The organism is Sporosarcina contaminans, assembly GCF_042679045.1.
Classification (GTDB): domain Bacteria; phylum Bacillota; class Bacilli; order Bacillales_A; family Planococcaceae; genus Sporosarcina; species Sporosarcina contaminans.
In genome coordinates, this window is sequence record NZ_JBHTLT010000047.1 from 1 (window position 1) to 55228 (window position 55228).

General features: G+C 41.2%; 69 protein-coding genes and 1 pseudogene (1 of these 70 cut by a window edge). 47 read left to right on the forward strand and 23 right to left on the reverse strand.

Features of this window, described 5'->3' with window-relative positions:
- Positions 1–54 precede the first annotated feature (54 nt).
- Positions 55–1644, reverse strand: coding sequence for a DUF4179 domain-containing protein (locus ACFQ38_RS10185; protein ID WP_381480644.1), 1590 nt, complete (start codon positions 1642–1644; stop codon positions 55–57).
- The gene (locus tag ACFQ38_RS10190; RefSeq protein WP_381480646.1) at positions 1622–2188 is read right to left on the reverse strand and encodes an RNA polymerase sigma factor; all 567 of its coding nucleotides are present in this window, start codon (positions 2186–2188) and stop codon (positions 1622–1624) included. Before ACFQ38_RS10190 ends, ACFQ38_RS10185 begins: the two co-directional genes overlap by 23 nt.
- 154 nt (positions 2189–2342) lie before the next feature.
- Here ACFQ38_RS10190 and ACFQ38_RS10195 point away from each other — a divergent pair, with 154 nt between their 5' ends.
- The 3 genes from ACFQ38_RS10195 (at position 2343) to ACFQ38_RS10205 (ending at position 3738) form a co-directional block, all read left to right on the forward strand.
- On the forward strand, positions 2343–2858 hold the full coding sequence (locus ACFQ38_RS10195; protein WP_381480648.1) for a DUF2691 family protein: 516 nt from the start codon (positions 2343–2345) through the stop codon (positions 2856–2858).
- Between the two features lie 77 nt (positions 2859–2935).
- A complete protein-coding gene (locus tag ACFQ38_RS10200) occupies positions 2936–3541 on the forward strand; it encodes a methyltransferase domain-containing protein (RefSeq protein ID WP_381480650.1) in 606 nt (201 codons plus the stop codon).
- Positions 3542–3543: 2 nt separating this feature from the next.
- Complete coding sequence (locus ACFQ38_RS10205) at positions 3544–3738, forward strand: YwbE family protein (protein WP_336824712.1); 195 nt, start codon at positions 3544–3546, stop codon at positions 3736–3738.
- A gap of 132 nt (positions 3739–3870) precedes the next feature.
- Here the strand turns inward: ACFQ38_RS10205 and ACFQ38_RS10210 are convergent, their stop codons facing one another.
- Positions 3871–5184: a uracil-xanthine permease family protein gene (locus ACFQ38_RS10210; RefSeq protein ID WP_381480653.1), complete on the reverse strand. Its 1314-nt coding sequence runs from the start codon at positions 5182–5184 to the stop codon at positions 3871–3873.
- A gap of 187 nt (positions 5185–5371) precedes the next feature.
- Between ACFQ38_RS10210 and ACFQ38_RS10215 the strand changes: the two genes are divergently transcribed.
- Both ACFQ38_RS10215 and ACFQ38_RS10220 read left to right on the forward strand, forming a co-directional pair.
- Positions 5372–6349, forward strand: coding sequence for an aromatic ring-hydroxylating dioxygenase subunit alpha (locus tag ACFQ38_RS10215; RefSeq protein WP_381480765.1), 978 nt, complete (start codon positions 5372–5374; stop codon positions 6347–6349).
- A gap of 134 nt (positions 6350–6483) precedes the next feature.
- Positions 6484–6900, forward strand: a complete 417-nt coding sequence (locus tag ACFQ38_RS10220) for a VOC family protein (RefSeq protein ID WP_336824710.1) — start codon at positions 6484–6486, stop codon at positions 6898–6900.
- 65 nt (positions 6901–6965) lie between these two features.
- Here ACFQ38_RS10220 and ACFQ38_RS10225 read toward each other — a convergent pair whose 3' ends face one another.
- Together ACFQ38_RS10225 and ACFQ38_RS10230 are read right to left on the reverse strand one after the other, a co-directional pair.
- Entirely contained in the window at positions 6966–8198 is a 1233-nt protein-coding gene (locus tag ACFQ38_RS10225; protein ID WP_381480656.1) for an MFS transporter, read from the reverse strand.
- A gap of 8 nt (positions 8199–8206) precedes the next feature.
- On the reverse strand, positions 8207–9247 hold the full coding sequence (locus ACFQ38_RS10230; RefSeq protein ID WP_381480659.1) for an ArsR/SmtB family transcription factor: 1041 nt from the start codon (positions 9245–9247) through the stop codon (positions 8207–8209).
- Positions 9248–9399: 152 nt separating this feature from the next.
- Here ACFQ38_RS10230 and ACFQ38_RS10235 point away from each other — a divergent pair, with 152 nt between their 5' ends.
- The 5 genes from ACFQ38_RS10235 to ACFQ38_RS10255 are packed head-to-tail and all read left to right on the forward strand — an operon-like array spanning position 9400 to position 13360.
- A complete protein-coding gene (locus ACFQ38_RS10235; RefSeq protein WP_381480661.1) occupies positions 9400–10545 on the forward strand; it encodes a PstS family phosphate ABC transporter substrate-binding protein in 1146 nt (381 codons plus the stop codon).
- Positions 10546–10572: 27 nt separating this feature from the next.
- Positions 10573–11376 carry an ABC transporter ATP-binding protein gene (locus tag ACFQ38_RS10240; protein WP_336824707.1) on the forward strand — a complete coding sequence of 268 codons (804 nt, stop codon included), beginning with the start codon at positions 10573–10575 and terminating at the stop codon, positions 11374–11376.
- Positions 11376–12083, forward strand: a complete 708-nt coding sequence (locus ACFQ38_RS10245) for a hypothetical protein (RefSeq protein ID WP_381480663.1) — start codon at positions 11376–11378, stop codon at positions 12081–12083. The genes ACFQ38_RS10240 and ACFQ38_RS10245 overlap by 1 nt, the downstream gene beginning before the upstream one ends.
- Before the next feature lie 42 nt (positions 12084–12125).
- On the forward strand, positions 12126–12356 hold the full coding sequence (locus ACFQ38_RS10250; RefSeq protein ID WP_336824705.1) for a hypothetical protein: 231 nt from the start codon (positions 12126–12128) through the stop codon (positions 12354–12356).
- Positions 12353–13360, forward strand: a complete 1008-nt coding sequence (locus ACFQ38_RS10255; RefSeq protein WP_336824704.1) for an NAD(P)H-dependent flavin oxidoreductase — start codon at positions 12353–12355, stop codon at positions 13358–13360. The genes ACFQ38_RS10250 and ACFQ38_RS10255 overlap by 4 nt, the downstream gene beginning before the upstream one ends.
- Before the next feature lie 185 nt (positions 13361–13545).
- On the opposite strand, the gene ACFQ38_RS10260 is transcribed toward ACFQ38_RS10255, so the two are convergent.
- Entirely contained in the window at positions 13546–14292 is a 747-nt protein-coding gene (locus ACFQ38_RS10260) for a DUF3888 domain-containing protein (protein ID WP_381480666.1), read from the reverse strand.
- 143 nt (positions 14293–14435) lie between these two features.
- Between ACFQ38_RS10260 and ACFQ38_RS10265 the strand changes: the two genes are divergently transcribed.
- From ACFQ38_RS10265 to ACFQ38_RS10275, 3 genes are read left to right on the forward strand one after another with little or no spacing between them, the layout of a single operon-like run.
- Entirely contained in the window at positions 14436–15317 is an 882-nt protein-coding gene (locus ACFQ38_RS10265; RefSeq protein ID WP_381480767.1) for a DMT family transporter, read from the forward strand.
- Between the two features lie 16 nt (positions 15318–15333).
- Positions 15334–16104 (forward strand): aminoglycoside 6-adenylyltransferase, encoded by a 771-nt coding sequence (locus ACFQ38_RS10270; protein WP_381480668.1) that lies wholly within the window; start codon positions 15334–15336, stop codon positions 16102–16104.
- A gap of 56 nt (positions 16105–16160) precedes the next feature.
- Positions 16161–16904: a GyrI-like domain-containing protein gene (locus tag ACFQ38_RS10275; RefSeq protein WP_381480670.1), complete on the forward strand. Its 744-nt coding sequence runs from the start codon at positions 16161–16163 to the stop codon at positions 16902–16904.
- On the opposite strand, the gene ACFQ38_RS10280 is transcribed toward ACFQ38_RS10275, so the two are convergent.
- A complete protein-coding gene (locus ACFQ38_RS10280) occupies positions 16876–17217 on the reverse strand; it encodes a hypothetical protein (protein ID WP_381480672.1) in 342 nt (113 codons plus the stop codon). The two genes, ACFQ38_RS10275 and ACFQ38_RS10280, sit on opposite strands and share 29 nt — an antisense overlap.
- Before the next feature lie 95 nt (positions 17218–17312).
- Here ACFQ38_RS10280 and ACFQ38_RS10285 point away from each other — a divergent pair, with 95 nt between their 5' ends.
- Complete coding sequence (locus ACFQ38_RS10285) at positions 17313–17732, forward strand: GyrI-like domain-containing protein (RefSeq protein WP_336824698.1); 420 nt, start codon at positions 17313–17315, stop codon at positions 17730–17732.
- Positions 17733–18123: 391 nt separating this feature from the next.
- Positions 18124–18924: a hypothetical protein gene (locus tag ACFQ38_RS10290; RefSeq protein ID WP_336824697.1), complete on the forward strand. Its 801-nt coding sequence runs from the start codon at positions 18124–18126 to the stop codon at positions 18922–18924.
- 304 nt (positions 18925–19228) lie between these two features.
- Here the strand turns inward: ACFQ38_RS10290 and ACFQ38_RS10295 are convergent, their stop codons facing one another.
- Positions 19229–19825 (reverse strand): GNAT family N-acetyltransferase, encoded by a 597-nt coding sequence (locus tag ACFQ38_RS10295; protein WP_381480675.1) that lies wholly within the window; start codon positions 19823–19825, stop codon positions 19229–19231.
- Between the two features lie 40 nt (positions 19826–19865).
- On the reverse strand, positions 19866–20315 hold the full coding sequence (locus ACFQ38_RS10300) for a GNAT family N-acetyltransferase (protein ID WP_336824695.1): 450 nt from the start codon (positions 20313–20315) through the stop codon (positions 19866–19868).
- 128 nt (positions 20316–20443) lie between these two features.
- On the opposite strand from ACFQ38_RS10300, the gene ACFQ38_RS10305 reads away from it, so the two are divergent.
- The 8 genes and pseudogenes from ACFQ38_RS10305 to ACFQ38_RS10340 all read left to right on the forward strand — a co-directional run bounded on the left by ACFQ38_RS10305 (position 20444) and on the right by ACFQ38_RS10340 (position 26459).
- On the forward strand, positions 20444–21166 hold the full coding sequence (locus ACFQ38_RS10305; RefSeq protein ID WP_336824694.1) for a MerR family transcriptional regulator: 723 nt from the start codon (positions 20444–20446) through the stop codon (positions 21164–21166).
- A gap of 260 nt (positions 21167–21426) precedes the next feature.
- A complete protein-coding gene (locus ACFQ38_RS10310; RefSeq protein ID WP_336824693.1) occupies positions 21427–21771 on the forward strand; it encodes a PadR family transcriptional regulator in 345 nt (114 codons plus the stop codon).
- Positions 21768–22097, forward strand: coding sequence for a DUF1048 domain-containing protein (locus tag ACFQ38_RS10315; protein WP_336824692.1), 330 nt, complete (start codon positions 21768–21770; stop codon positions 22095–22097). Before ACFQ38_RS10310 ends, ACFQ38_RS10315 begins: the two co-directional genes overlap by 4 nt.
- A gap of 92 nt (positions 22098–22189) precedes the next feature.
- A pseudogene (locus ACFQ38_RS10320) lies at positions 22190–22315 on the forward strand (ABC transporter permease); the annotation flags it as partial.
- Between the two features lie 427 nt (positions 22316–22742).
- Positions 22743–23951: a MalY/PatB family protein gene (locus ACFQ38_RS10325; protein ID WP_336824691.1), complete on the forward strand. Its 1209-nt coding sequence runs from the start codon at positions 22743–22745 to the stop codon at positions 23949–23951.
- A gap of 140 nt (positions 23952–24091) precedes the next feature.
- The gene (locus ACFQ38_RS10330) at positions 24092–24337 is read left to right on the forward strand and encodes a hypothetical protein (protein WP_336824690.1); all 246 of its coding nucleotides are present in this window, start codon (positions 24092–24094) and stop codon (positions 24335–24337) included.
- Positions 24338–24546: 209 nt separating this feature from the next.
- On the forward strand, positions 24547–25143 hold the full coding sequence (locus ACFQ38_RS10335; protein WP_336824689.1) for a hypothetical protein: 597 nt from the start codon (positions 24547–24549) through the stop codon (positions 25141–25143).
- A 122-nt stretch (positions 25144–25265) separates the two neighbouring features.
- Positions 25266–26459, forward strand: a complete 1194-nt coding sequence (locus ACFQ38_RS10340; RefSeq protein WP_336824688.1) for a class I SAM-dependent rRNA methyltransferase — start codon at positions 25266–25268, stop codon at positions 26457–26459.
- Positions 26460–26659: 200 nt separating this feature from the next.
- Here the strand turns inward: ACFQ38_RS10340 and ACFQ38_RS10345 are convergent, their stop codons facing one another.
- The 4 genes from ACFQ38_RS10345 to ACFQ38_RS10360 are packed head-to-tail and all read right to left on the reverse strand — an operon-like array spanning position 26660 to position 29050.
- The gene (locus tag ACFQ38_RS10345) at positions 26660–27070 is read right to left on the reverse strand and encodes a DUF3021 domain-containing protein (RefSeq protein WP_336824687.1); all 411 of its coding nucleotides are present in this window, start codon (positions 27068–27070) and stop codon (positions 26660–26662) included.
- A complete protein-coding gene (locus ACFQ38_RS10350; protein ID WP_336824686.1) occupies positions 27067–27525 on the reverse strand; it encodes a LytTR family DNA-binding domain-containing protein in 459 nt (152 codons plus the stop codon). The genes ACFQ38_RS10345 and ACFQ38_RS10350 overlap by 4 nt, the downstream gene beginning before the upstream one ends.
- Positions 27503–28318: an ABC transporter permease gene (locus ACFQ38_RS10355; RefSeq protein WP_336824685.1), complete on the reverse strand. Its 816-nt coding sequence runs from the start codon at positions 28316–28318 to the stop codon at positions 27503–27505. Before ACFQ38_RS10355 ends, ACFQ38_RS10350 begins: the two co-directional genes overlap by 23 nt.
- Before the next feature lie 12 nt (positions 28319–28330).
- Positions 28331–29050 (reverse strand): ABC transporter ATP-binding protein, encoded by a 720-nt coding sequence (locus ACFQ38_RS10360; protein ID WP_336824684.1) that lies wholly within the window; start codon positions 29048–29050, stop codon positions 28331–28333.
- Between the two features lie 406 nt (positions 29051–29456).
- On the opposite strand from ACFQ38_RS10360, the gene ACFQ38_RS10365 reads away from it, so the two are divergent.
- The 6 genes from ACFQ38_RS10365 (at position 29457) to ACFQ38_RS10390 (ending at position 34637) form a co-directional block, all read left to right on the forward strand.
- Positions 29457–29996 (forward strand): AAA family ATPase, encoded by a 540-nt coding sequence (locus ACFQ38_RS10365; protein ID WP_336824683.1) that lies wholly within the window; start codon positions 29457–29459, stop codon positions 29994–29996.
- Complete coding sequence (locus ACFQ38_RS10370) at positions 29990–30520, forward strand: GrpB family protein (RefSeq protein WP_336824682.1); 531 nt, start codon at positions 29990–29992, stop codon at positions 30518–30520. The genes ACFQ38_RS10365 and ACFQ38_RS10370 overlap by 7 nt, the downstream gene beginning before the upstream one ends.
- 43 nt (positions 30521–30563) lie before the next feature.
- Entirely contained in the window at positions 30564–31262 is a 699-nt protein-coding gene (locus ACFQ38_RS10375; protein ID WP_336824719.1) for an isoprenyl transferase, read from the forward strand.
- Positions 31263–31349: 87 nt separating this feature from the next.
- Positions 31350–32114, forward strand: a complete 765-nt coding sequence (locus ACFQ38_RS10380) for a DUF817 domain-containing protein (RefSeq protein WP_336824718.1) — start codon at positions 31350–31352, stop codon at positions 32112–32114.
- A gap of 104 nt (positions 32115–32218) precedes the next feature.
- A complete protein-coding gene (locus ACFQ38_RS10385) occupies positions 32219–33907 on the forward strand; it encodes a methyl-accepting chemotaxis protein (RefSeq protein ID WP_381480770.1) in 1689 nt (562 codons plus the stop codon).
- 13 nt (positions 33908–33920) lie between these two features.
- A complete protein-coding gene (locus ACFQ38_RS10390; protein WP_381480684.1) occupies positions 33921–34637 on the forward strand; it encodes a hypothetical protein in 717 nt (238 codons plus the stop codon).
- A 400-nt stretch (positions 34638–35037) separates the two neighbouring features.
- Here the strand turns inward: ACFQ38_RS10390 and ACFQ38_RS10395 are convergent, their stop codons facing one another.
- The 3 genes from ACFQ38_RS10395 to fmdA form a co-directional block, all read right to left on the reverse strand.
- Positions 35038–35184, reverse strand: coding sequence for a hypothetical protein (locus tag ACFQ38_RS10395; protein ID WP_336823844.1), 147 nt, complete (start codon positions 35182–35184; stop codon positions 35038–35040).
- A 133-nt stretch (positions 35185–35317) separates the two neighbouring features.
- On the reverse strand, positions 35318–35587 hold the full coding sequence (locus ACFQ38_RS10400) for a zinc ribbon domain-containing protein (RefSeq protein WP_336823843.1): 270 nt from the start codon (positions 35585–35587) through the stop codon (positions 35318–35320).
- A gap of 12 nt (positions 35588–35599) precedes the next feature.
- On the reverse strand, positions 35600–36778 hold the full coding sequence (fmdA, locus tag ACFQ38_RS10405) for a formamidase (RefSeq protein WP_336823842.1): 1179 nt from the start codon (positions 36776–36778) through the stop codon (positions 35600–35602).
- Positions 36779–37412: 634 nt separating this feature from the next.
- On the opposite strand from fmdA, the gene ACFQ38_RS10410 reads away from it, so the two are divergent.
- From ACFQ38_RS10410 to ACFQ38_RS10475, 14 genes are all read left to right on the forward strand, one after another.
- Positions 37413–38060 (forward strand): HAD family hydrolase, encoded by a 648-nt coding sequence (locus ACFQ38_RS10410; RefSeq protein ID WP_336823841.1) that lies wholly within the window; start codon positions 37413–37415, stop codon positions 38058–38060.
- Positions 38057–38674: an NUDIX hydrolase gene (locus tag ACFQ38_RS10415; protein ID WP_381480687.1), complete on the forward strand. Its 618-nt coding sequence runs from the start codon at positions 38057–38059 to the stop codon at positions 38672–38674. Before ACFQ38_RS10410 ends, ACFQ38_RS10415 begins: the two co-directional genes overlap by 4 nt.
- A gap of 250 nt (positions 38675–38924) precedes the next feature.
- On the forward strand, positions 38925–39416 hold the full coding sequence (locus tag ACFQ38_RS10420; RefSeq protein WP_381480689.1) for a hypothetical protein: 492 nt from the start codon (positions 38925–38927) through the stop codon (positions 39414–39416).
- Positions 39417–39545: 129 nt separating this feature from the next.
- The gene (locus tag ACFQ38_RS10425; RefSeq protein WP_336823838.1) at positions 39546–39815 is read left to right on the forward strand and encodes a hypothetical protein; all 270 of its coding nucleotides are present in this window, start codon (positions 39546–39548) and stop codon (positions 39813–39815) included.
- Between the two features lie 2 nt (positions 39816–39817).
- Entirely contained in the window at positions 39818–40009 is a 192-nt protein-coding gene (locus tag ACFQ38_RS10430) for a hypothetical protein (RefSeq protein ID WP_336823837.1), read from the forward strand.
- A gap of 274 nt (positions 40010–40283) precedes the next feature.
- Entirely contained in the window at positions 40284–41204 is a 921-nt protein-coding gene (locus tag ACFQ38_RS10435) for a helix-turn-helix domain-containing protein (RefSeq protein WP_336823836.1), read from the forward strand.
- Positions 41205–41963: 759 nt separating this feature from the next.
- Positions 41964–42503 carry a GNAT family N-acetyltransferase gene (locus ACFQ38_RS10440; RefSeq protein ID WP_381480692.1) on the forward strand — a complete coding sequence of 180 codons (540 nt, stop codon included), beginning with the start codon at positions 41964–41966 and terminating at the stop codon, positions 42501–42503.
- A gap of 9 nt (positions 42504–42512) precedes the next feature.
- The gene (locus ACFQ38_RS10445; RefSeq protein WP_381480694.1) at positions 42513–42935 is read left to right on the forward strand and encodes an NUDIX hydrolase; all 423 of its coding nucleotides are present in this window, start codon (positions 42513–42515) and stop codon (positions 42933–42935) included.
- The gene (locus ACFQ38_RS10450) at positions 42922–43620 is read left to right on the forward strand and encodes a nucleotidyltransferase domain-containing protein (RefSeq protein WP_381480772.1); all 699 of its coding nucleotides are present in this window, start codon (positions 42922–42924) and stop codon (positions 43618–43620) included. The genes ACFQ38_RS10445 and ACFQ38_RS10450 overlap by 14 nt, the downstream gene beginning before the upstream one ends.
- A 10-nt stretch (positions 43621–43630) precedes the next feature.
- Complete coding sequence (locus tag ACFQ38_RS10455) at positions 43631–44143, forward strand: NUDIX hydrolase (protein WP_381480696.1); 513 nt, start codon at positions 43631–43633, stop codon at positions 44141–44143.
- Between the two features lies 1 nt (position 44144).
- Complete coding sequence (locus tag ACFQ38_RS10460; protein ID WP_381480698.1) at positions 44145–44603, forward strand: GNAT family N-acetyltransferase; 459 nt, start codon at positions 44145–44147, stop codon at positions 44601–44603.
- A gap of 14 nt (positions 44604–44617) precedes the next feature.
- Positions 44618–45586, forward strand: a complete 969-nt coding sequence (locus tag ACFQ38_RS10465) for a S66 family peptidase (RefSeq protein WP_381480774.1) — start codon at positions 44618–44620, stop codon at positions 45584–45586.
- Positions 45587–45702: 116 nt separating this feature from the next.
- Positions 45703–46089 (forward strand): hypothetical protein, encoded by a 387-nt coding sequence (locus tag ACFQ38_RS10470; protein ID WP_381480700.1) that lies wholly within the window; start codon positions 45703–45705, stop codon positions 46087–46089.
- A 15-nt stretch (positions 46090–46104) separates the two neighbouring features.
- Positions 46105–46341, forward strand: a complete 237-nt coding sequence (locus tag ACFQ38_RS10475) for a hypothetical protein (RefSeq protein ID WP_336823830.1) — start codon at positions 46105–46107, stop codon at positions 46339–46341.
- A gap of 101 nt (positions 46342–46442) precedes the next feature.
- On the opposite strand, the gene ACFQ38_RS10480 is transcribed toward ACFQ38_RS10475, so the two are convergent.
- The 3 genes from ACFQ38_RS10480 to ACFQ38_RS10490 are packed head-to-tail and all read right to left on the reverse strand — an operon-like array spanning position 46443 to position 48197.
- A complete protein-coding gene (locus ACFQ38_RS10480; protein ID WP_336823829.1) occupies positions 46443–46913 on the reverse strand; it encodes a DinB family protein in 471 nt (156 codons plus the stop codon).
- 23 nt (positions 46914–46936) lie between these two features.
- Complete coding sequence (locus tag ACFQ38_RS10485; protein WP_381480776.1) at positions 46937–47284, reverse strand: VOC family protein; 348 nt, start codon at positions 47282–47284, stop codon at positions 46937–46939.
- A 19-nt stretch (positions 47285–47303) separates the two neighbouring features.
- Positions 47304–48197, reverse strand: coding sequence for a hypothetical protein (locus tag ACFQ38_RS10490; RefSeq protein ID WP_381480703.1), 894 nt, complete (start codon positions 48195–48197; stop codon positions 47304–47306).
- Between the two features lie 196 nt (positions 48198–48393).
- Here ACFQ38_RS10490 and ACFQ38_RS10495 point away from each other — a divergent pair, with 196 nt between their 5' ends.
- The gene (locus ACFQ38_RS10495; protein ID WP_336823827.1) at positions 48394–48777 is read left to right on the forward strand and encodes a hypothetical protein; all 384 of its coding nucleotides are present in this window, start codon (positions 48394–48396) and stop codon (positions 48775–48777) included.
- 73 nt (positions 48778–48850) lie between these two features.
- Here ACFQ38_RS10495 and dacB read toward each other — a convergent pair whose 3' ends face one another.
- Positions 48851–50371 (reverse strand): D-alanyl-D-alanine carboxypeptidase/D-alanyl-D-alanine endopeptidase, encoded by a 1521-nt coding sequence (gene dacB / locus ACFQ38_RS10500; RefSeq protein ID WP_381480778.1) that lies wholly within the window; start codon positions 50369–50371, stop codon positions 48851–48853.
- Between the two features lie 567 nt (positions 50372–50938).
- The gene (locus tag ACFQ38_RS10505; protein ID WP_336823825.1) at positions 50939–51658 is read right to left on the reverse strand and encodes a YebC/PmpR family DNA-binding transcriptional regulator; all 720 of its coding nucleotides are present in this window, start codon (positions 51656–51658) and stop codon (positions 50939–50941) included.
- A 204-nt stretch (positions 51659–51862) separates the two neighbouring features.
- On the opposite strand from ACFQ38_RS10505, the gene ACFQ38_RS10510 reads away from it, so the two are divergent.
- Entirely contained in the window at positions 51863–52906 is a 1044-nt protein-coding gene (locus ACFQ38_RS10510) for a GGDEF domain-containing protein (protein WP_336823824.1), read from the forward strand.
- A gap of 146 nt (positions 52907–53052) precedes the next feature.
- Entirely contained in the window at positions 53053–53733 is a 681-nt protein-coding gene (locus ACFQ38_RS10515; protein ID WP_381480706.1) for a phosphoribosylaminoimidazolesuccinocarboxamide synthase, read from the forward strand.
- A gap of 13 nt (positions 53734–53746) precedes the next feature.
- On the opposite strand, the gene ACFQ38_RS10520 is transcribed toward ACFQ38_RS10515, so the two are convergent.
- Positions 53747–54070, reverse strand: coding sequence for a hypothetical protein (locus ACFQ38_RS10520; protein WP_336823822.1), 324 nt, complete (start codon positions 54068–54070; stop codon positions 53747–53749).
- Between the two features lie 112 nt (positions 54071–54182).
- Between ACFQ38_RS10520 and ACFQ38_RS10525 the strand changes: the two genes are divergently transcribed.
- Positions 54183–54740 (forward strand): superoxide dismutase family protein, encoded by a 558-nt coding sequence (locus ACFQ38_RS10525; protein WP_381480708.1) that lies wholly within the window; start codon positions 54183–54185, stop codon positions 54738–54740.
- Between the two features lie 44 nt (positions 54741–54784).
- On the opposite strand, the gene ACFQ38_RS10530 is transcribed toward ACFQ38_RS10525, so the two are convergent.
- Positions 54785–55228, reverse strand: partial view of a zinc-dependent alcohol dehydrogenase gene (locus tag ACFQ38_RS10530; RefSeq protein WP_336823820.1) — the 3' end only. Its footprint extends 696 nt past the window's final position; the window shows 444 of its 1140 coding nt (coding positions 697–1140); its start codon lies beyond the right edge, outside the window; it ends in the stop codon at positions 54785–54787.

The window sequence follows — 55228 nt, forward strand, 5'->3', positions numbered from 1 at the left end:
CCACCTGTTCTATTTTAGGGACTTATTGGACAGCCTCGGTCTATACAATATTGTTTAGTATTCGCCAGTCAACGGAACTTTCCATTGCTTTTCAACTGGATAATAGCTTCTCATTGAAACAAGGTGTAATGTCAATTCCTCTGGCACTTCTTCTAAACCGTGCAGTTGCAAATCCATTGTTGCTATATGGCGGCCGTTTTTATCCTTTTCGTCCATGATTGAGCCACTGAAGGTTGTAGGGTAGCTTCTGCCTTTACCATCAACAGCAATCCAGTTGCCGAAGTCTGAGTCAAGAGAGTCCATACCGCCTTCCATTTTAATGATGACAGATTTATCCTCGCCGAATAACGGCTTTTTCACACTTTTGACTGTTAAATGTGAGCTTTTATAGTCGAAAGTTACGGGATTCTTTTGGATGTCTTTCGGTTTCATTGTTACAGAGAAATCTGTTAGATCCTTTTTATAGACGCCATCCAGTACAAAGGTAAGTTGGTCTTCATTTTTTGGAACGAATGAATGGATCCAACCGGTGCCACCCGACGTACTCAGGTCCTTGCCTTCACCTTGCAGCATGCCTGCCGCATCTGAATTCTTATCGCCAGCTGTTGAATAAATCACTTTTCCTTCCGCGTTTTCAATATGGTATTTAATTTCGGTACTGTTGCCAAATATTAGGTTATCCACGCTGCTTTTTCCGAACTTTTCCTCGAACTCGCGTTTTGCTTCGTTAAACTTGTTCTGTTCTTCCTTTGTATAAGCTGTTTCGAAATACAATTCCATTGAAGAAGGCGCTGTCTGCAATTTCTTCAAATCGATTTGGACACCATGATGGATGGAGGTTGCATCTTTCAAATCCGCCATTTTTGTTAGTTTGCGGTTTTCATGCAAATCGACAGGAACATCTAATTGCCAGTTGCCCTTTACGCCATTTAGTTCGACAAGATTGAAACGAATTGTCAGCCGCTCTAAATTATCTTCACCACGCAATGAGAATTGAACGAATCCATAATCGCTTCCTTTTCGCCAACCTGTACCAACGCCTAAACCATCCAGTACGTTTCCATTTTGATCAATGGCCATAATATCATTGTTAGAGTCTGCCATGTTCAAATTTGTATCTAGCGTTTTGCCGTCTTTATTCAACACTTTATAAGAAAGCGACACTCTGGAAGAGTCTGCAATAACGTCTTCCACGCGTAACGTCAGCCCTTGGTCCTCGACTTCAAGATCAACCCTTTTCGTCAGTCCGGACTCCGCCGCTATTTGCAAGCCTTCATCGACTTGGTCGGTTGCGAATAGACCGCCAATGAATTGTGCGAAGGCAGGATTGACAGTTGCACCGATGCCAACCGCCATAACGATGCCTGCTGCTACGATCATCACTTTTTTCCAAGGTGCTTTACGCCTTTGTTTGTAAGCCTTCCCATATGGCTCTATTTGATCTAAAACAAGATCAGTGAAATTCTCAGGCAGAGTAGGGGTCTGCAATGTTTCTTTAATAAAGTGCTGTTCCTCTTGAAAAGCATTGACAACTTTTCCACAAGAAGTGCATGACTGCACATGTCCTTTAATTTCCGCCATTTCCTGTTCAGGTAGCAGCTGATCTACAAATTGTGATAGCTTATCCGCCGTTGGACAGTTCATGAAAATATCCTCCTTCACGTTTCACTGTATCTCTCATCTTTTTCTTTGCACGGTGCAATTTATTGCGTACTGTTGATAAAGGAACTTCCATCAATTCGCCGATTTCATCGTAACTCATGTCATTCACATAACGGAGAAGAATAATGAGCCGTTCATCTTCAGGCAAAGTGGCGATGAGCCGTTCCAATTGCCGACTTTTCTCTTTCTTCAAAAACACCAACTCGGGATGGTTCGGATTGACGGACATTTCGTCATCGATTTCAACTTGGACTGTCGCAAACCGCTTTTTCCGAAATTCATCCATGCAATGATTGATGGAGACCCGGTAGAGCCAGCCGGCAAATGAGCCACTCCTATCATATTTATCAAGGTTGCGGTACACTTTGATGAACGCATCTTGAACGAGATCTTGTGCATCTTGCGGATTTTTCGTCATCCGCAAAATCGTCGCATACAGTTGATTTTTATATTTGTTGATAATATGTGCATAGGCTTGTTTATCGCCAGCCAATACTTGCTGGACCCATCGCTGTTCGTCTTCCATGGTGACCTCCTAACTGAAACGGACATGCGCATGTCATTTGTTGTTTCATTTAGTATAACGGGTTGGGATTAAGAAAAATTTCATAGTTAGGAGATTTTGTTGGAAATAAATACGATGTTATTGGATTTTGTCTTATAGTTAGAGGATTGGAAGAGTGAAACAGAGAATTGTGATAGATGATTTTCATGATTGCAGAAGAGGTGAAGAAATGCGTGGAGTGGCTTTTAGGATAAGAAACGCACATGGTAAACCTTTATACGACATTATGAGGAGTATTGCGGATCCATCCTGGTATTGGTCCATAGATCTCGTAGAGTCCTATCAGGTAGAAAATGGTGAACGGACTGTGCCACTTTTTCAGGAAACAATTATGGATGGCCGATCATTCTTAGACCATATTGCCAATACAGCTTCCTATCTCATCTTTGTTGATTTGAAAGCATTCCCTACAAAAGAAAGTATTGTAGAAGTAAAAGTGTTCGAAGATTACATGGGAAGTGATTGTCAATGTTCACTTATTGTGATCGACTCTTCGTATGTATGGATTCTTGCAAAAGATCAACAGCTGATTCATAGTCTCTATGAGCGGGCAAAGACAAACGGTTATACACAAATAGAGTACATTCCCGAAGAAGATGATTTGAATACGATTTTGAATGTGTGGGGCTGAGTCCCGTTGGTATAGAATCTCCGAAGTCATCGATTCAATATGATACACTGGGGAAAAATGCAAAGGACTGAGGATGGATGACAAATTCTTGGCATGAACGGTTTTCTGCAGAAGAATATGTATATGGAAAAGAGCCGAACGCTTTTGTCGTAGAAGCGGCGAAAGACTTACCGAAAGGAAAAGTGCTTTGCATCGCAGAAGGGGAAGGACGCAACGCCGTTTATCTATCTTCCCTCGGCCATGATGTGACAGCGTGGGATTACGCGCAAGCTGGGCTCGATAAGACGCAGCAACTGGCGAATGAAAAGGGTGTAACCGTGGAGACCGAACTGCATGATTTGGCGGATGTGGAATGGAAATCGGAGCAGTGGGATGCGATTGTCCACATTTTCGGCCATTTGCCGCCGGATGTCATGGAAAGAACGATGGCAGGTGTTCAACAGTCGCTGAAAGTAGGCGGCTTTTATGTGAGTGAATTATATACGAAGGAGCAGCTTCGTTATGGTACAGGCGGACCGCGTGATGCGGCAATGCTTGCGAATCCAGCTAACATACTGCAAAAGTTCAATGGCTATTTCATCAAACATTTCTACGTCGGGGAAGTAACCCGTAAAGAGGGACAGCTTCATACAGGACAAGCCCATGTCGTGCAAAGTATTTTTCAAAAGAGAGAGGAAGCGTAAAGATGGATGGACGTAATCGAAGTGATGTGAAGCCGGGATTGAAAGTAGCTGTCATTTTGAAAAAGGACCAGCGTACAGGAGTGAAGACGGAAGGCGTCGTCAAGGATTTATTGACGAACTCGAGCTTCCATCCGCATGGCATTAAAGTTCGGCTTGAAGACGGTCAAGTTGGACGGGTAAGCGATATTTTAGAGTAATCTCGCTTTCGAGAACGCACTCAAAGTGGGAGATTCAGTACCTAAAGATAACGTACGCGCGCAAAAAATATCGAAAGCCGGCGAAGGGGTATCCATTGTCCTTTCGCCGGTTTTCCTATTTACAATAGCTATCTACTCTTTCGCCTTGTTAAGCGGAATGATCAGGTTCAATAGCACAGTCGCCAACGCGCCAACTGTAATGCCCGAAGACAAAATATAGTTCGCCCAATCTGGTACAGTTGCGAGCACTTCTTTCGGTAGAACGGTTACTGCGATTGTTAATAAAATCGGAATGCCGATAACCATCATATTGCGGTCATCTATTTTAATTGGCTGGATAACTTTCATGCCGTTTGTAACGATTGCAACGCATACGATACCAAAGATGCCGTTAATGACAGGCTCTGGGATGCAAGTGATTGCGGTTGATAGTTTTGGAATGAGCCCAAGGCAGACTAAAATGCCGCCACTTACCATAATGACTGTTCGGCTTGCTACACCGGTAATGGCAAGTAGCCCCGCGTTGGATGAATAGCCCGTCATCGGCGTGCTGCCGACTAATGCGCCTGCGAAACAGCCTAGTCCTTCACCGACGGAAGCGCGATTCAGCCGTTTTTCATCCAACTCTTCTCCCGTGACGGAAGAAACGACAAACCAAGTACCAGTCGTTTCAATTAAGATAATCAAATAGACGAAAATCATAGAAATAATCGCGCCTAAGTCAAATATCGGCTTTCCAAAAGGGAGTAGTGATGGCAATGAAAACCATGCCGCTTCCTTTACCGGATTAAAGTCGACTGTGCCGAAGAAGCTTGCTGTAATTATGCCGCCTAAAATGGCAAGCAACACTGAAACGAGGCGAAAAAACGTGCCTAATCCTCCTAATCTGCGTCCTAACAACATACAGATGATGACGATCGCTGCGGAAACGGAGGCAACGATAATGTTTTCACCGATATTTCCTTCCGCAAGAAAGATATTGTTCAATCCGACAGGCATAAGTGCAATACCAACGATAATAATAACTGTCCCACCGACTAAAGGCGGAATTATTTTTCTCACTGCCTTTGTAAACCATTTTAACGGATAGCCGATGAAAGCGATCAAAATCGCCCCGGGTATCAAGCTCCCTGCAATGGCCCCAAGCCCCAATTTGCCTCCGATAGCAGCGATAGCACCAATCGGCACATAAGATGGACCTTGTACGACAGGCATTTTAATGCCAGCACCTGTTTGAATTAACGTTGCAATACCTGTCGCTAAAAAGCACATTTGAACAAAAAACGCTGTATTTTCCAGCGTTAAGGACAGCAAGCCTGCGATGATAATTGGTGCTATGTAAAGATCCATTGCAAGTACATGCTGCAATCCTAAGATGAAAGCTTTCGGTGCACGCACTTTATCGTTTACGCCAATGATGATTCCGTTCTCCTCATGTTTCTCCAAACTATTTTCCCCGCTTCCACGTTATTTGGCTTATTTTCAATTGAATTATAGTGTAAAAATGTCTTTTTGTACATATAAACCGAACAATAAATTACAACTATATTAAATTCGTTCGTATTTTATGTTGACGAATGGCTTGTATAGTGAGTAAACTAAACATATGAAAAAGTAGACGGGAGGAAATAGGATCATGATGGAAGATACAGTATTGTTGGAGGACTGGATCGTTGCATGCCGTTCAGAAGATGTGAAAGAGAAACCGATCCAAGTCGTTTTAATGGGAGAGCGGCTTGCGATTTTCCGCAACAGCAAAGGCGTACATGCATTTAAAGATTTGTGCATCCATCGTGGGGCAGCTTTATCTTTAGGAGAGGTGAAAAATGATTGTCTCGTATGCCCGTACCATGCATGGGAATACGATGATCAAGGTGCATGCGTGCATATCCCACAATTGCCTGAAGGACGGGCAATCCCGAAAAAGGCGAAAGCAATCTCGTATAGCTGCGTTGAAAAATATGGTTTCATCTGGGTGAATTTTGCAGGGAATGAACCCGCGTTTTTCGACTATAAACCGATGGCGGATGACAGCTATCATAACGTCATTTGGGGTCCGCAAGAAGTCGTAGCAAAACCACCGCGGATTGTTGAGAACTTTCTTGATGTCGGACACCTATCTGTTGTGCATGTCGGAGCCCTAGGTACAGAAACTCATCGTGAAGTAGTGGATTACAAGGTACATAAGGAAGGAGACCGGATTTATTCTGATGAAATCGCCATCTTCCAACCAGATCCAGATGGCTCAGGCATCCCGAAATATGTTTACTATACGTATGAAATCCACCGTCCGTTCACAGTTAGCTTTACGAAAAGGGATAAGGAAAATAATACGCTCATGACGATTTTATTGACCGTTCGTCCAATTGACGAGGAGCGTTCGGTAGCTTATGGCATTTTGTCCTTCAACTATGAAACAGGGCTTTCAGATGAAGCGATTATCCAATTCCAAGATGACATTTTTGCACAGGACAAGCCAGTTGTTGAAAATCAAAAACCGGAAGAGCTGCCGCTTGATTTGCAAGTGGAGCTATCTCTCGTTTGTGATCGGATGAGCATTGCGTATAGACAATATTTGAAGGAATTAGGCGTTACGTTAGGAACTGCATAATGGGGAGATGCCGGATAGAAAGTAGGTCTATCCGGCATTTTTTATTCCACTAATTGTCATCTGTTAGAATAGATTTACTTTTTAGAATCCGTTTGCTACATTAAAATTCAATCAAATAAAAGGGGGAATGTGAAGTGGGGGCACTCATACAACGAGTTGGGACAAACTATATCCCTGTGGAGGATCCGCAGAAATCATCAAGATGGTATCAAGAGATAATAGGGGCTGTTGAAAAATACAGCGATCATGAAAAAGCAATAATCGATTTGGCAAACCAAAGTTTTTTCTTAGTCAAAGCGCAATCAGGAGAGCGTGCTAACTTTTTCAATCATCGAGGGTTCGAGCATTTTTGTATGACGTTTGAAGTGGATGGAATCGAGAAACTTCGAGAACTGCATGCCTATTTACAAGAAAAAGAAGTGATGGTCGGAAATATCGAAGATCGAGGACATCAGGGAAACAATTTTATTTTTATAGATGTCGATGGGAATAAGTTTGATGTATGGAGTGAGCTGAGTCCAGATTTTAAAGAGAGGTACGGGATCAATTAAAAGAAATAAAAACTACGATACAAATGAAACTGATGTAGGGTAGTTTGGGACTGTTCTACATCAGTTTAAAAATTATTTTGATCAAAAACAACTTTAATAGGATGGTCAATAAATTTAAAAAAGGGTATATAAATACCTGCCACGGAAACTGAAACGATTGTAAAGCCAACTAAGAGATACAATGGACGTACACCCCATAATTCACTAATGATTCCACCTGCAAGTATGCCAAGCAGCATAGATGTCCGAATGATCGCAAGTCGAACGGATGATACTTTCCCCATCATTTGATTTGGGATGACCTGTTGGCAGATTGATAAATTATGAATACTGAAAATGGCCATTGCGATTCCTGCAGTCATTTCGATGAAAATCGCAAAAGAAAGCATTTTCGTAAGTCCTAAGGCAATATAAGTACTTCCTCCAATGACGAGAGCGCCTAACATTAATTTTCTGCGGCCCATTTTTGAAAATTTGCCTATAATTATTGATCCGATCACATAGCCACAAGGGAAACTTGCCATGAAAATCCCATATTCTTGATAATCCCCTTTTAATACTTCCGTAATATAAGGGAGCGTAATGACCATAGTGGCGCCAACTCCAAATTGAACAACAGCGAGAAAGAAACTGAGCCATACAATAATTTGTTGTCGAAAGAAATATCGGATCCCATTTTGAAACTGGGATAGCCAAGTCTTCCGGACCGTTAGCTCTAATTTTTTCTCACTCACAAATAATAGTGTGAAGCCGCTCATCGTTAACAATATGCAGACAGTTGCCAAGGTTGGGCGCACGCCAATCAATTCAATAAAGCTGCCTCCTAAAACAGGAGCTAAGAAAAGCATAAGCCTTGTCGTTCCATCAAGATAAGCATTTGCAGAAGGAAGTTGATCCTTTTCGACAATAGTTGGCGTGATGGCTTGACTAGCAGGAACATAAAGCGGTGTTATAAGCCCAATAACGATTTGTAATAGATAAATAAGCCATATTTCAATTGTACCGAATGATAGAATTGCGAGAGGCAAGAGGAAGACAGCCGCCCTCGTCCACTGAGAAAATACCATAATCCACTTTCTGCTCCATTTGTCGATAAAAGGGCCGCTAATAAGCTGCAATAGTATCGATGGAATATAGTAGAGCAGCCACATGCTTCCTAATGCCATTTTGGAGCCGGTCAACTCGTATACTAAAACTGTGTTGCAAAACGTCCCGAAGGCTCCGCCCAATTCGGAAACTGCACTTCCTATCCATAAAGATACAAAGCTTTTACATTTCAACACAGGATTGCGATGCATAATTTTGCTCATTGTTTTAAGTAAAGCTGTAGCTCTTTCGATAAGGAAGTGACGGAGTTTTCCTTTATTGTATACTTTGATGTTTTGATTCCGACAAGGGAAGCAGCACGCAATATTTTTAAATGATGGTGGGCAGTTGATTTACCAAGATCCAGCCGTTCAGAAATCTCTTTAAGTGTGTAATCATCTTCGGATAATAGCTTTACCATTCGAAGTCTGACTTCATCCCCCAATGCCTTGAATTTTTGAATTAACAAGTAGTCAGGGAGATATGGATCATTAGGGTAAATATTATAATTCGGAATAGGATAATAAAAAACTTTCGTCCCCTCTATATCAGAAACGATTGTCCAAGGACGATATGTCATTTGAGGTATGAATAGAACTCGATAAACACCTGGCTCCGGAATGTACTCCGAGCCATTTGTAGCCCAAGCAACAAATTCCTCCGCATTCATTTTTACCGCCATTGTTCTTTTTTCTAAAAGATCTCGCTCAATGATTTCAAATAGTTCCTCAGACTGTGGAAAAATAACGAGGTTGTACCATAATGTGATCACATCGCATAGATGTTTTTTCAATTGCTGCTTATCCACATGAAAAATAAACTCAATATAACTCGGGAAGAAAGGATTGTCTTTAGTAGCTTTTTGTAAGGCATTCATTGCATGCAGATCGCCTTTGGATGCTTGTCTTCTTATTTTCTGCAATTTATTTCCTATGTAAGGCAAGCAATTGTAGCATAACTCTTCCGCTGATAATTGTTGAATAAACTCTGTAAATTGTTCTAAGGTACTACCGTTAAACATATGCAAGAGCTGAAGTAAGCTTTTCCACGTATTATTCTTCTCTACGTAATCTAGTTCATTTTTTAACTCTCCCGGCATTTCACTTATGATTTTCTCAAATTCTTTTTCTTTCTCTAAAGTATCTAAGAGAGGGATATTCGTAATTGCTGCGATTCCTAAAGCACTTTCCCAAAGCAAAGAGTGTTCAAATTCAATTTGGTAAGACTCTCTTTTTTTACCGGTGATTGATAAAGTATTCAAAATGAGTTCATCTCCTTTCTTTCAGACAAGTATAACGATTAAATTTTGATAGTTCAACTACTTTCGAATGAGTTGTTCAATATAAATGGAATTAATAAATATTTCCAACATGCTGTATAATGGTTTTATACATCAAAGCGGGAGGAAATGAGATGCGTAATTTCTGGAATGGCTTTATGGTATTCATCATCATGGCATTGCTTTTGCCTTTCGTCGGGTTCGGGATGCTGATTCTTTATTTTAGTGGATTGGAATTTTTTATTCCGTTAATCGGTGCGGCATATTTATCTTTGGGTGCTTTTGTCGTGATGGCTTATTTTGATTTGCACCGATTTAAGAGGTTTTTCATTATGGGGGCATCTGCCGTTCTATTCATTTCACTTATTTTTGCAGTGCCGGGGGTTTATGACCGGTCGAAAATGGTTGTTAGAGACGGCTCTGTCGATTTATATGAGTACAGTCCATTCGTAGAGAGGACGAAAGCCGTTTCGCTCGATCGACCAGCTTCCTTTCAAATTGAAGAGGATTTGCCTGTAATTGACGGTGCGACTGCGCTTTATCCGATTTACTCGGCATTTGCTCAAGCGGTTTACCCTGAAAAAGAGTATGATCCGTACAATAGCGAAGTGATGTCAAACCGGACTGGCCAAGCTTATACGAATTTGCTTAACGGCAAGGCGGATCTCATTTTCGTTTTGAGACCATCGAAAGCGCAGTTGGAGCAAGCGGAGCGTGCCGGTAAGGAACTAAAGCTGACCCCAATCGGGAAAGAGGCATTCGTCTTTTTTGTTCATGCGAAAAATCCTGTGAAAAGCTTGACGGAGGATGAAATTAAAGGGATTTATTCTGGAGAAATTACGAACTGGAAGGACGTCGGCGGAAAAAATGATTCGATTCGTGCATTCCAACGTCCTGAAAATAGCGGCAGTCAAACTGCACTCCAGCAATTTATGGGTTCTGTGCCGATTATGGATCCGCCGACTGAAGATATTGCTTCCCTTATGGGGACGATTGTCGATCAAGTTTCCGATTATAAAAATCATAAAAATGCGATTGGTTATACGTTCAGATATTATTCAACGCAAATGGTTACGAACAATAAAATTCGCTTATTAGGTGTAAACGGTGTTGAACCGACTGTTGACACAATCCGGTCAGGAGAATATCCAATTTCAAATGAATTTTATGCAGTTACGGCAGGAACCGACAATCCGCATGTCGAAGCGTTTATAGAGTGGATGCTGTCGGATGAAGGTCAGGAAATTGTCGAGAAGACAGGATATGTGCCAATCCGGTAGCGAGGATGAAAGGATGCGGGGTGTGTAATGGCAAATGTTTTGGAGGCTATTCAAGTTAGCAAGGATATAGATGGACGTTCAATCTTGCAAAATATATCATTCCAATGTTCAAATGACACAAGGTTATTAATCCGCGGGAAAAATGGTTCCGGCAAAAGTACATTGCTTAAGCTTTTGGCTGGCATTATAAAACCTTCGAGCGGAAAAATAGCTGGCAGTGCTCAAAAAGTTGGTTACGTGCCTGAGCATTTTCCGGAAGGCTTGCGGTTTCGATTAAAGGAATATTTATTATTGACTTCATCATTCCAAGCAGGATCAAAAGAAATCATTGAAGGCGAACTATCGAATTACATTCAGATGTTTGGCATAGAGCCATTTTTGCAAACTCCGTTGAAAGCTTGCTCGAAGGGAACAAGGCAAAAGGCTGGTATCATTCAAGCTCTTTTAATGAAGCCCGATGTTTTATTATTGGATGAACCACTGACAGGGTTAGATATAGAATCTCAACAAATTCTTGTGAAATTATTGGAGGGATTCGATATTCCTATCATCTTCACTTCCCACGAAGATGAATTACTGATGCATTTGGCGAAGGAAGTATTACATATTGGCACTGGGGAAGTGACACCTTATTTTATACATGCAGCTCCGAAAAAACGGATTAAAGTAGAATATAGTAGCAAGGAAGTCTTTAAGGACTTTCCTGTTAATGAAATACAATATGAAGGAAGTGAAGCTATCTTTATTGTAGATGGAGAAACGAGCGATCAGATTTTAATAGAACTGTTGCAGAAGAACTGTTCAATAGTAGATGTGAGGGAGATAGAGTAATGGCTTGGAAGTTTATTCAATATCAATTCATTAGCTATATTCGTTCGCTCACGTTCATACCGCCGCTCACGGTATTCATTGGCTGGATCATTCTTTTCTATACGTATACCGGCGTTCCAATCATGAGCAGCTATGCTGTAACTTGTGTATCTTTATATTTAATTATGACGTGGGTTGCGATGAGCGTTTTTTCATTGGAAGAGGATGGCGAAAAAAACTTACTGTTTGTCCAACTGCCTAACAAAGTACAATATTTGTTGGGTAAGTGGATTGTTTGTGTATTGATTGCATCATTTTTGGGATTGTATGCCATTGTTTATCCGCTGGCAATAAATAGCTTTATAGAGTCTGCCGATTTTACATATATAAGTATCGCGATTTATGGTCATCTTTTTTTCGCTGTTTTCGGTATTTTCATCGGTTCGTTTTTTTCAAATACAAAGGTGGAATCCAAAAGATTCGCATGGTTGTCAGCAATGTTAGTGATCGCTATTTCGATTGCGCAAGAGGGCATTATTGAGAAAGCGATAGTCTTCAAATGGATCTTGCTTCCTTTTCCTCCGGTTGCTCAAGTTCTTCGTTATTTTTCAGATGAAGCATTCCATATTGGCAAAGACTTTTGGATGAGTGCTGCTTGGGTTGTTTGTTATTCTTTAATTAGCGGTTTTGTGATTATGAGGATATTTATGCGGCGGGAGCAATATTGAAGGGCTATGGCAAGGTCATTACATAGAGGAGGCATGGTTCATGTGTTTGTTTTATGGCAAGCTTCAATGATCATTTCTTTTTTATCGTTCTTTTTTGGTTTATTCACAAGATCGAAAACTGCTTTGCTTATTAGTTTCGTTACATTTTTACCGATCGGCTATTACTTTTTTGGCGCGAACAATGCGTTTAAGCTTATTGCATTGTTGGCGTTTGTGCCGTTATTGATCATCTATTTATTTTACCGCCATGAAAAAAGGAGTGCAGCGTCATGAATCTTGTAGAAACTTTGGGAATTGACCATCCGATGATCCAAGCCCCCATGGCAGGTGTTACAACACCAGAGTTTGTGGCAGTATCATCGAACGCAGGTTTATTGGGATCGGTTGGAGCGGGTTATTTAGGGGCGGATGCGACGCAGGCATTTGTTTTGCAAGTGAGAGAGTTGACGGATAAGCCATTTGCCGTTAATTTATTCGTGCCTGAACATACGAAAGTCGATCAGGAGCAGCTTCGAAAAGCATATACTGCGTTACAGCCGGTTGGCGAGCGATTAGGTATGCCTTTTTGGAAAGCGCCGTTATCAGAATCTGAATTTGACGAACAAGTGGATGTACTGATCGAGGAAGGTGTGCCGGTTTGCTCATTTACATTCGGCATTCCGGACGGCCAGACAATCCGAAAGCTAAAGGAAGCAGGTGTTTTCTTGATTGGCACTGCAACGACGAAGGAAGAAGCGAAAGCGGTGGAAGCGTCCGGGATGAATGCGGTTGTTGCTCAAGGGAGCGAGGCGGGTGGACATCGGGGTTCATTTATAGGAGAGGAATATGTGCCACTCCATGAATTGATAGCTGATACAGTTGAAGCAGTTAAAATACCGGTCATCGCGGCAGGAGGAATCGCGAATAAAGAACAGATGGATGAAGCTATGAAATTAGGTGCACAAGCCGTACAAATCGGAACGGCCTTGTTAGCAACAGAAGAAAGCGGCGCCCATCCTCTGTATAAGGAAGCCGTTTTATCAGCAAAGCTTGGCTGTACGCAATTGACGAAGGCGTTTTCTGGGAAATCAGCGAGAGGCATCCGGAACACATTCATGGATATGATGGCAAGTGCTCCAATCGCCCCTTATCCGTACCAAAATGATTTAACAAAAAGAGTGAGAAGTGAAGCGGCAAGATTAGGGAAACCGGAATTCATGTCACTTTGGGCAGGGGAGCAAGTGCATGAAACGGAAAGCGGCTCGGTCGTTGAAGTCGTTAGGCGATTTGTAAAATGAATGGGGAGCATACGAACAGGCAACGTTCGTATGCTTTTTTGATGTTTGTGAGGCGTTCGATTGGGAGAAAGGGATGAAAGGGCGAATCGGTAGTAAACTCTCCCGAATCGGTAGTATCACCAAGAATAGCCTGGCAGAAAGCAAAAGGTGCCTGACGTTGGCCACCCTTTACTCTCCAAGCCCACTCACATATACCACGGCAATGTATATTCCATTTTCTTGCCTTTTCCTTTCTTTTGCTTTGAAACTTTCCATATGCCGTCTTCTTTTTTCACTTGAAAAAGCATGTTTGTGCCATCTGATTTTTTGAAAAGGATCAGTCCTTCATCACCTTTGATGTAGGTGACGGGGCTGATGACATTTTTGTACGGTGGTTTAATTTCCGGATTCAAGATCGTCATCGCAATTTCTTCTGCGATGTCAGCTAGCGTTCGGTATTCGTTATGTTGCTGTGCTTTGTATTGCAGCTGCGGCAAATCGTATCGTTCAAATGGCAATAAATTCAGATGAAATGTATGACTAATGTCGATAATGACTTCATCGTAAAAGGCGTCTTTCTGTTTTTCTTCTTCATCCCCTTCATGAGAGAAGCTAAGTGTTACGATCCCCCCAGAATTTACGTCGAAACGAATTGTTTCAACTCCGTAAGGGGGATTGAGAGGCCCTTCAAATGTATTCACTTGCACTTCTACAGTGAATTGAAAACCGCCATCAGATTCACGTTTTATATTCAAAATTTCAGTATCATACAAAGCAAATGATTTTGGGTAGCCATAGTACTCTGTAATGGCTTTTGAAATATAAGGGCTGAGTGCAGTGAGCAATGTATCTTGAAGAGTTTTTTCCGGTATCGCCTTTTGGTTGGCCTCTGTAGACGGAGGAAGGGCTGTACATATAATGAATAGGAACATGACGAAAAGTAGCTTTTTCACCTAAAAACCTCCTATCTGTTGTTAGTAGTAGGATGTGCTGTGGCGAACAAACGATACATTCGGTTAGTCGAAAAAATTGATTCTTAAATTGACCCAATTGCGCTATAATTGTTGAAAGTGAGGAAGAAAGTTTGGTGGAGTATATGAAAAAATATTTCGGAGAGATTGGATTGATGCTTACCGCCATTATTTGGGGCAGCGGCTTTGTCGGCAGTGCTGTCGCATTGGAATCGTATTCGCCTTATCAAATTTTAGCGGGGCGTTTTTTAATTGGTGCCGTTTTGCTATGTATCGTTTTTCATAGAAAGTTAAAAAGTATACATAAATCTACGTTAATGAAAGGGACGGTTTTAGGTGTCTTTCTTTACATTGCATTTGCGCTGCAAACAGTCGGTATACAATTTACAACACCATCGAAAAATGCCTTTTTGACTGCAGTAAATGTTGTGATCGTCCCATTTATTGCATTCGTTCTTTATAAGAGAAAATTGGATTGGTTTGAAGTGATTGGCGCGATACTTGCGATTGTAGGCGTAGCCGTTTTGTCTTTGCAGCTATCCGCAGAAATCAATATTGGCGATTTTCTTTCTTTTTGTTGCGCCATTGCATTTGCATTTCATATTTTTTATACTGCGCAATTTGTAAAACAGGAAGATCCGGTCGTGTTGACACTCATTCAAATGGCTGCCGCAACACTGATTGGCTTCATTGTCGTTTTATGTTTAGGTGAAACTTCTTTCAGCACGCAGACTGAAGGTCTTGCTTCGTTGCTCTACTTAGGTATTTTTTCAACAACAATCGCTTTTTTATTGCAGACAGTTGCTCAGAAATTTATTTCGGAGACGAAAGCTGCAATTATCCTTTCTACGGAATCCTTTTGGGGCATGGCGTTCTCTGTCATTATTTTAAGTGAAGTTCTTACCGTTAAGATGGTGATTGGCGCCATTTTAATACTATCCGCAATCATTTTATCGGAAACGAAATTGAGTTTTTTGCAAAAGAAGAAACGCGTGTATTTAGAGTAGAAATAGGGGTGAAACAATGTTTTCTTCTGAAGAAAGAGCAGATTATTTCAAGAAAATCATTGAGAAATTAAAGTCTTGTAATTTGGTTGAAGGAGTAGTGCAATTAGGCTCCGGAGTGAATGGATACAACGACGAGTTTTCCGACATTGACTTGATGGTGTCAACTTATAAGACGGAAAATGTGGAAGCTGCAAAACAAGCAGTTCTCATAGTTCTCGAAGAGTTCAATCCGGTCTATATAAAAGAAAAGCAATTTAATAAAAATATATATCTTTTCATTGCATTCATGGAAAACTCTTTAGAATTCAATATTTCAATTCTGCCAAGTGAGCTATTGAATGTAAAATCTCCTTTATGGAAAGTCGTCGTAGATAAAACTGGAGTGGTATCTCAGAAGATGCATACTGAAAATGAGATTTTTCAAAATCACCCAGACAAATACGGAGTGACGTCTGACATCGCATTTGAGTTCGTTTATTGTGCATTAAATATGGACAAAGAGTTGAGGAGAAATAATTTCATTTATGCACTTAAAATGCTTGAGAATATGAGGGCATACCTTTTGTTGGCTCAAGCAAAAAATGAAAATAAGAAGCTGCATCAATTCAAATCGTATGATACATTGGATCCTTCTTTTATCTCAACTTATCTTTCAACTTATCCAGATGAAATTGCGACAGAAAAATTGATAGCTGCGTCTAGCCGGTTAAAGGGAATTTTTATGGAGATCATCGAGCAAAGCCCCTTTATTACAATTGATCAGAAATTATTTAAAATGCTGAAATAAATGATTGACCTGTCCCTAAGAGGCAGGTTTATAGTGGAAGAAGAAGGAGGGGAGTTATGCTATCGATCGGGAAAACCGCTTATCTTGTCGGGTTGACAACTAAGGCGATCAAGCATTATGAGGAAATCGGACTCGTTCGTCCAGCTTACGTAAGTCCGGAGTCAGGATACCGGTTTTATTCGCAAAAAGAACAGCAACAGCTTATTCGAATACGAACCTTGCGGAACTTCGGAGTATCTCTTTCGGATATTTTGCTTGAGGGGGATGAACAGATGGAATCATTGCTGCTAAAACGGAAGAAGGAAATTGCAGATGAAATTGAAGAGTTGAATGGGAAGATGGAAGGAATCGATCAATTATTAAACGAAGGGGAGAAGAAAATGGAAACACGTATTGTGGAAAGCGAAGGGTTTACAGTGAAAGGGTATGAGGTGAAAGGTCCTGTGTCGGCAATCCCTGCTGAATGGGATCGGTTGAACAAGGTCATTCATGAGGAAGAAGTTATTGCTGAAGAATCATTTGGGGTATGCTTGAGTATGGAAAATGAAATGATCCATTATATTGCGGGACTGAAGGAAGACTTGACAGGCAGTTTTCCGGACACGAAGGAAGTTACCATTCCAGCTGGCAAGTTTATCGTTGCGAAAGTGGAAGGTGGCATTCCGGGAATCCCTGCGACGTATGATGCAATTATTCAAATGGAAGATATTCAGCTTCGCGATTGCTTTGATTTTGAAAGATATGTCCACCCTGTCGGAGCAACGGAAGATATTATTGAGATTTGGATGCCGATTGAGTGAAAGATTTCTGGTCGGGAAATAGCCAACCGAGGATCATGAAAATGATTCCTTTGACAAAGGTAAAGATGGCAAGCCATATCATTGCATGTTTATCCTCCCAAAAGGTAAGTTTTTCATGATAAGGAGTGACGCCTATTTTGGGTATATGATAATGGTCATAATGACTGGCAGCAGCCCACATAAAGATGACAATGCCCAAAACTGAAAAAGTGCACCCGATCCAAAATCTACGTTTTGCAGGAGGGCTTAAATAGATGGCAACAACCATAAACAGCATTGGAATGATCAAGATGAAAAGTATGTAAAGCTTCATGAAAGTTCCTCCTCAATTCATTCTTTAAAGCAATATACGTAACAAAGAGATGCAAGTTTCGAAATATTGGATAATTAGTGGGGTGTGGGGTTCGGATGGAGACACGTATTGAACGAAGAGAGCAATTCACAGTGAAAGGCTATGAAATGAAAGGGGCCGTTACGGAAATTCCGAAGCTATGGGATGAATTGAATGGAAAGATTGCTGAGAAAGGCAAAAGACCTGATGAGTCCTTTGGCATTACATTAGGGATAGAGAATGGAAAGTTCCACTACTTGGCGGGCATTAAAGAGGAATTGGCAAAAGATTTTTCGGATGCAAAGGAACTAACGATTCCGGAAGGGAGATTCATCGTTGCAAAGGTTGAAGGCGATGTAGATGCAATTCCAGCAGCTTTTGATGCATTAATGCGCAATACTGATGTAACACTTAGACATAGTTATGGATTCGAGCGGTATATCCACCCTGAAGGTTCGAAAGAGTATGAAACGGAAGTGTGGGTGGCGATTGAGTAGGTGTAGTAGATCTGGCATTTTGGCCAGATCTCAGACTGTAGACAAAGTATGTTTTTACTTTGTCTACAGTCCTATTAAGGTTTGTAGTCATGAGATAGGTGTTTGCCCAGCTTGGCTTGAAAACGCTTGTCAGACAAGGCGCGAAGTCGAGCGAAGACCCGAATAGAACTTAGGTTCATGAGGGGACGAGCAAGACGAGCAACGCAGTATGCGAGCGTTTGTCAACAAGCTGAGATCTGGCATTTTGGCCAGATCTTTTTCTTTTTCCGTCTTCACCGCTTATTATGAAGAGTTTGTAAGATCATAACAATCGTACGATGAATCCAATTTTCTTTTTAAACGTATAGTAGTAAACTGCATCCGGAGGTTTGTCTTATTAGGGGGTGGCGGATTGAAAGAAATTTACCGAAAGACATCGATTTTCGGATATATTGTCGGTATCGGTTTGCTCCTATTTGGCATTCTTTATTATTTTATTTGGTTTGAAGGGTTTTCAGTGAATGGTGATGATCTCATTCAAGTTGGAATCAGTGGAGTGTTTATGCTTGGAGCGGGATTTTATTTTAAAAATGTGCATGACAAGTTCGTAGAAGTCGATGCGATCGAAAGCGAATGGAATATGGAGGGCATTGGGGAATTAAATTTGAAACGCGTACCATCCATTTTGCCGAAATTCGTCCATGTCGATCATGACGGGCAGCCATTACTTCAAATCCGGCCAAGTGAAGGCCAGCTTCGTAGAGTGTTTCTCTGTTTTCCGATATTGGAAAAAGGAGCGGTATTTCCGGTGGAGTACGATATTTCTACAATGGATGGTGCACTTTTAGCGACTTTTCGAATTCAAAACAGTGTGAAGCAGTTTACGCTGACGCTGAAAAAACCTGATGGCACAGTTATCGGTACTTACATACAGCATTTAACGAAGTCAGCGATGAAAAACCGTGGGACACTTTATCACGCAGATGGCTCAGTATGGCGGCAACTTGAAGCGAACAATATGGCGGGGGATATCGATATATTGGATGAAGAAGGTAGGAGAACGGCATCCTATCGTTATGGTTTGTTTCCATATGCGGCACATCCTGCGTTTCAAAGTACCGCTCATCACGAGCATGTCAGCTTTGGATCACATATTTCTCTTGAGGAAAAACTGTCTTATATCATGATTTTTTTCTTTTGGTTAGCCGTGTAAAAAGGAAATATGCTCTATAAACATACCTAATATGATCTCAGACTGTAGACAAAGTATCTTGTCACTTTTTTTACAGTCTTTTTAAGGTTGGTAGTCGTGGAATAAGTGTTTGTCAACAAGCCGACGATCTTTTCCTTGTTCACAAGATCATGTTAGGTATGTTGCGATATTAGCTAAACATTCCCATTTATTTCATTAATTTCATTGTTTTCTTGTCCGCGCTTTCAACACTTTTAGATTACACGCTTGCCAGTCCAATGATTATACCTAATCAGTTAAAACTACGCCTGTTATCGGATACCCTTTAGTAGGGGTACTCCTTTTTGGGGAAATTCGATCTTAAAAGGACACCATTTTCCCGATACCACGACAAAAACGTCTCTTTTTCAACAACATTCAATATACATTTTGAATTCACTTCGGACTCTAATTTCTGATGCTCTTCAGGAAAGTCGTTTTCTACAAATAATTTTATATAAGGTAACTTTTCTTGTGCTTTTTGGGAACGCAAATTGTCTATTTTGGCACCGGCGAAGACATAGTTTAGCCCTAATTTAGTGAAAGCAATATATAGTATTTCCGCTTTTGCCAATTGATTATAGCCTTGTCCCCAATACGGATGACCGATCCAAGTGCCGATATGGCAAGTTTTTTTAATTGGGTCAATATCTTTAAGCGTAATGACTCCGATCAGTTGGTTGTCCTCATTTAAGATGCATCTCGAGTACTGATTGCCCTGTTTTTCTTGCTCAAGGATAAATTCAATAAAGCCTCTCGTACCCTCTACTGTCGTTTGTTCATCCGTAAGACCCAAAGCATTTTTCACAAGTGGCGAAGATGATAACTCTGACATTCCCTCCGCAAAGTTTAGCTGGTGGGGAACTAGCGTAATTCTCTTCATTGCAATCTTCCTCTCTACGTCTATATAGACTTTCCTATGCTTACTTTGTCAATTCCCACTTCATCAGATTGCCTTCCTGTCCAATTCTTTTCATTCCCAACCTTTCCAACACTTTCATAGAAGCTATATTATCATGCAAACATTCAGCGTTAACTTTTTTCACTTGCCCGGAAGCGAATGCCCATTCCACAAGTGCACGCGTTGCCTCGGTCGCATACCCTTTATTTTGTGCGTCAGGAATGATGCCGTAGCCAATTTCTACGGTAAATTCTAAAGAAGGTTTCCCTTTAAAACCGATGTCTCCAACAATCTGATTCGTTTCTTTTTCAACTACGAAATAGGGACCCCAGCCCAATAAAGAATCGTCGTTTTGAAGCTCGGCTACATGTGCTTTTATATGATCTCCTATGTTATAAGCGCCAGTTGGAATTGTTGATAAACATTCAGGTGTACAAGCGTTCACTTTCAGTCTATTCGTATGGATAATCATTGAATATTCCCCCAAATAAGTTGATGAGTTCATTATACTTCATATTCGTTGCATATTCTATTGAAGTTTGTGTTGACTCCCACGTTACGTCATACTTTATAGTCAATAGTGAAGGGAGGCGAGGAGCAATGAAAGTGAAGGAAGTGGCGGATTTGACCGGTGTGAGTGTGCGCACGCTCCATCATTATGATGCTATCGGTTTACTCGTTCCGGACGATGTGACGGAGGCGGGCTATCGGGTTTATTCCGATGATAATATGACGACCCTCCAGCAAATCCTATTCTTTCGTGAAGTTGGCTTTCCTTTGAAAAAAATAAAGGAGCTATTGGAGAGTCCATCGTTCAACCGGTTGGAAGCGTTCGAGCTGCAGCGCGATATGCTGCTTGCTAAGCGCCGCCAATTGGACGTAATGATTGAGACGATCGACAAGACGCTTCAATCTGAGAGAGGAGAAATGACAATGACGAACGAAGAGAAATTTAAAGGTTTCGACTTCAGTTCGAACCCATACGAGCAGGAAGCAAGAGAACGGTGGGGAGATGAAGCGGTCGATAAGGCGAACAAAAATGTTGCCCAGTTTGGCGAGAAAGAACAGCAGGAGATGAACCGTATTTATTCTCAACTTGCGGAACTTCGCCACGGCGATCCAACTTCGAAGGAAGCACAAGATGCAATCGGAGAATGGTATACGTTTTTGAATAAAATTGCCCATTACTCACCTGAAGCATTTGCCGGTTTAGGTGAAATGTACGTCGCAGATGAGCGCTTTACGAAAAACATTGACCAGTTCGGGAAAGGGTTATCCGTTTTCATGCGCGATGCAATGAAAGCTTACGCGGAAAGAAACTGAACAATTTTGGCGGGGGAACAGAAATCTGTTTCTCCGCTTTTTTAATGCATCTACTTAATTTGATTCGCGATTGGTCGATTGCAGGGAAATAAATTCAGGAGGAAGCAATAGCAATGTCCTTAACGAAAATGCTGCTTCTTGACAATCAATACTAATATGTATTACTATATACCGGTAGTTAGTGTTACTTAATACCGGTGCTGCAAATGCCTAATATACTGAGTACTAAAAATATAAATGAAATAAAAAAGGAGGACAAAGTGGATAATATTACAGAAATGTTGAAAGGAGTGCTTGAAGGTTGTGTACTTGAGATCATCAGCCGCGGTGAAACTTATGGCTATGAAATCACACAACAACTTCGTGAACTCGGTTTTACGGATGTAGTTGAAGGCACAGTTTATACAATTACTATGCGGCTTGAGAAAAACAATCTGGTCGACATTGAAAGAAAGCCGTCCAACATGGGACCACCAAGAAAATTTTACACACTTAACGCAGCGGGTCGAGAGCAATTAGAAATTTTTTGGAGAAAGTGGGAATTTGTTTCAACCAAAATTAATGAACTCAAAACTAAAATGAAATCGAAAGGGGAAATAATATGAATATTTTTGAGAAGGTTATCGGAAGTCTGGATGACAAGCGGGAATGGAAGGCGATGGAGGCGCGCGCAAAGGCATTACCAAGTGAGTACCGTAACGCTTACAAAGCTATCCAAAAATATATGTGGAATGCTGGCGGACTGAAGGACATGAGCCGTATTTTTGGCGGTATACTTGACCTTTTTGAAGAAGGTGCATCAGCAGGTAAGAAAGTCATTGACCTAACGGGTGAGGATGTGTCCTCCTTCTGCGACGAACTAATGAAAGATACGAAGACTTGGAAGGACAAATATCGTGAGAAGTTGAACGATAAGATTCGTCGTGAATAGATCGAACTCCTCTTAGGCTTTGACTAGTATCGAAACCAAGGACGCAAACTTTAAAACAGCGTTCGGTTATGCTTTGTTTTTATGACATTCTAATTCGTGCCCTTTTGAATGAAAAGACTATTTGCAACGATATTTGGATCGCGTTTGCTTGGTGTGTCGGCATCATGGTAATTGCATACTTCATCGTCAGTCAAGTATTTAAACGCCTGTTAGGGTAAGCATTCTATTTTAGGATTATCCATAAATAGGCTGCTGCAATGAATGAGGAAATTCCGGAAATTCGCGTAATCTGTGTAATGGTGTAGCTCCATCACTTAACCAAAGCGAGGTTTCCGTGCATGTTTAGAAGAGTTGTGGATAATAATAAACTAACGACTTATATTCGAGGGTTATCTTTATTATCTGCATTCTATAATGGGTGCTATTCCGAATTAATAATAAATGTCCAATTTCTTATTTAAAGGTATTGGACTTTTTATATGTATTTTTGGTGCAATAAAATAGGTTCAAACAACTCCTAAAGTGATTGTTTAGCAATTATACGCCTTTCTTAAGTAATTGCCTATGAATTAGCAAAATTCCATATAGACGTTCTCACCAAGTTGGCGTATTGTTGAATAAATGAGAAAACGGGAGTGATTGGAAATGGACGCGAAGGAATTTTGCGAGCGATATGCAGTGGAGCGGAAAGGGACGAATTCGTTGAAGTGGGATGCGTTAAAGGATCGTTTTGGTGATCCGGATTTGCTTGCAGCTTGGGTTGCAGATATGGAATTTAAAGCGCCGGAAGCTGTCTTGGACGCGTTGCAGCAACGAATTGCACATGGCGTGTTCGGTTACTCCTACGTTCCGGACTCCTTTTATGAGGCATTTATTAAATGGGAGAAGGAGCATCACGGCTATACAGTCGAAAAGGAGTGGATCCGCTTTTCAACTGGCGTCGTTACTGCGCTTTATTGGTTCGTCAACGCTTTTACGAAGATAGGCGATGCTGTCATACTATTGACACCCGTTTATTATCCTTTCCATAATGCAGTGAAGGACAATGGCAGGAAATTGGTAACTTGCGAGCTTGTGAATGAAAATGGAAACTATCATATTGACTTTGATGCATTCGAAAAAAGCATAATCGACAATGATGTAAAACTGTTTATCCAATGCTCGCCTCATAATCCAGTCGGCCGTGTCTGGACAGAAAAAGAATTGAAGACGATCCTATCCATTTGCAAAAAACATGATGTCCTTGTCGTTTCTGATGAAATTCACCAAGACCTCGTCATGGAAGGACATCAGCATATCCCTTCGGCAATCGTTGGTGGGGGAGCATTCGCACACAACCTTATCACTGTAACGGCTCCTTCGAAAACGTTTAATTTGGCGGGTCTGCTTACATCGCAAATTATTATCGAGAACGACCAGCTTCGTACACAATTTGATAACTATGTGAAAACAGTGAACCAGACAGAAGTGAATATACTTGGACTGACTGCTGCTGAAGCGGCTTATCGGCATGGGCAGCAATGGCTAGATGGGTTGTTATCTGTTATTGAGCATAATTACAATCATGTAAAGCGACATTTGAATGAACAGGCGCCCAATATACTAATTTCTCCTTTAGAAGGGACGTATTTGATTTGGCTCGATTTAAGGAATGTCATCGATGCAAATCAGACAAAGGAATTCATCCAAGACCGTTGCCGGATTGCTGTCGATTTCGGGGAATGGTTTGGCGAAGAATCGAAAGGTTTCATTCGTTTAAATATGGCGACAGAGCCACGATTTGTAGAGCTTGCCGTTGAAAATATCCTATCCAATTTAGAGGATTTTGCAGTCGTCGGTAAATCATCTGAATAAGCTTTTTAAATAAAGCTATTTGCTTGAGTGGCAAGTGTCTTTTTGACTATTGAAAATCACATTTTTACCCTCTGTTCGGCTGTTGCCAAATGTGTATTAATATAATACGATGAAAACAAAAACGAACGGAGGGGCACGAAATGATGCATGTAATTGTCGGCAGGACGATAGGCAATGACAAGATTATCAAGCGACTAAGAGAACAAGGAGAAGTTGACATTATCGTTATCGATGATGAACATGAAGGACCGCCTATGTATGACGGGGACGTCGTCATTTATTCTTCAAAACAAGCGGAAGCTTTTTTAAAGGATAATAAAGACGTCAAATTCCACTCATACAAATGCCGACACCCGCTCATGAACATAGAGCATTATGAGTTCTAATTTGCAGATTGATTAAGAATTATGCCGCAGCATCCCTTCCTTGTGCGAACAAATTGAAACTTCACCCAACAGTCAAACGTATATATAGATAGAGAGAGTAAGAAATAGCTTCCTAAAACCTAAGACGTAGATGATTTACATCTGTAGACGGTTTAGCTTCCCATAAAGATTGTACATACTTGTAGAGAGAGTAGTTAGGGGTTGAATGAATGGGAAAAACAATCTATATCGTTTTGACGGCAACCGGTACAATGCTATCGAAAGCTATTGGCGTGTACACGAGGATGGACTTGAATCATGCATCGATCGCTTTCGATGAGCAGTTGAACGAGATCTATAGCTTTGGCCGGAAGCAGCCGAACAATCCGTTTAATGGTGGTTTCGTCCGCGAGAATGTTGCTGAGGGAATTTTTCATAATGCAAGCTGTGCAATCTATCGATGTGAGGTTTCCCCCGAAGCGTATGAACGAATCCGAAAAAAAATTATCCAGTTCCAATTAAATCAAGAGAAGTATAAATATAACTTCATCGGTTTGTTTGGTGTCTTACTGAACAAAGAAATTAAAAGAGAGCATGCTTATTTTTGTTCTCAATTTGTAGCGACTGTTATGCAGGAAAGTGAAAAGCACCGTCTTACGAAAACGCCTTGCTTAACGATGCCGCATCATTTGACGACATTGCCTCATTTACAGCCGGTTTATGAAGGCGACTTGCAGACGTATTTAAGGATGACAAGGGGAACAGATACAATTCGTCCAATGCGGATGAGCTTGTTGAAAAGTCTTGCATTCCGTATATTAGCTTGATTGAAAAGCTCCACGATAGGGGGCTTTTTTAATTTCTCAAATTGTTTTGAGATACATTTCCTTTTCGCATTTCGCAACCATTCATGCGATAATGGGTAAAATAAGACATAGAGGATGACAAGATGACGAAAACAATAGATGTGCAAGTAAATGCACAAAGTATCGCTGCTTTTAAAAAAGGTTACCCGCTTATTTTGAAAGATGCAGTTGTTAACCCGGAAGTGCTTCAAGAGGAAGGAAGCTTCATCCGCCTTGTCGACCAGTATAACCATTTCATTGCTAAAGGTTATTATGGCAATCAAAATAAAGGGATTGGCTGGGTTTTAACGCGCAAAGATGAAGCGATCGACTTTGACTTCTTCGAATCAAAAATGGCTGCTGCTTTTGAAAGAAGGAGATCGTTTTTCAAAGATAGCGATACGACTGCCTATCGAGCATTTAACGGAGAGGGCGATGGCATCGGCGGTATGACGATCGACTATTATGACGGATATTATATGGTTAGCTGGTATAGCGAAGGCATTTATTCCATGAAGCATCATGTTTACGGCGTGTTGGACAAGATAACCGATTATAAAGCAATCTACGAGAAGAAACGTTTTGACTCGAAAGGGCAATATATTGAGCAAGATGATTTCGTGAAAGGGACCATAGGTGATTTCCCGATTATTGTGAAGGAAAATGGCATGAACTTCGCTGTAGATTTGAACGACGGTGCGATGACGGGTATTTTTCTCGATCAGCGGGACGTTCGGAAGGCGATTCGTGATCGTTATGCGGAAGGGAAGCATGTGTTAAATACATTTTCCTACACAGGAGCATTTTCAGTCGCTGCAGCGTTAGGCGGCGCGACGAAAACGACGAGCGTTGATTTGGCGAAACGAAGCTTGCCGAAAACAATTGAGCAATTCAGCGTCAACGGAATTGATTACGAAGCACAAGATATTAAAGTGATGGATGTTTTTGATTACTTCCGTTATGCAAAGCGGCATGAATTGAAATTTGACATGGTCATCCTTGACCCACCAAGTTTCGCGCGTTCGAAAAAGCATACATTCAGCACCGCGAAGGATTACCCATCCTTACTGAAAGACACGATCGCGATTACTGAGAAAAAGGGCATCATCGTTGCTTCTACTAACAACGCAACATTCGGCATGAAAAAATTCAAGTCTTTCATTGAAAAAGCATTTACCGAAACAAACACGAAATACAAAATTTTGGAGGAGTCTTCTTTGCCGAAAGACTTCAGAACAAACCGCGACTTCCCAGAGTTCAATTATTTGAAAGTCGTTATTTTGCAGAAGCTATCATAAGAAAGGAAGCCATCTTTGAAATGGAGGTGGCTTTTTGTTCGTTTGATGAAGTTGGAGGTATCATATCGACCGATCGCAACGCAAAATGCTCGCATCACAACGCAGCATAATCCAGCGGCACACCACAACTCCATAGCCTTTTCAACATCAAAAAGTCCAAAAACTGTTTCGGATCATTCGATTCCAAAACAGTTTTCAGCTTATAACTGATTCAGTTCATCGTTCAATTTATTCGCTTGCTGCTTGAAGTACAAGTAAAAGGATAGCCAAATGATTGCGTAGAATACGATGAAGATGCAAAGCATAGTGATGAATCCTTTTATTGTAAACGGCACCCATCCGATGACGAAGGCGGCAATGAAATATAAGACGGTTACGGATAGGAAGTGTAAAGCGGTTTGCACGGGCAATGTCAGTTTTTCATTTTCGAACAGCAAAGGTGTTACTGTGAAAAACCAGCCGCAAAATACGGTACCTAATGCATTTTTAGAAAGTATGGCAGCGTCTAACACATCGTTATTGCCTACGTGGATGACGAGCAAAATCGTCAATAGTGCTAGAAATGAGCCGAAGAAGATTCCTAATATGCTTCTAATGAAAAATGTCTTCATCCATTTTTCCTCCTGTTCATTTTCAATGCATCTTTAATGGCGCTTACGTAAGTTCTCGATACGTATTCCTTCGCGCCTGATTTGAAGTGGACGCATAATGTTCCGTTGAAGGAAGCTTCGAAGCGGCTCAGTTCGTGCAAATTTGCAATGACTGATTTGGACAGTCGAATGAACTTCGTAGATGGCAGTATTTCCTCCAATTCATATAATTTCTCTTTCAAAGAAAAGGACCCTTGCGAGGTGACAGCAACGACTCCTTCTTTTTCCGTATGAAAATAATGAATCTCATCAGGCTTTAAAATATGTTGCATTTCACCATCGCGCCCAACTAAAAACTCGGTCCGTTTTCCTTTCAGAAAATCAACAATTTCCTTTATGGAATCATCCACTTCATTGCAATGGATGGTTACTTTAGGTTCCTCATATAGCTCATCAATGTCGAGTGTAACTTTCATTTTGTGTATCCTCCCCCAGGTTCCTATTAACAGGATACCATTTGAAAGAAGATCTTAGGAGTCTATTTGCAAGATTCAAAGTAACGAGCGAAATCACTATAAGGATCAAAATATAGCCGATCGCTACGAACGTCGTCGTGCCCCATTCCAACTGTCCGTTCCAAACGGCAATGAAAAGTTGATTCATATGATAAAGGGGATTCAAATTAGCGATTACTTGCACAAATTTTGGCATCATGTCAATCGGCATCGCGAAACCGCCTGTAAACAACACGACTTGGAAGATGACGATCGAAAAGACGAGAGCACCATTCATACTTGTGAATAAAGCGTAAATCGCTGACGAAATGATGAGCAATGCAGCATTGAATAACAGGAACACCCCAAATGACAAGACAAAATTGATTGGTTTAAAGGAAAGATCGTAAGCGATCATTCCAATGAAAAATACAAGGAAATAGCCGATACTCGTAATGATAAATGACTTTAAAATGTTGGATAGCAGTAATGTACGTTTCGGGACTGGCGATAAATTAATACGTTTTTCAACTCCGGTCGTCCGATTCATCACTTGATCGAAACCGAAAGCGAAGAAGACGACACCGAATGTAATGAGCAAAATGAATGAAGGTGTGTACGTTTCTGCATAACTGAGATTGCCTGCATAGGTGGCATCCCCGAACAGTTGCCCCATGAACAAGTAGGTAGCTGGTGGAACGATGATCGTGAATACCATATAAAAAATTTCCCGAGTAAACATGAGCAAATCGTACTTTAATTGTGTGAGTAGCATGTCAAGTCCTCCTTATATAGACACTTTTGATAAGTAAAAGTCGTTAATGGATTTATAGCCGGCAGACAAAATCCCTTCCGTCGAATCAAACACTTCATTGATGCCTTCATTCAACAGCATCACTTTATCGCAATACAGCTCAACTTCGTCCATATTATGCGTTGTCAAAATGACCGTGCCGCCTGTTCGCTTGTTGTAGTCAGTTATATACGTCCAAAGCATATTTCGCATATGCGGATCAAGGCCGGTCGTTGGCTCATCTAAAATGAGCAGTTTTGGTTCGGATAAAAAAGCGATTGCCAAACTAACAATTTGCTTCCATCCACCCGATAGTTTATCGAAATACTTTTTTCGATGAGGCTCTAACTTAAAATCTTTTATGATCTGCTCAACGTCCATAGATGAGTTGTAATATGCTTTGAACAGTTTCAGCAGTTCAACTACCTTCAAGGTTTTATAAAACTGCGTCGGTTGCAAAACGGCTGATATGTTTTTCCGTAGATGTTCAATCTGTTGCGTCGATAAAGTGCGCAATTCTGAGCTCAACACCTTCACATCCCCTTCATCATAAGGCTTCAGTGTCATCAATATTTCTAAAAAGGTTGATTTGCCCGCACCATTTTTGCCGATGACCCCAATAATTTCGCCTGCATTCGCATTAAAATTAATTCCTCGTAAAACGATATTTTCCCCATACGCCTTTTGTAAATTATTAACGTGTACAATTTCCATTTCAACATCCCTCCGCCGCTGTTCTTTGTTACTGTTACTATATCCGGATCAGTCGTAGCGGTCTGCCGTTTTTCGATGACCGGCATATTTTTGGATGTCAGTTGCGTAAAAGCGCCAGTCAGATGCATGAGTGGAAAAGGAGATGACAAAGTCATTGTAGAAATACCTTATGGAGAGGGGTGGCACGATAGTTTCATTGCACCCGATAAAACGAAGCAAATTGAGGATCTCTACGAAAAAGAGCATTATTTCACAAGAGAATTATGGAGTGGCTATGTGCACACGATAATTCGATTTTTCGGAAAATAATAGGCTTGCAAGGGAACCACATCGATGAAGAATTCGTCACAGAGAATCATGCAATAGCAATGTACGAACCATTTCTTATATACGAGGAGGGCGGGAAATGATTATTATGATCAACGGCACATTCGGCGTCGGCAAGACGTCGGTAGCAAATGAACTGCTCCGCAAACTAAATGGAGCAATGCTGTTCGACCCGGAAGTGGTCGGGTTTATGCTGCGCCATATTATACCGGCTGATATAAAGTTGGAGAGCGAGAAAACAGGGGATTTTCAAGATTTGAATATGTGGAAGCCGTTGACGGTAGAAGTCGCGAAGCAGTTGCGAAAGACGTATGGTAAGGACTTGATTGTGCCGATGACGATTTATAATAAAGATTATTTTGATGCAATTCATAGCGGATTTATGCAATTCGATTCGGAAACGTACCATTTCTGTCTGACGGCGGATAAGGAAACGATCCATAATCGTCTTCGTGAACGGGGTGAGGAAGAAGGGAATTGGTGCTTTGTGCAAACAGATAAATGTCTTGCAGGGTTTGAAGATCCATCTTTCGGACAATTCATATCGACAGAAGATGTTGGCGTGAGAGAAATTGTAGAATTCATTTGCAAAGAAATCGGAGCAAAGTCCGTATGTTAGGTTTAAATAAAGATGTTGTCGCCTTAATGCCGCATGACGAGGAATGGAAGGCATTATTCGAGCAGGAGAAACTGTTGTTGGAATCGCTCATCGGTAAGCATGTCGTCGATATCCAGCATATCGGGAGCACTGCGATAGCAGGGATTGCGGCGAAGCCGATGATCGATATCCTCATCGGTGTACGCTCGATGGATAATGTTAAACATTTCGATAAAGACAAACTGAAGGATGCCGATATTTACCATTTAGGGCGGGTGGAAATCGAAGGGAAGGCAGTGTTCGCCAAGTTCTCCAATTTGGATGAATTGACGAAGACCCATGTTTACCATGTTGTGGAATATGGCGGTGACTGGTGGAAGCAACATACTTTTTTCAGAGATTATTTGAATGGGAATCCTGATGTCGCCCGAAGATATGAATCGTTGAAAAAGGGATTGACGTTGCAATACCCAGACAACGAGCGACAATATACGGATGCTAAGAAAATGTTTGTGGATGAAGTGCTAAAGTTGGCCGAGATGTGAACAAGTATGGCAAGAAAGGGGTTTGGTGTTTCCTGTGAATAGTATGATTCCACACCATATTGCAATTATGATGGATGGAAACGGCCGATGGGGAAAGCGAAAAGGGCTTACTAGAAGCCAAGGGCATTATGCCGGATCCAAAACGATGGAAAAGATAATTATGGACTCTTTAGATATCGGAGTAAAGGTGCTAACCTTGTATGCATTCTCCTCTGAAAATTGGAAGCGGCCAGAAAAAGAAGTTCACTATTTAATGGAGCTACCTGTAAAATTTTTCAAAGAAAAGTTACCGAAATTCATGGAAAACAATATAAGAGTTCATGTTTCAGGAGATATTGATAATTTGCCAATGCGCACTAAATTAGCCGTTCAATCATCGGTAAACGAAACGAAAAATAATGATGCTTTAATTGTTAACTTCGCATTAAATTATGGTGGAAGAAATGAAATCCTATTTGCCGTAAAAGAAATTATTGAGGGAATAAAAGAAGAAAAGTTATCAATAAGTAGTATCAATGAAGAACTAATCGAAAATTATCTTTACACAAAAGGATTACCGGATCCGGAAATTATTATTCGAACCGGTGGCGAGAAAAGGCTTAGTAATTTTTTGTTATGGCAATCCTCGAAGTCTGAACTATGGTTTACAGACACTTATTTTCCGGACTTTAATAAAGCGTTATTACTACAAGCAATTCGTGAAGTTCATAAAAGAAAAAAACGATCAAATACGGATATGTAAAGTTGGTTTTTTAAAATGATAAATTTTTTTAGATTACGGTCAAAACAATCGTGTATTCATCCAGAGAAAATGTCGGAGCTTACCATTATTAGAGCAGTAAAACAGCTTGTCCACTTTGGTTGGCAGCAAGCGCTATCGTGTTTATTTCCAGTCGTTATTTTCGCTTCATTAGCGTTGACAAAAATTATTCCTCTCCCATTTTTGCCGCGTTATGACTGGCTTCTACTCATTTGCATTTTCATGCAATGGTGGATGTTGCGTTCAGGGCTTGAAACGAAAGATGAACTAAAGGTCATTACGTTATTTCACTTAATTGGGCTGACTCTTGAAATTTTCAAAGTAAATATGGGTTCTTGGTCTTATCCGGAAGAAGGGTTTTTCAAAATTTTTGGCGTCCCTTTGTATAGCGGGTTCATGTACGCAAGTGTTGCGAGCTACTTATGCCAAGCGTGGAGAAGGCTCGATGTCAATCTCAATAAATGGCCACCGTTCTTTGTCGTTGTGCCCCTTGCGGCAGCGATTTATTTGAACTTTTTTACGCACCACTTTTGGATCGACATTCGTTGGTGGTTATCGGCGCTTGTCATTATCGTCTTTTGGCGGTCATGGGTGAACTATAAAGTGAATGGCGTCCAGTATCGGATGCCAATTGCTCTTTCATTCGTCCTAATCGGTTTTTTCATTTGGATCGCTGAAAATATCGCAACGTTCTTCGGTGCATGGCAATATCCAAACCAAGCCGATGCATGGAGTCTCGTTCACCTTGGAAAAGTTAGCTCATGGCTATTATTAGTGATTGTCAGTTTTCTCATCGTGGCGACGTTGAAGCAAGTGAAAGGAAAAAACCTGTAAGCTGCCGAATAAACTTAACAAACACTTTACATCATACTTTGTCCCTATAACTTATAATCATAATTGACTATAGTTTTTTGTTAAGGGGATGCATTGATTTGAGAATGACAGTCGGAAAAAAGCTATGGGTTGGATTTCTTGCAATACTATTTATTGTGATCGTCGTCGGTGCGTCCGGATTATGGGCTTTATCCAAATTGGATGCAGATTACCGTTATTTAATTGACGACAAAATACAAAACGTTGTGTTGTTGGAACAATTATTATCTGCCCAGCATGCCGATGCTAAAAACATCCGAGGCTATATCATTTACCAAGATCAATCGTATATCGAACAAAGAAATGAAATTATGGTTGCCATTAAGGAAAAAATAAAAGCATTAGAGAAAGCGATCCATACAGCTTCCGCCCGTACAATTTTGAAAGAGGCGAAGGAAACGTCTAAAAGTGCTGAGCAAATTAGTGAACTGATTGTCCGAGATGTACAAGCAGGGAATATAGAAAGTGCCATGAACTTGGCAAAAGAGGTTTCGTTTTATCAAGATGGAGTTTCTGCTAATCTTCAGCAGCTAATTCAACAACAGGAAATAGAGCAGAAGAATACTGAGGATCAGCTGCAAAGTGTATTGAAATGGATATATGTACTTATCGGAGGTTTAATCATCGTTGCTATTATTGCAAGTATTGTCATTGCTAAAATCGTTAGCCGTAGCATTGCTATGCCAGTTAGAACAATGACCACTTCTCTTAAAAGATTTGCGCGCGGGGATTTTTCAGCTGGACCGATTGCAGTGCACAATCAAGATGAAATAGGTGAAATGGGTAGAGCGCTGAATGGCATGGCCGCAGACTTAAAAGGAATGCTATCAACAGTAAGAGAATCCGCCTTCCAGCTCGCAAGCAGTGCCGAGGAATTATCCGCAAGCTCGGAAGAAAGTCTGGCTGCTTCAGAAATAGTAGCGAAAAGTACTGAACAAAGTTCAATCGCTAGTGATCTGCAAGTAGAAAAAGTGACGGGTGCCCATCGGATCTTGAATGAGATGTTAAGTGGGATTGACCACATTAGTGCTGACAATGAAAAAGTGCAAGCGGAATCAGAAGAAGTTGCTGTTCTCGTCTCGGACGGTGCTTCGCAAATGAGCCATTTTACGAATCAAATTGAGAAAATTAGTGACACATTACAAAGTTCTTCTGAAATGATTAGACAACTATCTATCCACTCTGAGAGCATTCGACAAGTTACATCTGTCATTACGACGCTATCAGAACAGACGAATTTATTAGCGCTGAATGCAGCAATTGAGGCAGCAAGAGCGGGGGAACACGGGCAAGGTTTTGCTGTTGTAGCGGAAGAAGTCCGCAAGCTTGCCGATCAATCTAAGCATTCCGCTGTACAAATTGGCCGGATGATTGATGAGATGGCTCATGATTTGGAAAGGGCAGTCGTAGGAGCAGAAAAGGGAAGCGGCTATATTGCTACAGGGAGAGCGTTATCAGAAAGTACGAAGAATGTATTCCGTCAAATTGAAAATGCGACACGCCTTATGAATGGCGCCATTCAAGATGTATCGGAGAAAATGAAACAAGTTAGATTGATGACGGATATCGTTTCTGCCGATTCATTACAGATCCAACAAATCGCTTTGCGAGCACATATGGAGGCCCAGTCTGCCAATGCTGCAACAGAAGAGCAATTATCCGCAAACGCCGATATTGCGCAAAACGCACAAACATTATCAACCTTATCTGATCGACTGTTAGGAGAAGTGAACAAGTTTATTGTTTCGGAATAGGAGAGGGGATTGAATGGGCGTAATAAAAAATAGGGTTGTTATGGAAACCAACGATAAAGGATATTTATTATACTCTGAAAGTTTTATAGGTGCGTATACAAGAGGAAAAACACGGGAAGAAGCACTATCTAAATTTCAGCTTGAGATTCAAAGATATTGTAAATGGGCAGGTATCGATTTTTCTCCATATAGTATTGTTGAATCGATCATTGTCCAAACTGAAAAAAGCGAATTACGTATCGAGGAAGCTGATTCAGAGGTCATTTTTCATTCCGAAAAAGCCCCTATGTTAGAGCGGGATTATGAAATGTTAAAAAGCCGGGCATTAAAATCTGCGAATGATTTTCAAATCCTTTACGATTCCATTTTGCATAAGGATTATGCGCCTCAAAAGGAAAGACTATCATTTTATGGGCCAGTACCTTCTACCGCAAAGCAAATGTATGACCATACGAATTATGTAACCAATTATTATGTAGGGGAAATTGGAATAAAAATGAAGAACTTGGATAACATTTATGAAAATAGAATTCAAGCGATTCAAGCAATCGAGGATACGGATCGTTTTTTGGAAAATAAAACGTTCAATGGTAGTTATGGAGAGCAGTGGTCACTTCGAAAAGTTTTGCGAAGGTTTATTTGGCATGATTGCATTCACGCAAAGGGAATGTATCGAATGGCTACGAAAAGATGGGGAGAGGAACGCATTTTAAATCCGTTCTACTTTTGAATCCAATATCGAATATCTTATAAAGGAAAACGCTTGATTGGTTGTCAGCTCAAGCGTTTTTTATCGTTCAAAGTACCAATGATAGGATTTCGTCATTACTATATCAACTATTTAGTCAATTTTATATATAGTTTTAAGAAAAAGTACTTGTGGCGAAAAATGAGTTATGAAACGAAAAGAGGATTCAGTGACTGTTGACATGCCTACTTGTAGTTCTTTGTATTTGTTTCATCACAATAAAAAAATAACCCAGCCTTGAGCAGAATCATTTAGGATGGGTTACCTCCTCATAAGAACTTACTATGCCAATGGCAGTTCAATGTTGGCGAATTAGATGTTCTCTTAGACTGGCATTTATTATCTTCCCACGCCTATGCAACGATGGAATCAACAACTGTAACTAGACATCCGACTCAATAATATGATTCGTATCATGCATCGGACTTTCGTAGGCGATCAATGTGACTCCTAATTCTTCTTCAAACTCGATTAAAGATTTTAGCTGTTCATCACTTAGTTGGGCGAGAGGTGTGTTTTCAGGTGTCATACGTTCACTTCCTTAGAAAATTTATAATTAGGGTATCCAAGTGATAAGGGAATATGCAAATGTTTATTGCGATAAAAAATCCACATTAGCCCTACTGAGCCATGTGGATTTGCAGAAGTATTTTATTTTTAAATTACCCAACTTGCCAAGGACGATTCACTTTTGACTTTTTCACCAACTGTTTGGGACATAGTTCAGCCCTTGTCATTCGTTGAGGCTCCATTCCTTTTTCTATCCGGGAACTTACTTCTCTGGATAGAGAGTATAGGTTAGGTGCTAAAAAGACTCTTGTAGATTGTTGATTGCAGTTTGGGCATTCTGTTTTTTGTTTATTGCCAGCCATGGTCTTAAAGAACAATGTAAATTCGCCGCAGTCTTTGCATCGGAATGTGTAGCTCGGCAAACTAATCCCTCCTTATTTAGGCCGAATATCTTGATCGAATATTTGGGTAGGGATGGCGATTGTACAACATGCATTCGGAATATCGACGATGCCGTTGATCCGTCCTTCGACAGGTGCCGTACTTAACAGCATATATGCCTGTTCTCCCGTATAGCCCAATGTTTTCAAGTATTCAATCGCATTCAGGCAAGCGCGGCGGTATGCTAAATTGGCGTCTAAGTACGATTGTTCACCGTTCCGATCATCGACTGAAATTCCTTGGAAGACGAGAAAATCATTATAGTGCGGCTCTACTGGACCTGGCTGGAATACAGGGTTTTCATAGATTTTATATTTTTCCATGCCGCCTTTTATAACATCCACCTTTAGCTCGATCCAGCCTGACATTTCGATTCCGCCGCAAAATGTAATTTCACCATCTCCTTGTGAGAAATGCAGATCGCCTACGGACAGCTTCGCACCATCAACGAATACAGGGAAGTAGATCCTTGATCCTTTTGACAAGTTTTTAATGTCGCAGTTGCCGCCATTTTCGCGTGGCGGAACGGTACGTGCGCCTTCTCTGGCGATCCGGTCAAACTCGGGCCCCTTCAAATGGCCAAGTACGACACTTTCTTCATTAGGCGGATTGGCGAGGGCTGGCACGCGATTCGGATCTTTATCAATTAATTTTTGCTCCCGTTCATTCCACTTTTGCAAAAGTTCCATGGAAGGGGCGACACCGATTAAGCCGGGATGGATGAGTCCGGCAAATTTTACGCCCGGAACATGACGTGAAGTCGTATAAATGCCTTCAAAATCCCAAATCGACTTTTGTGCTTCTGGAAACTCGTCCACTAAGAAGCTGCCGCCATTTTCCTTGGCGAAGATTCCGTTAAACCCCCATTCATGTCCTTGGTGGGCCCCGATATCTAAAATATCGACAACAAGCAAATCACCCGGTTCCGCACCATTTATATACACTGGACCGCTTAAAACATGTACTCTCGTAAGATTCACCTTTCGAACATCTTCTGCGCTGTCATTATTTTTAATTTGCCCATCTGTCCATTCTTTGCAATCCATTCTAAACGAAGTTTTCGGATCAACAGAAAAGGCAGCAGGGATATCTGGGTGCCATCGATTATGCCCTGGATGAACTTGCTCCTCCATAGGCTTGTTCAAATCAAGAGTGTACAAGGATTTTGCCATTTCATTTCCCCCAATCATACATTTCAAATGAGTTTTCACTTCAGAGACACTATATGTAACTGTAAAATTTATATGAATGATGAGGGCATTTCCAATTATGGGTATGCGCATCGGAGCATAACAGGTCCTTTCGTCAGGAATATATAGATGGGTGCAATCAAAAAGGATACTTAAGGAGTTTTTGTTAGTGCTTATGCTCGTAATTATTTTTTTCCTTTTTCTTTCTTAAGTTCTTACATTCTTAGTAGGTGTTAAGTGACTGTTAACTTACTGTTAGGTGTCTGTTCGTTTTTACTCAGCTTATTAATTTGAACTCCTTGTAGAGCCTAAATTGACAAGATATGTGGATTGTTAAGTGCCTGCCAATTGTTTGTTATAGGTCTGCTTCCGTCGAGTGGAAAGTGTAGTTATGCGTTTTAGTTGGGGGTTATGAGTGAACTGGTATGTTTATGCGTATATCTGGAGGGTTTTTGCGTATGAAACGTGTTTTTATGCGTTTTTTCGGGGGTTACGAATTCAATTTGTCTTTTGCCCTGGCTATGAACAATCCATGAAGTTAGTGGTACAATAAATGGGAATTGATTGAAAGATTTGATGTGCAATTTGAGAAGAAAAATTTTAATAGAGGGGATGTATGATGAGAGCTGTATTATTTGATTTTGATGGTACATTGGCGAATACATTGCCAATTTGTTACTGTGCATTTCAAAATGTATTTAAAAGGTTTGATAATAGGGAGATTACACCAAACGAAATTGTTGAAATGTTTGGTCCTTCAGAAGTCGGAATTATTAGGGAAAATCTAATGAGTCCTCATAAGGAAGAAGCAATTAAACATTTTTATGAAACATATGCCCAATTCCACAAAGATTTGGTAGCTGTTAATGATGAAATAATAAAGCTTTTAACATCTTTAAAAGAAGCAAATATCAAGTTAGGAATTTTTACAGGAAAAGCAAAAAGAAGTCTACATATTTCATTGGAACAGTTACATATGGAAGGTTTGTTTGATGTTATGATCACAGGAGATGATGTGAGCAATCCAAAGCCGCATCCAGAAGGGCTGCTGAAGGCTTTGTCTTTATTGGATGTAGATAGTTCTGAAGCGATTTTTGTTGGGGATAGCGATGCGGATATCATTGCCGGAAAGCAATCGAATGTTTTTACAATTGGTGTCCAATGGCTTCCTGAGTATCAAGCAAAAGCATTCTTTGAGCAACCGGATTTAATCGTGAGAAATGTGACGGAATTTATGAGTTACGTAAAGGTGGGGGTTAAATGAGTATGAAATGGTTGGACTGGGCAAAAAGAATCCAAGCACTGTCCCAGTCAGGGTTAGCTTTTTCAAAGGATTTATACGACATCGAACGGTATGAGGAATTGCGCGAAATTAGCGCTGAGATTATGGCGGAGCATACCAATCTTGAAATAAATATAATCAACGATTTATTTACGAATGAAACGGGTTACCAAACGCCGAAAGTGGACGTTCGAGGTGTCGTTTTTAAAAATGGCAAAATATTAATGGTGAAAGAAAATATTGATAATCAATGGGCTTTACCTGGTGGATTTTGCGATGTTGGAATGTCACCTTCCGAGAATGTAGTGAAGGAAATTAAAGAGGAGTCGAATTATGATGTCATCCCGGTGAAGTTAATTGCCTTATTGGATAAAAACAAGCACCCTCATCCTCCGGAGGCATACCATTATTATAAAGTTTTTATTTTGTGTGAAATTATCGGAGGAGAGCCTGCAACTGGGTTAGAAACATCTCAAGTTGAATTTTTCTCAGAACATAATCTACCGCCGCTTTCCGAGAATCGAAATACAGTGACTCAACTTAAAATGGTATTTGATTTCTTGAGAAATCCGGAAAAGGAAGCGATATTTGATTGAACTGTCGTTAGTAGGATATTCTTTTTATTTTTATCGGTCTAATTCTTTCGTTTAAGCAATAAATCAGTATGTAATTTTCAGAATTGATGGAACTAATTAAGGGGCATCATCGCAAAAAAAACATTGTCAGTAAAATATAGGATATTGGGGGAATGAAGCTTTGTCCATAGATTTACATGAATGAACAGAGCATCTCGATGATAAGTGGCTATCTGTTCTTTGTCCTGATTTTCAAGCTGTCGCGTATGCGTTGTACACTGATGAAATTGTGCATTTGTATCATCATCCTTTTTATTCAGAAGCAGTTGTGGAGATTCCATGGAGTGAGGGTTTTGCTGGAATTACATTGATTTTATTTAAAGAGTATCCAACTGCAATTGTCAAAGTAGATAGTTTTGCAGATGATAGTCGGTTATATTCTGTGCTTGCCCATGAACTGTTTCACAGATTGCAATATGTGAAAGGGGAGTCGAGGTTCCCTGATGAAGTGTTGGGCATCACGTATCCGAATGATGCAGAAAACATCGCATTGCGCCAACAGGAGCATCTGCATTTGTACAAGTCTGTCATGGCAACAGATATAGCAGAGAGAGTTAACGACTTGAATCAATTTATTTCATATCGAGAGCGTCGAGCTGAAGTGATTGGCCAGTTTATGGAATATGAGCAGCTCATTGAAACAGTCGAAGACCCAGCATATTATGTAGAATTAAATGCGTATATCGTTAGAAGTGGTATGTAAAAGAAGGAAGAAATTCGTTCTTACGGAAAACCTTTACTGAATATAGAAGATTCTACATTACGCAGAAGTTGCTACAGTGCCGGATTATTCCTTTGTATTTTATTAGATGAATTGTCCGCAGGATGGCAAGTGGATTTCATGCAATCTGAGCTGACGTTATACGCGTATGTAAAACAGTTTGTAGAGCCGGTGCAAAAGAGCATTAACAATCTTGAAATAGCAGATGCGAAAAGACTGATTCATCTGATATTTCAAAAGCGTGACGAAAAGATCGACAAGGCACTTCAAAAAGCACGATATGTGCTCAATATCTATGGGGCAATCCGAATTACAGGCATCGATCCGATGAACATTACAGCACGCGGAAAAAAGTGCTGCATGAAAATTTTGTACGTTTGAAAATGGGTGAACAAGAGTTTCTTTTACAGCAGCCAGTCATTGCGCTGAATGATGAAAACATTTTCCATTGCGAGCATGTCCAAATTTTGTTGGACGAGAAGCCGATTGTAGAAGATGGGCAACTTACGATTGCAGACATCGGAGTTGTGAAGGGTCGTATTGATGAATCGAAATTGACATTATGGTTGGAGTGAATAGTGAAAGAACAGGAAGCCAATCGTTATGAAAAATTGGCTTCCTTTTTAAATGGTTAATCCTGTTCATAAAGCGTCTATCGGGACGTTGTCCAAAATAAATGTAGTTCAAAATAGGTTTCCATCAAAAGAAGTATCTGTTTGAAAGGCCAATAAAAAGATTCCACTATGAGTAGAATCTTACATTCAACTAACAGTTGATAGGAGATGGGATAACAATATGCTACGCTGAAGTTAACAGTGCGCACTGAAACTTTTTGGGGAGGTAGTTTGGATGTTGGATTCTGTTAAGGTTGGAAGTTATATTTCGAAATTGCGAAAGGAAAGGGATTGGACACAAGTAGAGTTGGCGGATCGGTTAAATGTAAGTCACCAAGCTGTGTCGAAATGGGAACGTGGTGATTCACTGCCGGATATCGGTACACTCATGGTTGTCGGGCAAACGTTTGGTGTGTCAGTTGATGAGTTAATGAATGGGGGAGCCGATAAGGACAGCTCGACGTATATCCATAATATTGGTCGAATGATGACAAGGTTTACTGAAAACCGCCGGGAAGAAGTTGCAGAAATGATCAATACGGGTGAAGCGGATATGGAAGGGCTTATTGAAGTTGCTCCTCTATTAAAGGCGAGTGAATTGGCGGATGTGGCAGAACGGGTTAATAAGGGACTGTTTAATCAAGATCTGATTGTACAACTTGCACCCTTTGTGGAAACAGAATTGTTAGATGGATTGGTAATTGGAGTTGCGAAGGAAGGCGTCGATATGAAGTTTGTGCAAAAATTAGCGCCGTTTTGCAGTAAAGAGGCGCTAAGGGGATTAATTGAAAAAGCAAATAAAGATGAGCTGGATTTCGCTATCGTCGCTCGATTGGCGCCGTTTGTTGGGGAGGACATGGTGGATGAATTAATCGAGAAAGCGATTCGTGAAGGAATAGAGTGGAGAGATATCGTGCGGCTTGCTCCTTTTTGCAGCAAGGGCAAATTAAGCAGTTTAGTAGATCGGACGGTAGACGGTGAGTTGGATTCAAAATGCCTCGTTTCGCTTGCCCCTTTCTTAGGGAGAGATGTTTTGAAGCGACTTGTGGATGAAAGGGAAATTGTCGATCTGGATCCGGAGACGATTGCACGATTGGCGCCTTTTGTAGATAAAGCGACGCTTAGCGGGTGGATTCATGCGTTGTTAGTGAATTGATATGGGAAAGCAGCCTACATTCTGGTGTTGCTTTTTGGAAGAGGGGCTTTTTGGATTGAGCTGAAAGTGGTGTAAGAGCTGTATTTATGCGCCTGTTTGGTGAGTTTATGCTTTCTTGATGGGGTTTATGAGTCTTGCGGGTAAGTTTATGCGAACCTACAGGGGTTTATGAGTCTGTGAGTGAGTTTATGCGTCCTTGCAGGGGTTTATGAGTCTGGCGGGTAAGTTTATGCGAACTTGCAGGGGTTTATGAGTCTGTGAGTGAGTTTATGCGTCCTTGTTGGAGTTAATGAGTCTGTGAGTGGGTTTATGCGTCCTTGCAGGAGTTTATGAGTCTGTGAGTGGGTTTATGCGTCCTTGTTGGAGTTAATGAGTCTGTGAGTGGGTTTATGCGTCCTTGCAGGGGTTTATGAGTATGTAAGCATGATCGTTAACTATGCGAGTTCGAATTGTCTGGCAAGTGGGAATGGTCGGATGGTATAATTAGGGGATAATAGCATAGGTTTTCAAAGGTGATCGGTATCTCGTTGTTGCAACGTTATGGTCTATTGCACGAAATTGATCATCGGCATGATCATCTGTACTACACGAATCGTAGTACAAAATACATTATCCACCCTTGAGTTTTAGCGGACTCAAGTGGATGTTCTGCTTTGGGGACGCTGACTCGAAATGGAATCAGCGACTATGATCCGCAGCGATGCTTCAACATCGTTGCGGTCTTTTTAAATTTATAATATAAAGATGGGGGCGATAATGATGTTCTTACAAAATGGTCGGCTGGCCATTCGGGAATTGATTGAAGAGGATAAGCAGTTAATGGTGAAGTGGTTGTCTGATCCGGAAGTCCTTCAATATTACGAAGGAAGAGATCGTCCTGCGGATTTGGCGCAAGTTGAAGAGGACTTTTTCGGGGAGGCGGGAGATGAATTGCGGTGTCTTATTTTGTATGAGAAGAACCCGATTGGATATGTACAGTTTTATCCAATTGGAGATGAAGAAAGAGAGATTTACGGATATTTTGATGCGCTAAATACGATTTACGGAATGGATCAGTTCATCGGCGAGGTTTCTTATTGGAATAAAGGGATTGGAACGCAGCTTGTAGAAATGGTAGTTAATTATTTATTCACAGACCGAAAGGCGGACCGTATCGTCATGGATCCTCAAACTTGGAACGAACGGGCAATTCGGTGCTATGAGAAATCCGGATTCAAGAAGGTGAAGCTTTTGCCGAAGCATGAGTGGCATGAAGGAGAGTATCGGGATTGCTGGTTAATTGAAAAGAAGCGGGAATGAGGGTTTCATATGAGAAATCGAGGAGCTGCTGTCATTGTAGATATGGATCAAGTCGCCGTTATTAAGAGAACTCGTAATGGGGCGGAGTATTATGTGTTTCCAGGCGGGGGCATGGAAGATGGAGAAAGTCCAGAGCAAGCGACGATTCGAGAGGTGTTTGAGGAGTTGGGCGTACATATTAAAACTAAAGAAAGTCTTGGAACTGTCCAGTTTAATGGAACGCAGCATTATTTCATAGCAGAAATTATCGGTGGGGTTTTTGGAACTGGTGCAGGAGAAGAATTTGAAGCGGATCGGAACCGTGGGACATATGAGCCGATGTGGATGCCGATCAATCAGCTGCTGTCAGTTGATGTTAGGCCGATTGAGATTGCCGAAAAGCTATTCAAATATAACGGAGGGAAAGAACATGCACCGGATAAAACCAATTGACGCAGCAACACAATTTATTAATGAGTTTTTTCCCGATTGTCAAGCTGCTGTTCTTGCAGGAAGTGTCGTTAGGGGAGAAGAAACACCAACATCAGATTTAGATATTGTCGTTATACAAGATGGGCTGACGTCTGCTTACCGGGAATCGCATGTCGAATATGGTTGGCCGATTGAGGTATTTGTGCATACGCAAAGTAGCTATAAAGATTTCTTTCGTTCCGATGCGGAAAGGGCTCGTCCGTCATTGGCCCGCATGATGTCGGAAGGCATCGTAATTGTCGATTCCGGCATTCTTCATAGAATTAAGGGAGAGGCAGATGAGTTGTTGCGAAAAGGGCCTGAAGAGTGGACGGACAGTGTGCTGCAGACGAAGCGCTACATGTTATCTGATTTGTTAGATGACTTCATCGGGACATCAGATGAAGCGGAAGCGTTGTTTATTGCAAATGCAATTGCTGAAGCGGCGCATGAATTTGTGCTGCGGACGAATGGGAAATGGATCGGTGCTTCGAAATGGATCGTTAGAGCATTAAGGCAGTATGATGTCTATTTTGCCGATCGATTCTTGGCGGCGTTCCAAGAATTTTATAAGCACGGAGAAAGGGAAGCGGTTATTCAAATCGTGGATGAAGTGTTGGAGCCGTTTGGAGGTAGGTTATTTGCAGGTTATTCTATAGGAAAGTGAGGACTGTGCAATGCAGAGTATGTATGTCAACTGGGGACCGCGTGGAGGTTATAATTTGAAGCTTACGTGGATGCCGGAGCTTATGCCGGATCGCCAAGTGGTTACGAGTGTCCATGCATTTTGTTTTCATGACGGGCAGCTCCTTATGGTGAACTTGAACGACCGGGGATGGGATTTTCCGGGAGGGCATATTGAAGCTGGCGAGACAGTCGAGTCGTGCGTTTATCGTGAAGTGATGGAGGAGGCGTACGTAGAAGGCAATTGTACGCTTTTGGGCTCTATTGAAGTAAATCACGAAAAAAATCCGCTTTGGAATGAATCGAGTCCTTATCCGAAAGTGGGGTACCAAGTTTTTTATCGTATGGATATTACGGAATTTCTGCCGTTTGAAGGGGATTTTGAATCATCGGAGCGAACATTGATCAATCCAGATAAAGTAGGAGACTATTATAAAGGTTGGCATGAATTGTACGAAGCGGTTATGAAGCTGGCATTGCAGCCTGTTGAGAAAGAGGGTGTTTGATTTGGAGATTAGAAGTTTGCACAGTAATGACAAGCCTCCGTTTGATCTGCTTTTAATGGCCGACCCGTCATGGGAGCTTGTTGAAGAGTACATAGCGGAAGGCGAGTGCTACATCGCCGAGGAAAATGGTGAGGTTATTGGTGTCTTTGTAATTGTTCCGCTTACTGAGGAAGTGGTGGAAATTAAAAACATTGCTGTTCACGAAGATAAGCAAGGGAAGGGTTTTGGCAAGAAACTAGTGCAAGAAGCTATTGACGTTGCGAAGAGACAAGGCTATGAAGCAGTTGAAATCGGAACAGGCAATTCGAGCATCGGCCAGCTTGCGCTTTATCAGAAATGCGGTTTTCGGATTGAGGGCATCATCAAAGATTTTTTTGTTGAGCATTATGACGAGATCATTATGGAAAATGGCATTCAATGTATGGATATGGTTCGTTTAAGGTTGGAGATTCAAAAATGAAAGAAGGAATGATGATGAGAATACCGGAGAAGTTGAAGCGGGGAGATGAAATACGGGTAATTGCCCCAAGCCGTAGCGCTAATATTTTATCCGCAGATGGTATTGAACTAGCGAAAGAGCAGCTTGAGCGATTGGGCTTTAAAGTCACCTTTGGCAATCATGTTTTTGAAAGGGATTTGCAAAATTCAACGTCCATTCAGCAAAGAGTAGAGGATTTGCATGATGCTTTTGGTGATGGCAATGTGAAAGGGATATTGACGGTTATCGGCGGTTTTAATTCAAATGAACTTTTGCCGTATATTGATTATGAATTGATTAAACAAAATCCGAAAGTGTTATGTGGATATAGCGATATTACAGCGATAGCTAACGCAATATCAACGCAATGTGGATTTATTACGTATTCAGGACCGCATTTTTCGAGTTTCCAAATGAAGGAAGGCCAAGATTACCAGACGCAATTTTTTACGCAATGTCTCATGCAGGAGGAGCCGTTTGAACTGAAGCCATCTGAACAATGGAGCGATGACATTTGGTGGCGCGGAGATCAAGGGATTCGACATTTCGAAAAGACGGTTTGGAAGACGTATAATGCCGGAGCAGCTACCGGGGAATTGTGGGGCGGCAATTTATGTACGCTCAATTTGCTGCAAGGTACGAAGTATATGCCTACGATCGAAAACGCGGTTTTATTTATTGAGGACGATGAAATGACAATTCCCGAGACATTTGCAAGGGATTTGACGTCTTTATTGCAAAATGCCGAAACGATCAAGGCGCTTATTATAGGCAGATTTCAGCGGGCATCAAATATGTCGGAGGAACAGTTGCTGTTCATTCTCGACAAACACCCGATGTTGAAGATGATTCCAGTGCTCTATGATGTGGATTTCGGCCATACACAGCCGATGTTTACCTTCCCACTCGGCGGGGAAGTGCAGGTGGATGCTTCGAAAGGGTTAATAAAGCTTTTGAAATTTTAGATGTTGTAGGTGCTTTCTCCTCTTTCTATTGTCACAAAATCGTTGGGAGACAAACAGTAACTTTCCTATTAATCTGAAAGTAACAGTTGTGACATTTCCGTAAGGAGGTTGCTGAAGTGAGGAGATTATTAATTTCAATGTTGCTGTTTGCCGCTGTGCTATTGACAGGTTGTACGTATGAATATACGGAGGAAGATGGCTACCGGATGGCGGTTATTAATGAAGGCTTTCCGGTTCCGAAAAATGCCTATGAGCTAAGGCCGGAAGATTGTACGACGGAAATCACGAAATCGGCAAAGTACAAGTTGAAAGGCATCGGAGATGAAGAAGGCACCCCTCCGGAACACTATTTGGAGGAAATCCAAAGATGGGGCTGGACGGAGCTTGAAGATAAACGGGTTGGCCATGTGCATTACTTTGAAAAAGAAGGCAAAATCATGTCGCTGATTATCCAAAAAAATGTTTTTGATGTGTTTGAGATGAGTGAGCATTTAGAACTGTGATTGGGGAGAGATAGAATGACGATATTCGCTACCTTCAATACTTTTTTGAATCAGTTGGATCAGAATAAAATAATTTACCGTTTAAGCAAAATTCGTTCAGAAAGTGTTCTCGTTGAAGTAGCAGTTCCAGGAGAACGATGGGAAGTTGAATTTATGGATGATGGCACAGTGGAGATTGAGAAGTTTATCGCTGAAGGAACAATGTATGATGCGAAAGAGTTGGATGTGCTATTCAAGAATTTTTCGGATTAAATCTATAGAATGTCTGCAGAACAATGAATGACGAATTTAATGCTCTGCAGACACTTTTATTTTATTGAAAATGTTCCTTACTTAACAGGACTACCTCTCTCTCATTCAAACAACGCAACGTCGGGATCTTTCATAGCGCAATGAACAAGCATGGCATGCAGCTGCCCGCGATGGTGGTAAAGATGATTGGAGATTTCAATCAACCATTCAAATCGTGTATAGGAGACACCCCAATAGGATGTTGTCGTTTGCATTAGTTCCTCTTCGGTATAATGAAGATAACGGTTTTCTAACAATGCGAAGTTCGTCAATAACGCATTTTTCATATCCTCTATTGATTGTAGGGAACTAGAGGAATAGAAGTTGCTCATTTGTTCCTCAGAGGCTTCATCGGAAATGAGAAGATCCGCTTTGCAAATGACGGATAGATGCGTCAACAATTCGCCGATGGATAATTTGTTTTCGGTTGGTTGTATCGATAGGTCGTTTTGCTCTAATGAGTCCATGATGGCAATAATCGATTGCACTGCTATGGAAATTTGATGCAATGTTGTCTTTACATATATGTTCATCTTGTCACCTATGCTTTCCAAAATTAATAAGAACAGATTTCTATCCGGTTGCAGTCGGGATCTTTCATAATAAAATATGCTGCGCCTTCTTCCTTTACTTCACTTACATCGATACCGTGAGATGCAATATACGCATGCGCTTTTTCAATGGATGTTGTATATAAGCTGAATAGACTTGTGTCTAGCTTCTTTTCAAGCTTGTGCTCAATGCTGCATAGTGTCACAGAAGTATTTCCGAATGCTATCGTTTGATAGTTTCCATTGTTGTCTGTCCAACCGGGCGTTCCGCCTAACACATCGACGTAAAATGGCATTGCTTTTTCGATGTTTTGGACGGGAATAAAAACAGTATCCACCTTTTCAAATAGCATCGTATTCACGAAGCCTCCTTTAAGAAATTGCGTTAAATGCTCTTAACGTTTTAAGGTGATCGAGTGTCAGAACGCCACTCCATTCCTGTTTAGCAGTTTCCCAAACGTCCTCAAATTGTCCCCAATCCCAAGTTGGTTTATAGCTGCCATCCGCTGCCTGCGTGCGAAGAAGATGATGGATATTGGCAGGAATGAGTTCTTTAAAATCTTCATAGAGAAAGGACTTTGGTGAAGACACAATTTGAAGAGGGAGAAGGCAATAGTCATGCCATTTTTCCGGATCTGTCGTTACGCTATGTTGTGCAATTTCACGAACTCTTTCAGCTATTTTTGCTGCATCTTCCGCAGGTAATTCATTAATGAATTTGACGAGGCATTGCGCTTCGTGATGATCGTTTGTTGCAAAATGGTTGATGTATGTAATGGCATGCTCTGTCAACTTACGCAAGAAATTCTCTGGTACAAGCCCTTTGTAATAATGAAGCAAGCCAGTCATTTCCGCACTTGGATTCCCCCAAGGCCAGTCCCCGCCATAATTCCACCAAATGGCGCGCGGTGCGGTTTCTACTTCCTCGGGAACAATTTCCCATCCCATACGATCCTCATCAAATGTTTGCAAAGCATATTGAATCGCTTTTTGAACCATTGGCTCCGATTCATCCGCCCCGATGCGGATCATATGCTGAAGCCCGATTGTCGTCGCCAACGCCGAAGAGGCCTGACACCGGAAATCAGGCTCAAGCCCATTTCCAAAACCGCCATCTTCATTTTGATACATTTTCAATTCCTCCAAAACACGCGATCGGCTGCCATTTTCAAACTCGAATTCAAACAGCGCCTTCTCCAATGGACGAGCTTTTGTTGTAAGAAACTCTACAGCGCTTTGGTATTGCTCAGTTGATAATTTTTCCATAGGAACCCCCTCACTTTCATTACGGATATACATCTATTCGCTATTACTATTGGTGAATCCTTTAAAAAATCTTATAAATGAGAAGGTAATGTCGCCGATACGTTGAATAAAATATTATCAGTGTTGAACTTAAAGAATTCAATGTTCGTAGAGATAGTTGAATCTGATTGAGGAATAATGTTAGGAGGTGTTAAAAATGGATATTGCTTCAATATTATCAGTCGTTGTTGCAATTATGTTTGTGTCTATAGCAGTATTTCAAGTGCTACTTTCACTTGGTTTTCCATTAGGCGAGTTTGCAATGGGGGGCTTTCATAAGGTTTTACCAAAAAAACTTCGTATTGTAAGTGTGTTCAATGCAATCATACTCTTGTTTATGGGCTTCATTTTTCTACAACATACGAATGTCTTCCATGCTTTTAATTTTTCATCCACAAACATATTCGTGTGGGCTATTACAATTTTCCTTGGCTTTAATACGATAGCAAATATAGTTTCCCGAAGTAGAAAAGAAAGGGTCGTTATGACACCCTTATCGAGTATTGCATTTCTATTATGTTTGTATATTTCTTTATCATAGAAGAAATAAAAACACTACCAAATCCGTAAAAACAGGCAATCCCTAATATACGGGAATGCCTGTTCAAGTTCGATTAGTTGCTGTCGTATTCTGCGAGTACATTCGCAATTGCATCTTCAATCGGCGTAACAGGGCCGGTTACATAATTATTGATCAACACCGAGAAAATCAGTTCAGTGCCGTCTTTCGCCGTAACATAGCCGGAAAGGGTGGAGACGCCAGTAATGGATCCTGTTTTCGCTTTGACGTTTCCACTTGTCAATCCTTCGCCCATTCGGTTGCGCAGCGTACCGCCAACCATCCGATCAGCTTCGCCGGCAACAGGAAGAGAAGCTTCAAACACGGGGAACCAATTTTTTCTTTGCACATTATAGAGCAAATTCGAAAGCTCATCAGCGGAAACGAGGTTCTTATGCGACATTCCCGAACCGTCGCGAAGGACTATAGTATCTGTGTTGACACCGAACTCCTTTAGTTGTTCCTTCATGACCGCAAGGCCTGCATCCCAGCTACCTTCACCCTTCTGCACTTTGCCAATTTCTTTTACTAAAGTTTCAGCGTGTCCGTTGTTGCTTAGTTTCATGAATGGAATGAAAAGCTCTTTCAAGGGCACAGACTTTTTTGAAGTGAGAACAATCGCCATTTCAGGTGCAGTGCCTATTTTCATTCCACCGCTTCCTTCAATTGTAATGCCTTCCGCTTCCAATGATTTTTTAAATACATCGAGCGTCAGCATTGTCGGCTCCCAGACAGCAGCCCATGACTTGGAACTGTCGGCTCCAAGTGGCATATTCCCTTCAATGAAAATTCGGTTCGTGCCATGCTCGCGCTCAATGGAAATGTTTTTCTTTTCATCTTTTGCAACAGTCTTTGCGTTGTTGATAATCTCGACAGAATCGGTTTCAGGCGTGACGGTCACTTTCGGTGCAACGCCGGTTTTATTGCCAGCGCTCACTTCAACAATGACCGTTCCTGCGTCATAATCCTCATTTGGAGAAAGTGTCAATGCAGACACTTGCGCGCCGACGTAATTATGCTCATCTGACCAGTTCAAGTCTTGTGAATAGCGGACATCATCGTAATAGCTATCATCTGCAATCAAATTGCCGCTAATTTTTGAAATGCCTTTTTCCTTTAGTTGTTTGGCGAACTGATCCAAGTCCTCTTTCATTAAAGTAGGATCGCCTTTTCCTTTTAAGTATAGATTTCCACCAAGCACTGACCCCTTTACTAAGCCGTCCGTCAGCACTTCGGTGGAGAATTGATAGTCGGGTCCTAACACGTCCATCGCTACTGTTCCGGTCAACAGCTTCATATTGGAAGCGGGTCGCAAACGGATGTCGCCCATGTGCGAATAAAGAACCTCGCCATTCGTCGCGTCTCTTACCGTAACACCGGTAATGCCACCGGACAGCTTCGGATCTTCAAGTATTGTATCGATCTTATTTCTTAGGGATGTCGAATCAATCGCTGCAATGTTCGTCAATGCATCAGATGCTGCAACTGTTTGATGTTGTCCATCATAAACGATTGGAGAAAATGCGACAGTTGCCATAGCAAGCGTCAAAAACGTTCGTTTCATCGTCTGTTTCAAATTCAATTCACGACACATCCTTTCGATTTTCCTTCATCTTACTATAGTTTAGCGCTGGTCGCTGTATAACTTGCAGAAAATCATAAATTGATGAATAAGTACTATTTGATGGGGTTGGGGAGCTTGGAATGGGTATAGAAGAAAGATGTAGATTATCATGAAGCATTTACCGCTTATTTGTAGCAAGATTGTGCGGATAGGGAAGCGAATCGATTGTAAGCAGATATTATCGTACAGTTGCGCAAGACTATCGAGCGGTTGAGTCTGCACATCGGGCGGTAAACAGGATGAAACGATCGGATGAGTAAGCTTATCGATCGTTTGTGAGGAAATATCGATCGGTTGGGACTGTACGTCGTGCGGTTGCGAAGTTTCATCGAGCGGTTAGGTATGCGAATCGAGTGGTTGCATATGAGAACCGATCACTCACCATCCAAAATTGAGCATACCCCTATTCAGATGCCATTGTCCTAATGAAAAGCGCTATCCCGGTGACTTCAATTGTCAACAAGCCGCATAGGCATGTAAAAAAACCGCCCACGAAGGAATCGTGAGGCGGTTTGTACTTTATTCACCTAAATCAACATTATGATACACTTGCTGAACGTCTTCTAAGTCGTCAAGCGCATCGATCATTTTTTCGAATTGCGCTTGGGCGTCTGCGTCTAATGTAACATCGTTTTGTGCTAACATTGTCAGCTCTGCTACTGAGAATTCAGTAATGCCGGCATCTTTCAGAGCTTCTTGCACAGCATGGAATTGGTCCGGTTCAGCGTAGACGATGACAGTATCCTCTTCTTCTAAAATGTCGCGCACCTCTACGTCTGCTTCCATTAGAATCTCCAAAACTTCATCGGCAGATTTGCCTTCTAAACCGAATACGGCCGTCGCGTCGAACATGTAAGCGACTGAGCCGCTAACGCCCATGTTTCCACCGTTTTTCCCAAATGCAGCACGCACTTCGGATGCTGTCCGGTTGACATTGTTTGTAAGCGCATCGACGATGACCATCGAGCCGTTCGGGCCAAAGCCTTCGTAACGTAACTCGTCGTAGTTCTCTTCGACACCGCCTTTCGCTTTTTCGATTGCGCGATCGATAATCGCTTTTGGCACATTATATGTTTTTGCGCGTTCCACGACCATTTTCAACGCTTGGTTCAATTCCGGATCGGGTTCGCCCTGTTTTGCTGCTACGTAAAGTTCACGGCCAAATTTTGCGTAAATACGGCTCGTATTTGCATCCTTTGAAGCCTTTTTCTCTTTAATATTATTCCATTTACGGCCCATCGTAACCACTCTCTTTCGATATGAGCTTAAGTTCAATCGAGTTATTATACACCCGTAGGCTAAATATTGACAAGTGAAAAATCTCAATAGTTCGCAAGAGTTTTACAGTCGAAAGGAATGGTTTTTACCAAAAGATGGCTGATGATGATTATTAGACAGATAACGATAGACTCGCTAACATTGAGAAAGAGAAGGAGGGTAGGCATGTTCAAAAATGTAAATTCAATAAATGATTTAAAGAGAATAACCTATTTGTTCATCTTACCCGGCTTATTGGTGGCAGCTATATCCACTTTACTATTACAAGTTGCGACTCGTAATTACTCGCTACAGTTTTATTGTACTATTATATTTATGCTTTTTTATATTACCCTATGGATCCTTGCATATAAAAGGCATCCATTCGTCTTGTTCGAAAAATTTCTTATCGTCATAATTGGATGCTATTATGTTGTTACGATTTTATTTGAAGTTCTTCTAAACTATCAAACAGGAGAAAACGATGCGTTAAGTATTTTTACAATTTGGTATCCATTATTTATGATGTATATTTTTATGGTGCTTCCCAGAAAGTCTGCATTGTTTGCTTCCATTGTAGTCGTTGCTCTCCCATTCATTCCAAGTGTGCTATTGTATGGTGGCTTACATGATGGATTCCGAGATTCATTGCTTCAGTTTTATGTTGCATCTATTATTTATATCGTCATTTTGTTTGTCGCTCAGTCAATAATCAATTCATATATAGAAATCAAAGCGGTTGAGAAGCAATTTTATGTCGATCAGCTGACTCAAGTCGGAAATCGCCATCAAATTGATATTTGGCTAAAAGATTTATTACATGAAACGGTTAAATTAGGAGAAGTGTCAGTCGTCTTTTTTGATATTGATTTTTTCAAACGTGTGAACGATCAATTTGGCCATCAAGCAGGCGATGAAGTACTAAAGGCGGTTGCCCAGATCGTCCGACAGCAGTTGTCTGCTGAACAGCATATCGGCAGATGGGGAGGAGAGGAGTTCATTGTCCTTCTCAAGGAACCTGAATGCATTGCGTATGAAATTGCCGAAAAATTACGATTGGCAATTGCTGCGCATGACTTTCCATATGTTGGACAAGTAACAGCAAGCTTTGGTGTGACAAGCAATATGGAAGGCGATACCGCGGGAACGATTTTGTTGCGTGTAGATAAACGATTGTATTTGTCGAAGGAAAAAGGCAGGAACCGAGTAACGGGCAAGATTGTAACTTGATTGGCATTTATAGTATTGCTCTATGAACATATTTGGATGCATGATGGTTTAATGGATATACGAGTCAGGTTTTCTCTTTTTATAAGAGGGAAAGTACTTTATACTGATTGTGGCACTACATTTTCGAATGGAAAGGAAACGTGGGCATGAATCTTGTATACCAAGGGAAGACAAAGGATGTATATAAGCTAACAGATGGCAATGTTTTATTGAAGTTTAAGGATGATGTAACCGGGGAAGATGGTGTATTTGATCCCGGCGCCAACACAGTAGGATTGACGATTGAAGGGGCGGGGAAATCAGGACTCCGCATGACGAAATACTTTTTTGAGGAACTGGAAGCAAAAGGTGTTCCGACACATTATATCGATGCGGATTTGGACGAAGTATCGATGACGGTGAAGCCTGCAACCGTGTTCGGGAAAGGGCTGGAAGTTATTTGCCGCTTTCGGGCAGTCGGTAGTTTCTTGCGCAGATACGGCGCCTATTGTGAAGAAGGGCAACCGCTTGATGCTTTCGTCGAAGTGACAATTAAAGATGATGATCGCAATGATCCGCCAATCTCGCAAAATGCTTTAGAAGAGTTACGTATTTTAACGAAGGATGAATATGAAATTTTAGAAGCCTTAACGAAAAAAATCTCCCGAATTGTAAAGGAAGATCTATCTGCAAAAGGGCTTGATTTATACGATATTAAGTTGGAGTTTGGTCGCGATGCATTAGGAAATGTCATGCTGATCGACGAGATTTCCGGAGGCAATATGCGTGTATATAAAGATGGTCAGTACATAGCGCCGCTTGATCTTGAAAAGTTGTTATTCGATTAAATAGAACCGCTGTTCATTCCAAAGAAGAGGAATGCGCAGCGGTTTTCTCGATTTTCGCTGAAATGGAAAATGAAAACCACAGTGTTAGTAGTCCAAGTGAAATGATAGCAATGATCAAGTAAAACAGCGTTGCGTTCCCGTTCATCCCAAGTTCATCGATGACTGTGCCGTTCAGTAAACCTAATTGAAAAGCAATGAGGACAGGTAGGATGGATGTACAATAGAGAAGAAAGCGGTTGGCAAAAACGAATCGATTTTTCATGATGAACAGAATGGTAAGAAGTTGACCTGCAATGATCAGAACTGCAATAGCAATGAACATACTATGAATATTCATGAAGTTCCCTCCTTTCGCTATATGGACGCCCCGGGTAGGAATAAGTTTCCACTCATAATTTGCTTAACTTTAGGCAAACCTTGGCAAGAGAAATGATTGAGGAGGAATATATGTGAATAAAAAGTGGTTAATTGCCGTCATTGCAGTTTTTTGCATAGTCGCAGCCGGATGTGGGAAAACGAATCAAAAATTACCGGTCAGTGGTGAAAAGGTGGAGACGATCGTCTCACAATTACTGGATTCGGCAGGCAAGCAGATTGGTGAAGTGACTTTGACGGAAGATAGGGAAGGCGTTACGATCAATGTACAGGCTGAAGGATTGCCTCCCGGCGAGCATGGCATCCATATCCACGAAACTGGTGTATGTGAAGCGCCGAGTTTCGAATCTGCAGGCAGCCATTTTAATCCGACTGGAAGAGAGCATGGATTTGATAATCCAAAAGGTTTCCATTTAGGTGATTTGCCGAATATCGAAGTAGATTCAGAAGGAGTCGTTTCAATGAAATTGACGACTGAAGAGATTACATTGAAACGCGGTGTTGAAAACTCCGTTTTGGATGAAGACGGCAGTGCAATTGTTATCCACGAAAAGCCGGACGATTATAAAACAGACCCAGCAGGAAATTCAGGTAATCGAATTGCTTGCGCAGCAATTACGGCGAAACAATAAAAGAATCCGGCTCGTGCAATAGGTGCGCGGGCCGGAATTTTCATTTAAGGCTTTAAAATTACTTTAATGCAATCATCCTCGTGCTCGTAAAAATGTTTGTACGCGGCAGGAGCCTCCTCCATCGGAACGACATGAGTAATAATTTCTGTCGGATTGAATTCGCCTTTTGAAATTTGATCAAAAAGCATTGGCATAAAATGGATGACAGGAGCTTGACCCATTTTTAACGTAATGTTCCGTTCAAACAGATGTCCAAGAGGAAACATATTGTAGAGCGAGCCGTAGACACCGGTCAACTGGATTGTGCCAAATTTGCGGACAGCTTGATGGGCGATTTCAATTGCGCTTAATGTTCCGCCTTGCAGTTTCATTTTTTGCCCGACTTTCTCCGCAATGTTTTTCTTTCCATCCATGCCTACACAATCGATGACGATGTCTACTCCGCCGCTCGTCAATTCTTTAATATGCGCTCCCATATTGTCATACTC

What these genes read in the sequence shown, in the direction of transcription:
- ACFQ38_RS10185 (WP_381480644.1), bottom strand. Translation starts at nt 1,644, where the DNA reads ATGAACTGTCCAACGGCGGATAAGCTATCACAATTTGTAGATCAGCTG.
- ACFQ38_RS10190 (WP_381480646.1), bottom strand. Translation starts at nt 2,188, where the DNA reads ATGGAAGACGAACAGCGATGGGTCCAGCAAGTATTGGCTGGCGATAAA.
- ACFQ38_RS10200 (WP_381480650.1), top strand. Translation starts at nt 2,936, where the DNA reads ATGACAAATTCTTGGCATGAACGGTTTTCTGCAGAAGAATATGTATAT.
- ACFQ38_RS10205 (WP_336824712.1), top strand. Translation starts at nt 3,544, where the DNA reads ATGGATGGACGTAATCGAAGTGATGTGAAGCCGGGATTGAAAGTAGCT.
- ACFQ38_RS10225 (WP_381480656.1), bottom strand. Translation starts at nt 8,198, where the DNA reads ATGCATCGCAATCCTGTGTTGAAATGTAAAAGCTTTGTATCTTTATGG.
- ACFQ38_RS10235 (WP_381480661.1), top strand. Translation starts at nt 9,400, where the DNA reads ATGCGTAATTTCTGGAATGGCTTTATGGTATTCATCATCATGGCATTG.
- ACFQ38_RS10240 (WP_336824707.1), top strand. Translation starts at nt 10,573, where the DNA reads ATGGCAAATGTTTTGGAGGCTATTCAAGTTAGCAAGGATATAGATGGA.
- ACFQ38_RS10245 (WP_381480663.1), top strand. Translation starts at nt 11,376, where the DNA reads ATGGCTTGGAAGTTTATTCAATATCAATTCATTAGCTATATTCGTTCG.
- ACFQ38_RS10255 (WP_336824704.1), top strand. Translation starts at nt 12,353, where the DNA reads ATGAATCTTGTAGAAACTTTGGGAATTGACCATCCGATGATCCAAGCC.
- ACFQ38_RS10265 (WP_381480767.1), top strand. Translation starts at nt 14,436, where the DNA reads ATGAAAAAATATTTCGGAGAGATTGGATTGATGCTTACCGCCATTATT.
- ACFQ38_RS10270 (WP_381480668.1), top strand. Translation starts at nt 15,334, where the DNA reads ATGTTTTCTTCTGAAGAAAGAGCAGATTATTTCAAGAAAATCATTGAG.
- ACFQ38_RS10275 (WP_381480670.1), top strand. Translation starts at nt 16,161, where the DNA reads ATGCTATCGATCGGGAAAACCGCTTATCTTGTCGGGTTGACAACTAAG.
- ACFQ38_RS10280 (WP_381480672.1), bottom strand. Translation starts at nt 17,217, where the DNA reads ATGAAGCTTTACATACTTTTCATCTTGATCATTCCAATGCTGTTTATG.
- ACFQ38_RS10285 (WP_336824698.1), top strand. Translation starts at nt 17,313, where the DNA reads ATGGAGACACGTATTGAACGAAGAGAGCAATTCACAGTGAAAGGCTAT.
- ACFQ38_RS10295 (WP_381480675.1), bottom strand. Translation starts at nt 19,825, where the DNA reads ATGAAGAGAATTACGCTAGTTCCCCACCAGCTAAACTTTGCGGAGGGA.
- ACFQ38_RS10300 (WP_336824695.1), bottom strand. Translation starts at nt 20,315, where the DNA reads ATGATTATCCATACGAATAGACTGAAAGTGAACGCTTGTACACCTGAA.
- ACFQ38_RS10305 (WP_336824694.1), top strand. Translation starts at nt 20,444, where the DNA reads ATGAAAGTGAAGGAAGTGGCGGATTTGACCGGTGTGAGTGTGCGCACG.
- ACFQ38_RS10315 (WP_336824692.1), top strand. Translation starts at nt 21,768, where the DNA reads ATGAATATTTTTGAGAAGGTTATCGGAAGTCTGGATGACAAGCGGGAA.
- ACFQ38_RS10325 (WP_336824691.1), top strand. Translation starts at nt 22,743, where the DNA reads ATGGACGCGAAGGAATTTTGCGAGCGATATGCAGTGGAGCGGAAAGGG.
- ACFQ38_RS10330 (WP_336824690.1), top strand. Translation starts at nt 24,092, where the DNA reads ATGATGCATGTAATTGTCGGCAGGACGATAGGCAATGACAAGATTATC.
- ACFQ38_RS10335 (WP_336824689.1), top strand. Translation starts at nt 24,547, where the DNA reads ATGGGAAAAACAATCTATATCGTTTTGACGGCAACCGGTACAATGCTA.
- ACFQ38_RS10340 (WP_336824688.1), top strand. Translation starts at nt 25,266, where the DNA reads ATGACGAAAACAATAGATGTGCAAGTAAATGCACAAAGTATCGCTGCT.
- ACFQ38_RS10345 (WP_336824687.1), bottom strand. Translation starts at nt 27,070, where the DNA reads ATGAAGACATTTTTCATTAGAAGCATATTAGGAATCTTCTTCGGCTCA.
- ACFQ38_RS10350 (WP_336824686.1), bottom strand. Translation starts at nt 27,525, where the DNA reads ATGAAAGTTACACTCGACATTGATGAGCTATATGAGGAACCTAAAGTA.
- ACFQ38_RS10355 (WP_336824685.1), bottom strand. Translation starts at nt 28,318, where the DNA reads ATGCTACTCACACAATTAAAGTACGATTTGCTCATGTTTACTCGGGAA.
- ACFQ38_RS10360 (WP_336824684.1), bottom strand. Translation starts at nt 29,050, where the DNA reads ATGGAAATTGTACACGTTAATAATTTACAAAAGGCGTATGGGGAAAAT.
- ACFQ38_RS10365 (WP_336824683.1), top strand. Translation starts at nt 29,457, where the DNA reads ATGATTATTATGATCAACGGCACATTCGGCGTCGGCAAGACGTCGGTA.
- ACFQ38_RS10370 (WP_336824682.1), top strand. Translation starts at nt 29,990, where the DNA reads ATGTTAGGTTTAAATAAAGATGTTGTCGCCTTAATGCCGCATGACGAG.
- ACFQ38_RS10375 (WP_336824719.1), top strand. Translation starts at nt 30,564, where the DNA reads ATGATTCCACACCATATTGCAATTATGATGGATGGAAACGGCCGATGG.
- ACFQ38_RS10385 (WP_381480770.1), top strand. Translation starts at nt 32,219, where the DNA reads ATGACAGTCGGAAAAAAGCTATGGGTTGGATTTCTTGCAATACTATTT.
- ACFQ38_RS10390 (WP_381480684.1), top strand. Translation starts at nt 33,921, where the DNA reads ATGGGCGTAATAAAAAATAGGGTTGTTATGGAAACCAACGATAAAGGA.
- ACFQ38_RS10395 (WP_336823844.1), bottom strand. Translation starts at nt 35,184, where the DNA reads ATGACACCTGAAAACACACCTCTCGCCCAACTAAGTGATGAACAGCTA.
- fmdA (WP_336823842.1), bottom strand. Translation starts at nt 36,778, where the DNA reads ATGGCAAAATCCTTGTACACTCTTGATTTGAACAAGCCTATGGAGGAG.
- ACFQ38_RS10410 (WP_336823841.1), top strand. Translation starts at nt 37,413, where the DNA reads ATGATGAGAGCTGTATTATTTGATTTTGATGGTACATTGGCGAATACA.
- ACFQ38_RS10415 (WP_381480687.1), top strand. Translation starts at nt 38,057, where the DNA reads ATGAGTATGAAATGGTTGGACTGGGCAAAAAGAATCCAAGCACTGTCC.
- ACFQ38_RS10430 (WP_336823837.1), top strand. Translation starts at nt 39,818, where the DNA reads ATGGGTGAACAAGAGTTTCTTTTACAGCAGCCAGTCATTGCGCTGAAT.
- ACFQ38_RS10435 (WP_336823836.1), top strand. Translation starts at nt 40,284, where the DNA reads ATGTTGGATTCTGTTAAGGTTGGAAGTTATATTTCGAAATTGCGAAAG.
- ACFQ38_RS10440 (WP_381480692.1), top strand. Translation starts at nt 41,964, where the DNA reads ATGTTCTTACAAAATGGTCGGCTGGCCATTCGGGAATTGATTGAAGAG.
- ACFQ38_RS10445 (WP_381480694.1), top strand. Translation starts at nt 42,513, where the DNA reads ATGAGAAATCGAGGAGCTGCTGTCATTGTAGATATGGATCAAGTCGCC.
- ACFQ38_RS10455 (WP_381480696.1), top strand. Translation starts at nt 43,631, where the DNA reads ATGCAGAGTATGTATGTCAACTGGGGACCGCGTGGAGGTTATAATTTG.
- ACFQ38_RS10465 (WP_381480774.1), top strand. Translation starts at nt 44,618, where the DNA reads ATGAGAATACCGGAGAAGTTGAAGCGGGGAGATGAAATACGGGTAATT.
- ACFQ38_RS10475 (WP_336823830.1), top strand. Translation starts at nt 46,105, where the DNA reads ATGACGATATTCGCTACCTTCAATACTTTTTTGAATCAGTTGGATCAG.
- ACFQ38_RS10480 (WP_336823829.1), bottom strand. Translation starts at nt 46,913, where the DNA reads ATGAACATATATGTAAAGACAACATTGCATCAAATTTCCATAGCAGTG.
- ACFQ38_RS10485 (WP_381480776.1), bottom strand. Translation starts at nt 47,284, where the DNA reads ATGCTATTTGAAAAGGTGGATACTGTTTTTATTCCCGTCCAAAACATC.
- ACFQ38_RS10490 (WP_381480703.1), bottom strand. Translation starts at nt 48,197, where the DNA reads ATGGAAAAATTATCAACTGAGCAATACCAAAGCGCTGTAGAGTTTCTT.
- ACFQ38_RS10495 (WP_336823827.1), top strand. Translation starts at nt 48,394, where the DNA reads ATGGATATTGCTTCAATATTATCAGTCGTTGTTGCAATTATGTTTGTG.
- ACFQ38_RS10505 (WP_336823825.1), bottom strand. Translation starts at nt 51,658, where the DNA reads ATGGGCCGTAAATGGAATAATATTAAAGAGAAAAAGGCTTCAAAGGAT.
- ACFQ38_RS10510 (WP_336823824.1), top strand. Translation starts at nt 51,863, where the DNA reads ATGTTCAAAAATGTAAATTCAATAAATGATTTAAAGAGAATAACCTAT.
- ACFQ38_RS10515 (WP_381480706.1), top strand. Translation starts at nt 53,053, where the DNA reads ATGAATCTTGTATACCAAGGGAAGACAAAGGATGTATATAAGCTAACA.
- ACFQ38_RS10520 (WP_336823822.1), bottom strand. Translation starts at nt 54,070, where the DNA reads ATGAATATTCATAGTATGTTCATTGCTATTGCAGTTCTGATCATTGCA.